Source organism: Azospirillum sp. (assembly GCF_035627195.1).
Taxonomy (GTDB): domain Bacteria; phylum Pseudomonadota; class Alphaproteobacteria; order Azospirillales; family Azospirillaceae; genus Azospirillum.
This window is the reverse complement of sequence record NZ_DASPMG010000174.1, coordinates 1-44,690: the sequence shown is the minus strand read 5'-3', so window position 1 is coordinate 44,690 and position 44,690 is coordinate 1. Positions and strand designations below refer to the sequence as shown.

At 70.4% G+C, this 44,690-nt stretch carries 45 protein-coding genes, 1 other RNA gene and 2 pseudogenes; 13 read left to right on the top strand and 35 right to left on the bottom strand.

The window, feature by feature from the left end; all coding sequences use genetic code 11:
• Positions 1-92 precede the first annotated feature (92 nt).
• Positions 93-1,159, top strand: a protein-coding gene (locus VED21_RS15970) for an IS630 family transposase (RefSeq protein WP_324883689.1) whose coding sequence is annotated in 2 segments (ribosomal slippage) — positions 93-578 and positions 581-1,159 — 1,065 coding nt in all. Because the reading frame shifts where the segments join, the coding sequence is not laid out codon by codon here.
• An 11-nt stretch (positions 1,160-1,170) separates the two neighbouring features.
• On the opposite strand, the gene VED21_RS15965 is transcribed toward VED21_RS15970, so the two are convergent.
• The 5 genes from VED21_RS15965 to VED21_RS15945 all read right to left on the bottom strand — a co-directional run bounded on the left by VED21_RS15965 (position 1,171) and on the right by VED21_RS15945 (position 5,694).
• Positions 1,171-2,478, bottom strand: a complete 1,308-nt coding sequence (locus VED21_RS15965) for a diguanylate cyclase (RefSeq protein ID WP_324883687.1) — start codon at positions 2,476-2,478, stop codon at positions 1,171-1,173.
• A 4-nt stretch (positions 2,479-2,482) separates the two neighbouring features.
• Positions 2,483-3,118, bottom strand: a complete 636-nt coding sequence (locus VED21_RS15960) for a chemotaxis protein CheC (RefSeq protein WP_324883685.1) — start codon at positions 3,116-3,118, stop codon at positions 2,483-2,485.
• Positions 3,119-3,129: 11 nt separating this feature from the next.
• Positions 3,130-3,486, bottom strand: coding sequence for a response regulator transcription factor (locus tag VED21_RS15955; protein ID WP_324883682.1), 357 nt, complete (start codon positions 3,484-3,486; stop codon positions 3,130-3,132).
• A gap of 121 nt (positions 3,487-3,607) precedes the next feature.
• A complete protein-coding gene (locus tag VED21_RS15950; protein ID WP_324883680.1) occupies positions 3,608-4,507 on the bottom strand; it encodes a calcium-binding protein in 900 nt (299 codons plus the stop codon).
• Between the two features lie 260 nt (positions 4,508-4,767).
• The gene (locus VED21_RS15945; protein WP_324883678.1) at positions 4,768-5,694 is read right to left on the bottom strand and encodes a glyoxylate/hydroxypyruvate reductase A; all 927 of its coding nucleotides are present in this window, start codon (positions 5,692-5,694) and stop codon (positions 4,768-4,770) included.
• Positions 5,695-5,791: 97 nt separating this feature from the next.
• On the opposite strand from VED21_RS15945, the gene VED21_RS15940 reads away from it, so the two are divergent.
• Positions 5,792-6,460 (top strand): pseudouridine synthase, encoded by a 669-nt coding sequence (locus VED21_RS15940; protein ID WP_324883676.1) that lies wholly within the window; start codon positions 5,792-5,794, stop codon positions 6,458-6,460.
• Positions 6,391-7,323 carry an arylamine N-acetyltransferase family protein gene (locus tag VED21_RS15935; protein ID WP_324883674.1) on the top strand — a complete coding sequence of 311 codons (933 nt, stop codon included), beginning with the start codon at positions 6,391-6,393 and terminating at the stop codon, positions 7,321-7,323. Before VED21_RS15940 ends, VED21_RS15935 begins: the two co-directional genes overlap by 70 nt.
• Before the next feature lie 102 nt (positions 7,324-7,425).
• Here VED21_RS15935 and VED21_RS15930 read toward each other — a convergent pair whose 3' ends face one another.
• Entirely contained in the window at positions 7,426-9,036 is a 1,611-nt protein-coding gene (locus VED21_RS15930; RefSeq protein ID WP_324883672.1) for an ABC transporter ATP-binding protein, read from the bottom strand.
• Positions 9,037-9,264: 228 nt separating this feature from the next.
• Between VED21_RS15930 and VED21_RS15925 the strand changes: the two genes are divergently transcribed.
• On the top strand, positions 9,265-10,341 hold the full coding sequence (locus VED21_RS15925) for a hypothetical protein (RefSeq protein ID WP_324883670.1): 1,077 nt from the start codon (positions 9,265-9,267) through the stop codon (positions 10,339-10,341).
• Between the two features lie 2 nt (positions 10,342-10,343).
• Here VED21_RS15925 and VED21_RS15920 read toward each other — a convergent pair whose 3' ends face one another.
• Both VED21_RS15920 and VED21_RS15915 read right to left on the bottom strand, forming a co-directional pair.
• A complete protein-coding gene (locus VED21_RS15920) occupies positions 10,344-11,432 on the bottom strand; it encodes an ABC transporter permease (protein ID WP_324883695.1) in 1,089 nt (362 codons plus the stop codon).
• Positions 11,433-11,445: 13 nt separating this feature from the next.
• Positions 11,446-12,564, bottom strand: coding sequence for a microcin C ABC transporter permease YejB (locus VED21_RS15915; protein ID WP_324883668.1), 1,119 nt, complete (start codon positions 12,562-12,564; stop codon positions 11,446-11,448).
• A 238-nt stretch (positions 12,565-12,802) separates the two neighbouring features.
• Here VED21_RS15915 and VED21_RS15910 point away from each other — a divergent pair, with 238 nt between their 5' ends.
• On the top strand, positions 12,803-13,060 hold the full coding sequence (locus VED21_RS15910; protein ID WP_324883666.1) for a hypothetical protein: 258 nt from the start codon (positions 12,803-12,805) through the stop codon (positions 13,058-13,060).
• 2 nt (positions 13,061-13,062) lie between these two features.
• Positions 13,063-13,263: pseudogene (locus VED21_RS38980) on the top strand (type II toxin-antitoxin system RelE/ParE family toxin); the annotation flags it as partial.
• Positions 13,264-13,364: 101 nt separating this feature from the next.
• Here the strand turns inward: VED21_RS38980 and VED21_RS15905 are convergent.
• The 4 genes from VED21_RS15905 to hisN all read right to left on the bottom strand — a co-directional run bounded on the left by VED21_RS15905 (position 13,365) and on the right by hisN (position 17,310).
• Positions 13,365-15,194 (bottom strand): extracellular solute-binding protein, encoded by a 1,830-nt coding sequence (locus VED21_RS15905; RefSeq protein WP_324883664.1) that lies wholly within the window; start codon positions 15,192-15,194, stop codon positions 13,365-13,367.
• A 148-nt stretch (positions 15,195-15,342) separates the two neighbouring features.
• A complete protein-coding gene (locus tag VED21_RS15900) occupies positions 15,343-15,954 on the bottom strand; it encodes a hypothetical protein (RefSeq protein WP_324883662.1) in 612 nt (203 codons plus the stop codon).
• Positions 15,951-16,508, bottom strand: a complete 558-nt coding sequence (locus VED21_RS15895; RefSeq protein ID WP_324883660.1) for a hypothetical protein — start codon at positions 16,506-16,508, stop codon at positions 15,951-15,953. Before VED21_RS15895 ends, VED21_RS15900 begins: the two co-directional genes overlap by 4 nt.
• A gap of 19 nt (positions 16,509-16,527) precedes the next feature.
• Positions 16,528-17,310, bottom strand: a complete 783-nt coding sequence (hisN, locus tag VED21_RS15890; RefSeq protein WP_324883658.1) for a histidinol-phosphatase — start codon at positions 17,308-17,310, stop codon at positions 16,528-16,530.
• Positions 17,311-17,455: 145 nt separating this feature from the next.
• Here hisN and nudC point away from each other — a divergent pair, with 145 nt between their 5' ends.
• On the top strand, positions 17,456-18,382 hold the full coding sequence (gene nudC / locus VED21_RS15885) for an NAD(+) diphosphatase (protein ID WP_324883655.1): 927 nt from the start codon (positions 17,456-17,458) through the stop codon (positions 18,380-18,382).
• 125 nt (positions 18,383-18,507) lie between these two features.
• Here nudC and VED21_RS15880 read toward each other — a convergent pair whose 3' ends face one another.
• The 4 genes from VED21_RS15880 to VED21_RS15865 all read right to left on the bottom strand — a co-directional run bounded on the left by VED21_RS15880 (position 18,508) and on the right by VED21_RS15865 (position 21,347).
• A complete protein-coding gene (locus VED21_RS15880) occupies positions 18,508-18,993 on the bottom strand; it encodes a DUF29 domain-containing protein (RefSeq protein WP_324883653.1) in 486 nt (161 codons plus the stop codon).
• Positions 18,994-19,119: 126 nt separating this feature from the next.
• Complete coding sequence (locus tag VED21_RS15875; RefSeq protein ID WP_324883651.1) at positions 19,120-19,431, bottom strand: hypothetical protein; 312 nt, start codon at positions 19,429-19,431, stop codon at positions 19,120-19,122.
• Between the two features lie 264 nt (positions 19,432-19,695).
• Positions 19,696-20,562, bottom strand: coding sequence for a prephenate dehydratase (locus tag VED21_RS15870; protein WP_324883649.1), 867 nt, complete (start codon positions 20,560-20,562; stop codon positions 19,696-19,698).
• A gap of 8 nt (positions 20,563-20,570) precedes the next feature.
• Positions 20,571-21,347, bottom strand: coding sequence for a 3-deoxy-manno-octulosonate cytidylyltransferase (locus VED21_RS15865; protein WP_324883693.1), 777 nt, complete (start codon positions 21,345-21,347; stop codon positions 20,571-20,573).
• 177 nt (positions 21,348-21,524) lie between these two features.
• Here VED21_RS15865 and VED21_RS15860 point away from each other — a divergent pair, with 177 nt between their 5' ends.
• From VED21_RS15860 to VED21_RS15850, 3 genes are all read left to right on the top strand, one after another.
• Positions 21,525-22,055 (top strand): cytochrome c family protein, encoded by a 531-nt coding sequence (locus VED21_RS15860; protein WP_324883647.1) that lies wholly within the window; start codon positions 21,525-21,527, stop codon positions 22,053-22,055.
• A gap of 228 nt (positions 22,056-22,283) precedes the next feature.
• Positions 22,284-22,541, top strand: coding sequence for a hypothetical protein (locus tag VED21_RS15855; protein WP_324883645.1), 258 nt, complete (start codon positions 22,284-22,286; stop codon positions 22,539-22,541).
• 157 nt (positions 22,542-22,698) lie between these two features.
• Positions 22,699-23,271 carry a hypothetical protein gene (locus VED21_RS15850; RefSeq protein WP_324883643.1) on the top strand — a complete coding sequence of 191 codons (573 nt, stop codon included), beginning with the start codon at positions 22,699-22,701 and terminating at the stop codon, positions 23,269-23,271.
• Between the two features lie 51 nt (positions 23,272-23,322).
• On the opposite strand, the gene VED21_RS15845 is transcribed toward VED21_RS15850, so the two are convergent.
• The 7 genes and pseudogenes from VED21_RS15845 to VED21_RS15815 all read right to left on the bottom strand — a co-directional run.
• Positions 23,323-23,628 (bottom strand): helix-turn-helix domain-containing protein, encoded by a 306-nt coding sequence (locus VED21_RS15845; RefSeq protein WP_324883641.1) that lies wholly within the window; start codon positions 23,626-23,628, stop codon positions 23,323-23,325.
• Positions 23,609-23,980 (bottom strand): type II toxin-antitoxin system RelE/ParE family toxin, encoded by a 372-nt coding sequence (locus tag VED21_RS15840; RefSeq protein WP_324883639.1) that lies wholly within the window; start codon positions 23,978-23,980, stop codon positions 23,609-23,611. The genes VED21_RS15845 and VED21_RS15840 overlap by 20 nt, the downstream gene beginning before the upstream one ends.
• Positions 23,981-24,028: 48 nt before the next feature.
• A complete protein-coding gene (recR, locus tag VED21_RS15835) occupies positions 24,029-24,622 on the bottom strand; it encodes a recombination mediator RecR (RefSeq protein WP_324883637.1) in 594 nt (197 codons plus the stop codon).
• 235 nt (positions 24,623-24,857) lie between these two features.
• Positions 24,858-25,181, bottom strand: a complete 324-nt coding sequence (locus VED21_RS15830; RefSeq protein WP_324883635.1) for a YbaB/EbfC family nucleoid-associated protein — start codon at positions 25,179-25,181, stop codon at positions 24,858-24,860.
• Between the two features lie 3 nt (positions 25,182-25,184).
• A complete protein-coding gene (locus VED21_RS15825) occupies positions 25,185-27,017 on the bottom strand; it encodes a DNA polymerase III subunit gamma/tau (protein ID WP_324883691.1) in 1,833 nt (610 codons plus the stop codon).
• Between the two features lie 116 nt (positions 27,018-27,133).
• Positions 27,134-27,231: signal recognition particle sRNA small type (ffs, locus tag VED21_RS15820), an RNA gene on the bottom strand.
• 124 nt (positions 27,232-27,355) lie between these two features.
• Positions 27,356-28,021 (bottom strand): annotated as a pseudogene (locus tag VED21_RS15815) (AraC family transcriptional regulator); the annotation flags it as partial.
• A gap of 146 nt (positions 28,022-28,167) precedes the next feature.
• Between VED21_RS15815 and VED21_RS15810 the strand changes: the two are divergent.
• Positions 28,168-29,358, top strand: coding sequence for an MFS transporter (locus VED21_RS15810; RefSeq protein ID WP_324883633.1), 1,191 nt, complete (start codon positions 28,168-28,170; stop codon positions 29,356-29,358).
• Positions 29,359-29,367: 9 nt separating this feature from the next.
• Here VED21_RS15810 and VED21_RS15805 read toward each other — a convergent pair whose 3' ends face one another.
• The 4 genes from VED21_RS15805 to VED21_RS15790 form a co-directional block, all read right to left on the bottom strand.
• Positions 29,368-30,339 carry an alpha/beta hydrolase gene (locus VED21_RS15805; protein ID WP_324883631.1) on the bottom strand — a complete coding sequence of 324 codons (972 nt, stop codon included), beginning with the start codon at positions 30,337-30,339 and terminating at the stop codon, positions 29,368-29,370.
• Positions 30,336-32,045: a tetratricopeptide repeat protein gene (locus tag VED21_RS15800; RefSeq protein ID WP_324883629.1), complete on the bottom strand. Its 1,710-nt coding sequence runs from the start codon at positions 32,043-32,045 to the stop codon at positions 30,336-30,338. Before VED21_RS15800 ends, VED21_RS15805 begins: the two co-directional genes overlap by 4 nt.
• A 57-nt stretch (positions 32,046-32,102) precedes the next feature.
• Positions 32,103-32,336 carry a hypothetical protein gene (locus VED21_RS15795; protein ID WP_324883627.1) on the bottom strand — a complete coding sequence of 78 codons (234 nt, stop codon included), beginning with the start codon at positions 32,334-32,336 and terminating at the stop codon, positions 32,103-32,105.
• Positions 32,337-32,535: 199 nt separating this feature from the next.
• Positions 32,536-33,729 carry a phosphoglycerate kinase gene (locus VED21_RS15790; RefSeq protein ID WP_324883625.1) on the bottom strand — a complete coding sequence of 398 codons (1,194 nt, stop codon included), beginning with the start codon at positions 33,727-33,729 and terminating at the stop codon, positions 32,536-32,538.
• Positions 33,730-33,904: 175 nt separating this feature from the next.
• Here VED21_RS15790 and VED21_RS15785 point away from each other — a divergent pair, with 175 nt between their 5' ends.
• Together VED21_RS15785 and VED21_RS15780 are read left to right on the top strand one after the other, a co-directional pair.
• Positions 33,905-34,957 carry a class I SAM-dependent methyltransferase gene (locus tag VED21_RS15785; RefSeq protein WP_324883623.1) on the top strand — a complete coding sequence of 351 codons (1,053 nt, stop codon included), beginning with the start codon at positions 33,905-33,907 and terminating at the stop codon, positions 34,955-34,957.
• Positions 34,958-35,095: 138 nt separating this feature from the next.
• The gene (locus VED21_RS15780; protein WP_324883621.1) at positions 35,096-36,688 is read left to right on the top strand and encodes a CHAD domain-containing protein; all 1,593 of its coding nucleotides are present in this window, start codon (positions 35,096-35,098) and stop codon (positions 36,686-36,688) included.
• Positions 36,689-37,005: 317 nt separating this feature from the next.
• On the opposite strand, the gene VED21_RS15775 is transcribed toward VED21_RS15780, so the two are convergent.
• The 8 genes from VED21_RS15775 to VED21_RS15740 all read right to left on the bottom strand — a co-directional run bounded on the left by VED21_RS15775 (position 37,006) and on the right by VED21_RS15740 (position 44,604).
• Positions 37,006-37,458, bottom strand: coding sequence for a DMT family transporter (locus VED21_RS15775; RefSeq protein WP_324883619.1), 453 nt, complete (start codon positions 37,456-37,458; stop codon positions 37,006-37,008).
• 98 nt (positions 37,459-37,556) lie between these two features.
• Entirely contained in the window at positions 37,557-38,285 is a 729-nt protein-coding gene (locus VED21_RS15770) for a helix-turn-helix transcriptional regulator (protein ID WP_324883617.1), read from the bottom strand.
• A 134-nt stretch (positions 38,286-38,419) separates the two neighbouring features.
• Positions 38,420-38,632, bottom strand: a complete 213-nt coding sequence (locus tag VED21_RS15765; protein ID WP_324883615.1) for a hypothetical protein — start codon at positions 38,630-38,632, stop codon at positions 38,420-38,422.
• A 508-nt stretch (positions 38,633-39,140) separates the two neighbouring features.
• Positions 39,141-40,526 (bottom strand): HAMP domain-containing sensor histidine kinase, encoded by a 1,386-nt coding sequence (locus VED21_RS15760; protein WP_324883613.1) that lies wholly within the window; start codon positions 40,524-40,526, stop codon positions 39,141-39,143.
• Between the two features lie 33 nt (positions 40,527-40,559).
• A complete protein-coding gene (locus tag VED21_RS15755) occupies positions 40,560-41,342 on the bottom strand; it encodes an AraC family transcriptional regulator (RefSeq protein ID WP_324883611.1) in 783 nt (260 codons plus the stop codon).
• Positions 41,339-42,118 carry an acetoacetate decarboxylase family protein gene (locus VED21_RS15750; RefSeq protein ID WP_324883608.1) on the bottom strand — a complete coding sequence of 260 codons (780 nt, stop codon included), beginning with the start codon at positions 42,116-42,118 and terminating at the stop codon, positions 41,339-41,341. The genes VED21_RS15755 and VED21_RS15750 overlap by 4 nt, the downstream gene beginning before the upstream one ends.
• Before the next feature lie 74 nt (positions 42,119-42,192).
• The gene (locus VED21_RS15745; RefSeq protein WP_324883606.1) at positions 42,193-43,092 is read right to left on the bottom strand and encodes a diguanylate cyclase; all 900 of its coding nucleotides are present in this window, start codon (positions 43,090-43,092) and stop codon (positions 42,193-42,195) included.
• A 96-nt stretch (positions 43,093-43,188) separates the two neighbouring features.
• Positions 43,189-44,604 (bottom strand): dihydrolipoyl dehydrogenase family protein, encoded by a 1,416-nt coding sequence (locus tag VED21_RS15740; RefSeq protein WP_324883604.1) that lies wholly within the window; start codon positions 44,602-44,604, stop codon positions 43,189-43,191.
• Positions 44,605-44,690: the final 86 nt, after the last annotated feature.

The window sequence follows — 44,690 nt, the reverse complement described above, 5'->3', positions numbered from 1 at the left end:
ATACCGGCGAGCGGAGGCGCTGACTCACTGAGGGGGATTCCCAAGGCGAGCGATCCGTGATTCGATTCCCCGTCCACGTCGGGGAGGAGCGGATGCCAGCGGCGTTGCCGATCCGGGAAGACTTAAGCGCCGGCGAGTTGCGCGCGCTGGCGCGGCGAGAGAGCAAAGGGCGTGTGGCGGCACGGATGTTCGCCATCGCCCATGCCCTCGATGGGGTGAGCCGGGCGGAAGCGGCGCGGCTGGCCGGCATGGACCGCCAAGCCCTGCGCGATGCGGTGGTGCGCTACAACGCCGAAGGCGTGGCCGGGCTTTATGACCGCCCGCTGCCCGGTTGGCCGGAGTGGCTGAGCGAGGGGGAGCAGGCGACGCTCAAGGCCATCATCCTCGCCGGCCCCGATGCGAAGCAGCATGGCTGTGTGGAGTGGACCCTGGCGATCCTGTGCGAGGTGATCGCCGAGCGCTTCGCCAAGACGCTGCATCCGGCCAGCCTGTCGCGCATCGTGCGACGGCTGAACCTGTCGAAGCAGAAGACGCGGCCCCGCCACCCGCAATCCGACGCCAAGGCCCAGACCGCCTTCCAAAAAAGGGGCTGTGCGAAGCGCTGAAGGCGGCCGCCGCGGCGCACCCTGGACGCCGCCTTCAGCTCTGGTTCCAGGATGAGGCCCGGATCGGCCAGAAGGGCCGCACCGCACATCGCTGGTGGGAGCGCGGGCAGCGTCCGGCCGGGCTGTGCGACAAGTGCTTCACCTCGGCCTACCTCTACGCCGCCGTCTGCCCGGCCAGCGGCGCTGACTTCGCGCTGGTGATGCCGACCGTCTCCACCGCCGCCATGAGCCTGTTCCTGGACGGCTTCTCCCGGAGCCTGGAACCGGACGTCCAGGCCGTGCTCGTGCTCGACCAAGCCGGTTGGCACGGATCGCGGGCGCTGGTCGTACCGGACAACGTCACGCTGGTGCCGCTGCCGCCCTACAGTCCCGAGCTGAACCCGGTCGAGCGCGTCTGGCTGTACCTGCGTGAACGCTTTCTGTCCCACCGGCTTCTCGACGACTACAACGCCGTCGTCGAAGCTTGCTGCGACGCCTGGAACGCCCTCACCGCCACACCCGACCGCCTCCGCTCCCTCACCAGCTACCCGTGGCTCCCATGTGTCAATGCTTAGGCTCGGCGGTATTAGACCGGCGCGACGCACACGCGGTTGCGGCCGCTGCGCTTGGCCTCGTACAGCGCGCCGTCCACGCGGACCAGGGCACGCTGCAGCGACTCCCCTTCCGCCAGCGCCGCGAGGCCCATGCTGACGGTCATGGTGAAGGAATGCCCCACCGCGTGCACGGCCATCTGCGCCACCGCCAGCCGCACGCGTTCCGCCACCGCCTGCGCGTCCGCCGCCACGGTTTCCGGCAGCAGGATCAGGAACTCCTCGCCGCCGATGCGGCCGATGGTGTCGGTCTCGCGCAATTGCCGCCGCAGCACGGCGATCAGCCGGCGCAGCGTCTCGTCGCCGGCCGCGTGGCCGTAGGTGTCGTTGATCGACTTGAAATGGTCGACGTCCAGGCTCAACAGCACCACCGGGTGGCGATAGCGGTGGGCGCGCATGATCTCGCGCTCGGCCAGTTCCATGAAGTGGCCGCGGTTGGCGACGCCGGTCAGCGTGTCGGTGGTGGCCAGCCGCGCCAACTCGCGCTCGACCGCCTTCTGCTTGGTCACGTCGCGGCCGGCGGCCAGGATGCCGCCGATCTCGCCGGCCGGGTTGCGGTAGATGGAGATGTTGAACAGCAGCTCCGTCAGCGGCCCATCGCCCTTGCGCATGGACAGCGGGAAGTCGCGCAGCACGCCTTGCTCCAGCGCCGTCTCCAGTCCCGTCGCCGCCTGCTCGGGCTGGGTGAAGTGCTCGACGAAGCCGGAGCCGATCAGCGCGTCGCGCTTCAGCCCGGTCACCTGCTCGGCCGCCGCGTTGACGCCGGTGATGGTGCCCTTGGTGTCGATGGTGATGAAGGGGTCGATGCTCGCCTCGATCAGGCTGCGCGCGTAGTCCGCCATCTCGCGCAGGCGGTTCTCGCGCACCACCGTTGCCGTCACGTCGGTGACCTGGACGAGGCACAGCGTGCCGCCGGCCCCGCCGCCGGCCGCCGGCTTGGGGGGGCGGATCGGGCGCACCATGGTCGACTGCTCCACCGGCGCGCCGCGCCGGCCCGACCCGCCGGGCTGCGCGGTGAACAGCGGGAAGGGCCGCGGGTGCAGGTTGTGCGACAGGATCGTCGGCAGGCCGGAGCGCAGCGCCATGCGCACCGCCTGCTCGATCCGCGTGTCGGCCAGGTGCGGGAACAATTCGGCCAGCGTGCGGCCCACCGCCCCGGTCTCGGGGATGCCCGAGCGCTCCGCCATCCAGGCGTTCCACAGCACGATGCGCTCGTCCGCGTCGATCAGGACGACGCCGCAGTTGAGGGCCCCCAACAGGCCGGCGCAGGTGTCGTACCGCATCGGCCTACTCCCGTCCCACCGCCCGCAGGCAGGCGGAGACCAGCTGGCGGAACCGCTCTACGCCCACCACGTCCATGACGAACATCAGGTAGCCGCTGACGTCGTCGCTGCGGATCAGGAAGCGGATGTGCAGGAACAGCACCACCGAATCGTCCGGCCCGCCGCCGCTCTCGCGCGTTCCGGCCGTCGCGAACAGGTCGCGGTTGACCTCGCTGGTCAGCGCGGGCAGCGACGACACCACCTCCGTGTGGAGGAAGTTGCCGATGGTCCCCAGGCAGGCGTTCAGGATGATGTTGCCGATCTCCAGCAGGGTTTCCTGCGCCAGTTCGGTGATCTCCTGCACCGGATAGGCGCCGCCCAGGACGGAGCGCACGATGTGCAGGCTCTTGGCCTCCGGGAACACCAGGGCGGCCACGCCGGCCAGCGCGCCCTCGAAGCTCTGCGTGATGCCGGTGGCGCGGTCGCTGGTCAGGCGCGCCAGCGCCGCCGCCGCCGCCTCGCGCGACATCACCTCGACCGAGGGGACGGACAGGGTGATCTCCTCGCCGATCATCTGGCTGAAGGCGGCCGCCGCCTGCCCGACGCCCATGTTCATCAGCTCGGTGACGACGTCGCGTTCGTCCTCGGTCAGTTCCAGCATGTCCGTGGCCTTCAGCCGGCGTTCAGCAGCGCCAGGATCTGCTCTTCCTTGGCCGGCTTGCGCAGGAAGGCCAGACCGCGCTGGCGGGCGCGCTCGGACAGCGCGTCCTGCACGTTGGCGGTGATGATGGTGATGGCCGCCGTGATGCCCCTGGCGCGGATCTTCTCCGCCACCGTCAGCCCGTCGTCGCCCGGCATGTTGTAGTCGAGCAGGATGTGGTCGGCCGAGATGTCGCCCAGGATGCCCAGCGCCTCCTCGCCGTTGGCCGCCTCGGCGACGTACCAGTCGGGGAAGTGCTGCTCCACGATGCGGCGCAGGGAGAGGCGGGCGAACCGGCTGTCATCGACGATGAGGATGGATTTCGGCATGGATGACCTGGAGGGGGGTGACCTGGAGAGGGATGACTTGACGGGCGGCGGTGGAATTTTCGTCCGAAGTTTTGCATTTTAGTAGAAATTTTCGGATGGGGAAATGATTTCCCCAAAGGAATTACACCGCCGTCAGCCATCCGGCGTTGACCTGGGTCATACGAACGCCGACCAGGGTCACGCTGTCGGTTCCGAAGCCGACGACGGCGTTGCCGGCGGCGTCGGTCGTCAGCGTCCATCCCGTGCCCGCCGCCACGCCCAGGCGGTCACCCTCGGTCCAGTTGAAATCCGTGACCACGTCGTGGCCGATGCCGCGCCCGACCAGGAAGACGTCGGCACCCGCCCCACCCGCCATGGTGTCGTTGCCCAGGTTGCCGATCAGCCGGTCGTTGCCGGCGTCGCCGAACAGGGCGTCGCCGCCCTGGCCGCCGTACAGCGTGTCGGCGCCCACGCCGCCGGCCAGCAGGTCCGTCCCGTCGCCGCCGAACAGGGCGTCGTCGCCGCCGCCGCCGAACAGCGCGTCCGCCCCGGCCCCGCCCGACAGCACGTCGTCGCCCGTGTTGCCGTACAGCTGGTCGTTGCCGTTGCCGCCGGCCACCGAATCGTTCCCGGCGCCGGCCTGCACCGTGACGGCCGCCGCGTTTCCGATCCCGACGACGGCGTCGTTGCCGTCCCCGGCGAACACGGTGTCCGCCCCGGCCGCCGCGACGATGGTGTCGGCTCCCGCCCCGCCGTACAGCAGGTCGGCCCCGCCGCCGCCGTCCAGCCGGTCGTTGTCCTGGTTGCCGTACAGCACGTCGGCGCCGGCACTGCCCGACAGGACGTCGTGCCCCTCGCCGCCGCAGGCCAGGGCGCCCTGGGGGCCGCCGATGACGATGACGTCGTTGCCGGCGAATCCGGAGATGGTGTCGGCGCCGCCGTCGCCGAGGATGGTGTCGCCGGCGCTGGTGCCGATGATCAGTTCCGCACCCCCCGAACCGTTGTAGGGGGTGCCGGCGATGACGAAGACGGGTGTGGCCATGGCCTCGCTCGCACGCCGGGCGGGGCAGGGAAGGGGCTCCCGCCGCCGAACGCGTCCGGATGTGTTTCTAACATCCTTCGCGTGTGAATCAAAGGACGGTCGGATCCGTGGCAAGCCGCCCATGAGGAAGGCGGCCTTCGAGACACGGATGGACACGGATGTCGCACGAATGAACACGGATGAAAAAATGATCTCTCTTCATCCGTGTCCATCCGTGGCCGGCCTTGCCGGCATCCGTGTCCCCAGTCCTCTTTCTCCACTCAATACCCGCGCGTTCGGTCCACCACGTTGGTCAGCGGCCGGCCGGCGCGGTGGCGGCGGATCGATTCGGCCACGTGGTCGGCGGTCTGCGAGGGGTGGGTGATCCCGGCCACGTGCGGCGTCACGTGGATCTTCGGATGGCTCCAGAACGGATGCCCCGGCGGCAGCGGCTCCTCGGCGAAGACGTCCAGGCTGGCGCCGGCAAGGTGACCCGAATCGAGCGCGGCCAGCAGGTCCGCTTCCACCAGATGGCCGCCGCGCGCGGCGTTGATCACCACCGCCCCGGGCGGCAGCGTGGCGAACAGCTTGCGGTCCAGGATGCCGCGCGTGGCGTCGGTCAGCGGCAGCAGGCAGACCAGCAGGTCGCTGCGCGCCGCCAGCGCCACCAGCCCGTCCTCTCCATGCACCGTCTCGACGCCGTCCAGAGGTTTCGCCGTGCGGCTCCACCCCGCCACGTCGAAGGCCAGCTGCTTCAGCGCGCGCGCCGCCGCCTCCCCCAGCACGCCCAGGCCCAGGATGCCCACGCGCACCTCGGCTGCCGGCCGGTGGACGAGCTGTTTCCACACGCCCGCGCGCTGCTGTTCGGCGAAGGCGTCCAGCTTGCGCTGCCAGCGCAGCACCTGCATCACCACCCATCCCGCCATGTCGTCGGTCAGGCCGGGGGAGACCATGCGCACCAGCGGCACGTCCGGCAGGGTGGGGTCCAGCAGCAGCGGCTCCACCCCCGCCCCCAGCGACAGCACGACCTTCAGGTTCGGCAGCCCGGCCAGCATGCCGGCCGGCGGCTTCCACACCAGGGCGTAGGTGATGTCGGCCGGGTCGCCGACGTCCGGCCAGACGCGCACCTCCAGGTCGGGCAGGCGCGGCTTCAGCTCGGCCTTCCAGGCCCCGGCGTCGTCGTGGGCGGAGCAGAACAGCAGCGTCATGGTGTCGTATCCTTGCGCACGGCCCCTTGATCGAAGAAGGGTGTTTCCTCCATGTCGTGTCCCGCCCCCTCTTGCCCAAGCTTCCCGGTTGGTGATCGTGCCGCGCCTCATCCTCCTGAACAAGCCCTACGGCGTGCTGCCGCAGTTCACCGACCGCGAGCAGGGGCGCCCCACGCTGGCCGACCACGTGCCGGTCGCGGGCGTCTACCCCGCCGGCCGACTCGACCGCGACAGCGAGGGGCTGCTGGCGCTGAGCGACGACGGCGCGCTGATCGCCCGCATCGCCGACCCCCACCACAAGCTGCCCAAGACCTACTGGGCGCAGGTGGAAGGCGTGCCCACCGAGGAGGCGCTGGACCGCCTGCGCCGCGGCGTGGAACTGAACGACGGGCCGACGCTGCCGGCCGGCGCCCGGCTGATGGCGGAGCCCGCCGGCCTGTGGCCGCGCGACCCGCCCGTGCGCTTCCGCGCCTCCATCCCCACCGCGTGGATCGAGCTGACGCTGCGCGAGGGCCGCAACCGGCAGGTCCGCCGCATGACGGCGGCGGTGGGCTTCCCCACGCTGCGCCTGATCCGCTGGGCCATCGGCGACTGGACGCTGGACGGTCTGGCGCCCGGCGCGTGGCGGGAGGTGGCGGTGCAGGCGCCGCCCGCCCGTGCTAAGGTCGCCGACGACAAGACACCCGAGGGGAAGAGATGGACCTCGCCGCCTACTTCGCGCGGATCGGCCACGCCGGGGACACGGCGCCGACGCTCGCCACGCTGACCGCGCTGCACGAGGCGCACGCCGCCGCCATCCCGTTCGAGAACGTCGACGTGCTGGTCGGCCGCCTGCCGTCGCTCGACCCGGCGGATCTGGAGGACAAGCTGGTCCGCCGCCGGCGCGGCGGCTACTGCTACGAACAGAACCTGCTTCTCCTGACGGCGCTGCGGGCGCTGGGCTTCACCGTCCGGCCGCTGCTGGCGCGCGTGCGCTTCCGCCGCCCGCCGGGGGCGGTGATGCCGCGCACGCACCTGCTGCTGCTGGTCGAAATCGCCGGCCGGCCCTTCATCGCCGACGTCGGCTTCGGCGGCCTGGGCCTGCTTGAACCGCTGCCCCTGCAGGCCGACACGGTCTTCGCCTTCCCCCTGGTGTCCTTCCGCCTGCTGCGCGAGGGCGACGCCTGGGTGCTGCAGGGCGACGACGGGACCGGCTGGGGCGACCTCCACACCTTCAACCTGGACCGGCAGGAACTGGCGGACATAGAGATGTCCAACTTCTACACCGCCACGCACTCCGGCTCCCCCTTCCGGCGCGCGCTGACGGCGCAGCGCGTGCGGCGGGAGGAGCGGACGATCCTGCGCGACAACACGCTGGTCCGCCTGCGCCCCGACGGCCGCACCGAACACCCCATCGCGACGGAGGCGGGGGCCCGCGCCGCCCTGGCCGACCACTTCGGCCTGATCCTGCCCGACGACGTGCGCCTGCCCGAGCGGCTGTTCGCGATGGGGGTGGCGGAGCATGTGCCAGATCGCAACGCTGCCCACGCGCGCCTGATGACACGGCTCGAACAAGGACAAGATCTCAGAGGAGAACGCTTTAACCGAGAGGTGCTCTACAACAAGCACCAGCCTGAAGGCCGGGATTGATACCAAGCCTTGCGCAGTCGCCAAGTCGTTTTCCAAAGCTCCACAGCCCCTCCCCCGGCGGGGCCGGGGGAGGGGCTAAACCCGACATTCCAGTTCGGCGCCTCACATCCGGACCGCGTCCGTCTTCACCGCCTCCAGGTTGAGCGCGGCGGCGAGCAGGGCGCGGGTGTAGTCCTGCTGGGGGGCGTCGAAGATCTGCCCCGTCGGGCCCTGCTCCACCACCTTGCCGTCCTTCATGACGATGACGTGGCTCGACAGCGCCCGCACCACCCGCAAATCATGGCTGATGAACAGGTAGGCCAGGTTGTGGCGCGCCTGCAGATCGCGCAGCAGGTCGACGATCTGCGCCTGCACCGACATGTCCAATGCCGAGGTCGGCTCGTCCAGCACCACGAAGCGCGGCTTCAGCGCCAGCGCGCGGGCAATCGCGATGCGCTGGCGCTGCCCGCCGGAGAACTCGTGCGGGTAGCGGTGGCGGCTCTCCGGATCCAGGCCCACCTCCTCCAGCGCCCGGGCGATCATGCCGTCGCGCTCGGAGGCTGAGCCGATGCCGTGGATCTTCAGCCCCTCGCCGATGATCTGGCCGACCGACATGCGCGGGCTGAGGGAGCCATAGGGGTCCTGGAAGACCACCTGCATCTGCCGGCGCATCGGGCGCATCCGCGCCGTCTGCCAGCCCTGGATGTCGGTGCCGTCGAAGCGGATGGCCCCCTGGCTGGCGTGCAGGCGCAGCAGCGCCAGCCCCAGCGTCGTCTTGCCCGATCCGGACTCGCCCACCACGCCCACCGTGTGCCCGGCGCGCACGGCCAGCGACACGCCGTCCACCGCGCGCACGTGGTCCACCGTGCGGCGCAGGATGCCCTTCTTGATGGGGAACCAGACCTTCAGGTCGTTCGCCGCCATCACCTCCGGCGCGTCGGCGGGCGGGGTCAGCGGGTCGCCCTTCGGCTCGGCTGCCAGCAGCTTCTGGGTGTAGGGGTGGCGGGGGCGGGCGAAGAGGTCGGCGACCGAGGCCTGCTCGACGATCTCGCCCTTGTTCATCACGCACACCCGGTCGGCCATCTTGCGCACGATGCCCAAATCGTGGGTGATCAGCAGCAGCGCCATACCGAAGCGCTGCTGCAGGTCCTTCAGCAGCTGGAGGATCTGCGCCTGGATGGTGACGTCCAGCGCCGTGGTGGGTTCGTCGGCGATCAGCAGGTCCGGCTCGTTGGCCAGCGCCATGGCGATCATCACGCGCTGGCGCTGCCCGCCCGACAGCTCGTGCGGGTAGGCGCCCAGGCGCGATTCCGGGTTGGGGATGCCCACCAGCCGCAGCAGCTCCAGCGTGCGGGCGCGCGCCTTGGCCGCGTCCAGGCCCTTGTGCAGGAACAGCGTCTCGTTGACCTGCCGCTCGATGGTGTGCAGCGGGTTCAGCGAGGTCATCGGCTCCTGGAAGATCATGGCGATGCGGTTGCCGCGCACGTCGCGCAGCACCCGCTCCTCCGCACCCATCAGCATGGTGCCGTTGAACTCGATGGAGCCGGACGGGTGGCGCGCCATCGGGTAGGGCAGCAGCTGGAGAATGGACAGCGCCGTCACCGACTTGCCCGACCCGGATTCGCCGACCAGCGCCAGCGTCTCGCCCTTGGCGATGTCGAAGGACACACCCTTCACCGCCGGGCTGGACCCGAACGACACCGACAGGTCGCGCACGGAGAGGAGTTCGGTCATGGGACACCGCCAAGTCTGCCGGAGAACGATCGCTTACATGGTTTGCCGCAGGGCCGCCGGCAATTCCAGACGGATTTCCAGACGGATTTCCCGGCAGCCTCCGCGTTCGCCCGGGGATGCGGCGCATGCGGCGAAAATTCAAGACGCATTTTATACTATTCGACAATACAAGGTTGCGTGTGTTAGGCGGAAAATCTCTTTATTGGTATATGCATGGGGGAAATACCAATGCACGCCTTTCGTTTCGCCGCGCGCCTGACGGCCGCGGTCATGGCCGTCTCGACGCCCGCCGCGGCGCTGGCGCAGACCTGCAGCTACGGCACGGGGGCCGCGCTGTCGATCGCGCTCGTCCCGCAGGCACCGGGTCCGAACCTGATGACCACGCCCTTCTACGCCCAGGTCGCGGTGGGCGGCGGGGGCGCGCACCAGGTGCTGGTCGACACGGGATCGCCGGCCATCGCCATGGCGCTGTCCAAGATCGGGTCGAACTACACGGTGCTGTCGCAGAACCAGACCTACGGCTACGTCAGCAGCGGCAACTACTTCATGGGCGACTGGGTGCTGGCGAACGTCTCCGTCACCCTGGCGGGCGGCGGCTCGGCCACCACGACGGCGCCCATCCCGGTGTTCGGCGCGACGCAGTATTGCCAGAACAAGGACAACTGCCAGCCGCTGACCCAGCACCAGATCGACACCTTCGGCATGGTGGGCATCGGCTTCAAGCCGTTCACCGTGCCGGGGCTCGCGGCCGGCGTCACCGTGCCCAACACCAACCTGTTCATGAACCTGCCGGTGGAGACGCAGGGCTACGTCATCACCGCCGACGGCATCCAGGTCGGCCTGAACCAGACCAACACCGCCAACTTCAAGACGCTGCCGGCCCCCAACGCCACCCCGCCGCAGACCTGCATCAGCTACACGGCGGCCAACGGCCAGACCGGCCCGTTCTGCGGCGCCACGCTGCTGATGGACACCGGCATCAACCACTTCTACCTGACAATGCCGCAGGGCTACTGCCCGGCCAACAGCGACAGCCAGGGCGTGGCCCCGAACGGCACCACCGTCACGCTGTCCGCCCCCTCGGCGCAGGACGCGATCCTGAACTTCACCTTCACCGTGGGCGGCACCAACAACCCGCCGATGACGCCGTCCTACGTGAACTGCGTGACGGAGACGGGCGGCACCGTGCCCCCGCCGCCCTCGGCCTTCCACGTCAACACCGGCCGCATGGTCGTGGCCGGCATGGACTACATGTACAACCCGCAGTGCGGCGTCGTGGGCTTCCGCCCGACCACGGCGCAGTAGCGTCATTCCGCGGCGTTCTTCTGCGCGGCGGCCACCGCCGGTGCCTCGTTCGCGGCGCCGGCGGTGTTCAGCTGCGCGATGGTCTTGCGCGGGTCGAAGGCGTCGCGCACTGCCTCGCCGATGAAGATCAGCAGGCTCAGCATCAGCGCCAGCACGAAGAACGCCGTCAGGCCCAGCCAGGGGGCCTGCAGGTTGGCCTTGCCCTGCGCCAGCAGCTCGCCCAGCGAGGGCGAGCCCGGCGGCAGGCCGAAGCCCAGGAAGTCCAGCGCCGTCAGCGTGGTGATGGAGCCGTTCAGGATGAACGGCAGGAAGGTCAGCGTCGCCACCATGGCGTTGGGCAGCACATGGCGCACCATGATGTGCGCGTCCGTGGCGCCCAGCGCGCGGGCGGCCCGCACATAATCGAAGTTGCGCGCCCGCAGGAACTCCGCCCGCACCACGTGGACCAGCGCCGTCCACGAGAACAGCAGCAGGAGGCCCAGCAGCCACCAGAAGTTCGGCGTCACCACGCTGGACAGGATGATCAGCAGGAACAGCGTGGGCAGGCCCTGCCAGATCTCGATGAAGCGCTGGAACAGCAGGTCGGTCAACCCGCCGAAGTATCCCTGCACCGCCCCCGCGATGACGCCGACGACGGAGGAGAACAGCGTCAGCGTCAGCCCGAACAGCACCGAGATGCGGAAGCCGTAGATCAGGCGCGCCACCACGTCGCGCCCCTGGTCGTCGGTGCCCAGCCAGTTCTCCGCCGACGGCGGGGCGGGGGCGGGGACCGGCAGGTTGTAGTTGATGGTGCGGTAGGAATAGCGGATGGGCGGCCACAGCGCCCACCCCTTCTCGTCGATGAGGCCCTGGACGTAGGGGTCGCGGAAGTCGGTGTTCGTCTCGAACTCGCCGCCGAACGTCGTCTCCGGATAGTCGCGCAGCACCGGCGCGTACCAGTTGCCGTCGTACTTCACCAGCAGCGGCCGTTCGTTGGCGATGAACTCGGCGAACAGGGTGACCAGGAAGATGGCCAGGAAGATCCAGAACGACCAGTAGCCGCGCCGGTTGGCGCGGAAGTTGGCGAGGCGGCGGCGGGTCAGCGGCGTCATGGGCGTCATGGGCTCAGGTCCTCCGCGCCTCGAAGTCGATGCGCGGATCGACCAGCATGTAGGTGACGTCGCCCACCAAATTCATGATCAGGCCCAGGAGCGTGAAGAAGTACAGCGTGGCGAACATGACGGGATAGTCGCGGTTGATCGCCGCCTCGAATCCCAAGAGGCCCAGCCCGTCCAGCGAGAAGATCACCTCGATCAGCATGGCCCCGGTGAACAGGATGCCGATGAAGGCGCCGGGGAAGCCGGCGATGACGATCAGCATGGCGTTGCGGAACACGTGCCCGTACAGCACCCGCCGCTCGCTCAGGCCCTTGGCGCGGGCGGTGACCACGTACTGCTTGTTGATCTCCTCCAGGAAGGAGTTCTTGGTCAGCATGGTCAGCCCCGCGAAGCCACCGATCACCAGCGCCGTCACCGGCAGCGTGATGTGCCAGAAGTAATCCAGAACCTGCCGGTACCACGGCAGCTCCGACCAGTTGTCGGACGTGAGGCCGCGTAGCGGGAACCAGTCCAGGTACCGCCCGCCGGCGAACACCACGATCAGCAGCACGGCGAACAGGAAGCCGGGGATGGCGTAGCCGACGATGACGACGCCCGACGTCCACACGTCGAACGGCTGCCCGTCGCGCACCGCCTTGGCGATGCCCAGCGGGATCGACACCAGATAGACCAGCAGCGTCGTCCACAGCCCCAGAGAAATCGACACCGGCAGCTTCTCGATCACCAGGTCGACCACCCGCCGGTCGCGGAAGTACGACTTGCCGAAGTCGAACACGACGTAGTTGGAGATCATGTGGACGAAGCGTTCGTGCAGCGGCTTGTCGAAGCCGAACTCGCGCTCCAGCTGCTTGATGAACTCCGGGTCCAGGCCGCGTGCCCCGCGGTACCGGCTGCCTTCGTTGCCGCCGCCCGACGCCTGCCCCTGCTGCTGGGCGGCGGCCCCCGCGTCGCCGGTGCCCGTGCCGCCGATGCGTGCGGTGGCGTCCACCGCCGTGCCCTGCACGCGGGCGATCATCTGCTCCACGGGGCCGCCGGGGGCGATCTGCACGATCAGGAAGTTGATGACCATGATCCCGAACAGCGTCGGCACGATCAGCAGCAGGCGGCGGACGATGTAGGCCAGCATGCGCGGGGTGTCCTCACTCCTCCGGGGGCGCCATCATGCGCGGATAACGATGCTCGGGCCAGCCGCCGTGCCACCCCTTCGCGGCGTACCCCGAAGGAACGGCGGGCGCAGGCGATCTTTCGAATCTGCACTTAGCCCGCGCGCGTGGCGATATCAAGGCACGGCGTGCCGAACGCCCCGGCTGCCGTGGCGTTGAAGATGGTGTAGACTTCCCGCATCGACAGGGAGAGCGCCGCCCATGCCCACGAAAGTGACCGCCATCGTCCGCGCCGAGGACCTGCCGAAGGCCGTCGCCGCGCAGTTCCCGGAGCGTCCGATCCCCGGCACCCGCTACCGCCTCATCGCCGAACCCGTCGAGGAGACGGACGAGGAGAAGCTGGCCGCCCTGCGGGCGGATATTCAGGAAGGGTTGGACCAGCTTGCCGCGGGATTCGGCATCGACGGCGATGAGGTTTTCGCCATGCTTGAGGCCAAATACCCGCCTCCGAAGAACTGAGCATGGCAAGGGTGCGTTTTGCTCCTGCGGCGCTGTCCGACCTTCATGAGATCGGTGAGCGTATTGCCAGGGACAACCCGGAGGCGGCAGGACGTTTCGTGCAGAAACTCAAGGGCACCTGCCGGCTTCTTGCCGGCAACGGCTCTATGGGGAGGTCTCGTGATGATCTCCTGCCCCGCTTGAGGAGCTTTCCAGTCGGCGCTTATCTGATTTTTTTATGTTGTCATCGGCGGCGGCGTCGAAATTGCCCGCATCGTGCACGGCGCCCGCGATCTGAAGACCGTCTTCCCCGAATAGCCTTCCCTCACCGCCCCAGCTTCGCCGCCTTCGCCGGGTCCACCCACCAGTTGATGGGAAAGCCGTTGTTGCGGAAGCCCATGTCGTATTTCGCGTTCTTTTCCGGCCAGCCGAACTTGTCCCACGCCGCCACCCAGGTCTCCGGGTTGTACCAGTGCGGCACCATGTAGTGGCCCCACAGCAGCACGCGGTCCAGCGCGCGGGTGGCGGCCTGCAGCGTTTCCAGGTCCTTGGCGGCGATGATCGTCTCGATCAGCGCATCCGCCACCGGTTCCCGGATGCCGGCGTAGTTGGCGGAGCCCGGAACGTCGGCGGCGGCCGAGCCGAAATAGCTGCGCAGTTCCGTCCCCGGCGGGCTGAAGAAGTTGAAGTTGGCCACCACCACGTCGAAATCGAAGTCGTCGGTCAGCTTCTCGTACTGCGCGGTGTCGACGATGCGCAGGTTGGCGTCGATGCCGGCGCGGCGCAGCGTCTCGACATAGGGCTGGACGACGCGGGTCAGCGTGCCGCTGCCGTCCAGGAACTCCACGCTCATCGGCTCGCCGGTCTTCGCGTTGAGCAGCCGGCCGTCCTTCAACTCCCACCCGGCGGCCTTGAACAGGCGCAGCGCCTCGCGCTGGTTGGCGCGGTTGTTGCCGGTGCCGTCCGTCTTCGGCAACTCGAACGCCTTCGTGAACACGGCGTCCGGCAGCTTGCCCCGGTAAGGGTCCAGCAGTTTCAGCTCCTCCGGCCCCGGCGGGCCCTTGGCGCCGAAGTCGGAGTTGGGGAAGTTGGACGTGGTGCGCCGATACTGGCCGTACAGCAGGCTCTTCTGGATCCATTCGAAGTCGAAGAGCTGGCCGAAGGCCTCGCGCACCCGCGGATCGGCGAACTTCGCCCGGCGCGTGTTGAAGCGGAAGCCCTGGGCGCCCAGCGGCAGCTCGCTGGCGATCACGCGCTTCACCACGCGCCCGTCCGTCACGGCCGGGAAGTCGTAGCCGATGGTCCAGCGCTGCGCCCGGTTCTCCATGCGCATGTCGTAGGCGCCGCCCTTGAACGCCTCGAACATCACGTCGTCGTCGCGGTAGAAGTCGACCTTCACCGTGTCGAAGTTGTAGAAGCCCCTGGCGACGGGCAGGTCGCGCCCCCAATAGTCCGCCACCCGCTCGTAGGTGATGGAGCGGCCGGGGTCCACCGCCTTGATCCGGTAGGGGCCGGATCCCAGCGGCGCCTCCAGCGTCGTCTTGGAGATGTCGCGCCCCCCGGCGGTCCACCAATGCCTGGGCTGCGGCCCCATGGACAGGCCGAAGTCGATGATCGGCTTGATCTCGCCGGTGGTCTTCAGCGTGATCTTCACCCGCCGTTCGTCCAGCGCCGCGACCGTCGCCACCTTGTCCAGGAACGACTTGATGAAGGGGGCGCCATGCGCCTGGATGGCGTCCCAGGCGAAGACCACGTCCCCGGCCGTCACCGGCTTCCCGTCGTGCCAGCGCGCGCCGTCGCGCAGGTGGAAGACGGCCCAGCTCCGGTCGTCCGGCACCTCCACGCTCTCGGCCAGCGCGCCGTAGGCGGCGTCCAGCTCCCACCCCGACGACGCCATCAGGCTGTCGGAGATGAGGCCCAGCGTGCGTGGCCTAACACCGCGCAGGATCAGCGGGTTCAGGCTGTCGAACGTGCCCGGCGCCGCCATGGTCAGCTGCCCGCCCTTGGGGGCGTCCGGGTTGGCGTGCGGCAGATGCGCAACCTCCGGCCCGAACATCGGCGCGCCGAACTGGCGCAGCGCGTGCGCCCGCGTGGTCTCGGCCTGCGCGGGCACGGCCAGGAAAGCGGCGGCGAGCAGGACGGCGGCGTGCAGCAAGCGGCAAACTATTGCCCCCTCCCTAACCCTCCCCCTCTTCGAGGTGGAGGGAACTGCCGCCGCCGGCCAACAAACCCTCCACCTCGAAGAGGGGGAGGGAGCCCGGAGCGAAGCGGAGGGCGGGAGGGGACACGTCATTTATCGCTCCTTACGCCTTGCCGCCCTCGTCCCCCTCCGCGACATCGTCTTCTTCGTCCTCCTCGAACTCCGGCGCCAGGATCAGTTCGAACAGCGATTCGTACCGGCGGTCGGTGCGCAGCAGCTTCTTGAACTCCTTGCCGTGCTTGAAGTCCTCCTGCAGCCACTGCTCGGCGGCCAGCGCGTGCTCGTCGTGGGCCGACAGCAGGTAGAGCGCTGCCTGCTCCACGCAGGTGATGCGCTCCTCGCCCAGGCGCTCCAGGATGGCGCCGATGAACATCGGCAGCACGTCGGCCGAGGCCGACACCTCGTCCTCCCCGTCGTCGTTCTCGGACACCTCGGCGTCCGGCATCTGCTCCAGCGTCTCCAGCGCGCGCTCGGCTTCCTCGGCGCTGATGGTGCCGTCCTCGATGCCGCGCATGACGCGGTCCAGTTCCAGGCGCTGCTCCTCGGTCAGCGCGGTGGCGACGTCCAGCACCGACAGAACGTCCATCAGCGTCTTCTTGCGCACCTTCCAGTTGGCGTCGTTCTTCACCCGCTCGACCATTTCGTCCAGCGTCGGCTTCAGATCGTCGGGCGCCGACTCGTACAGCGACGTCTCGGGCTTCGGGATGGCGGTCATCCGGGTTCTCCTTCCAGGCTCCGGGCCAGGCTCCGGACGGCATTGCCGCCGGGCACGCGGGCCGTCTTCAACAGGGTGGCGAAGCGCTTGTCGGCCTTCACGATCCTGCGCACCGCCTTGGCGTTGCGCGGGTCGGCCATCATCCAGGCCTCGGCCGCCGCCTGGTGCTCGGGATGGATGGACAGCACGTAGACGGCGGCCTGCTCGGCGCTCGCCACGCGGTCCTCGTCCATCCGCTCCAGGATGGCGCCGACGTAGAAGGGCAGCATCTCGGAGAAGCGGCGGGACGCCTCCCCCTCATCGGCACCTTCGTCGGCGTCATCGTCCGGCGGCAGGTCGCGGCCCAGGCCGTCGGCCATCCGGCGTTTCTCCTCCGGGCTCATGGACAGGTAGGCGCCGAGGCTCAGCATGGTGTCGCACAGCGTCTTCTTGCGCACCATCCAGTTGGCGCCCTGCGCCACCATGCCGGTCAGCGAGGCGACGAAGGCCTTGAGGTTGTCCGGCGCCTCGTCGAGGACGGAGCGCACCGGCCGGGTGATCGGGATGGACGTCATGATACCTGGATAGATGGGGTCAGCCGGCCAGCGCGGCGAGCGCTTCGGCGTGGGTGCGGGCGTCGCCCGCGGCGATGACGTGCCCGTCGGACGTGGCGTCGAGCGGCCGGCCCTGCCAGTCGGTCATGATGCCGCCGGCCCCCGTGACCACCGGCACCAGCGCCGCGAAGTCGTACAGCTTCAACCCGGCCTCGACGACCAGGTCGTAGTAGCCGCTGGCCAGCAGGCCGTAGGTGTAGCAGTCGCCGCCGTACACGGTGACCTTGGCCGCCGCCGCCACGCGGCGGAAGGCGTGCACGTCGCCGCCGGGGAACAGGTCGGGCGATGTGGTGCCCAGCATCGCCGCCGCCAATCCGCCCGCACAGGCGCGCACCGTGGCCGGCTGGCCGTTGTGCGTGGTCGGCCGGCCGGCGGCGCCGATCCAGCGGTCGCCGATGACCGGCTGGTCGATGACGCCCAGGATCGGCCGCCCGCGGTGCAGCAGTGCGATCAGCGTGCCGAAGATCGGCCGGCCGGTGATGAAGGACTTGGTGCCGTCGATCGGATCGATCACCCAGACGTACTCGGCGTCCGTGTTCTTGGTCCCGTGCTCCTCGCCGACGATGCCGTCGTCCGGGCGCTCCGCCTCGATGATGGTGCGGATGGCGCGCTCCGCCTCGCGGTCGGCGATGGTGACGGGGGAGGCGTCAGCCTTGTCGTCCACCGCCACCGGCGTGCGGAAATAGCGGCGCACGACGGCCCCGCCGGAGTCGGCCAGACGCTCGGCAAGCGCCACCAGGGGGGCGGGACAGGTTTCGGTCATGGAAGGGGCTCCGCCGGCAGACGAACGAGGCGGCATCCTAGAAGGCGCGCGGCACCGCTGCAAACGGGAAAGCGCGGCTGCCATGCGCCGCGTTTATGAAGGGCGGCGCTTGGCCGCGGGGGGTTGCCGCGCCTACACTTCCTGCATGATCGAAAGGCCAAACGTTTATGCGGCGGCGCCGCTCGACCGTGCCGCCCACCGCCGCAAGGACGCCGGCTGGCTCAGCGCCGCCCGCGCCGCCCCGGACGCCCTGGTCCTGCCGCTCTGGCAGGCGCGCTCGCTGGTCAACGGGCCGGAGGAGGCACCCCGCGCCGTCATGCTGCCCGCCGCGTGCGACTGGGGCGCTGAGGTGGAGCCGGTGCTGCTCGGCCTGATGGGCGAGGTGCCGCTGTTCGCCGTCGACCTCACCGCCCTGGCGGCGGAGGCCGAGGCGATGGCCGCCCACCCGCTTCTGGCCGGGCAGGGCCGCTTCCTCGACCTGCGCAGCATGGGCCTTCTGCTGCCGCGCGGCGAGGCGGCGCTGTGCGCCTACGCACGCGGCCTTTTGTGGTGGAACGCCCGGCACCGCTTCTGCGGTGTCTGCGGCGCCCCGGCGCTGAGCGCCGAGGCCGGGCACGTGCGCGTGTGCAGCAACCCCGCCTGCGGCGCGCAGCATTTCCCGCGCACCGACCCGGCGGTGATCATGCTGGTGCACGACGGCGGCGACCATTGCCTGCTGGGACGTCAGGCGGCGTGGCCGCCGGGCATGTACTCCACGCTGGCCGGCTTCGTCGAACCCGGCGAGTGCCTGGAGGAGGCCGTCGCCCGCGAGGTGTTCGAAGAGGTGGGGCTGCGCGTCACCGACATCCGCTACCACTCCTCCCAGCCCTGGCCGTTCCCCTCCTCGCTGATGCTGGGCTTCACGGCGCGCGCGCTGGACACCGAGATCGCGCTGACCGACGAGATCCAGCACGCCGTCTGGGTGACGCGCGAGCGCATGCGCGACTGCGCCCCCGACGACGAAAGCTTCCGCCCCCCGCGCGGCGATTCCATCGCGCGCCGCCTGATCGACGACTGGATCGCGGCGGGGTAGGGACCCGTAGGTTGGGTTGAGCCGCAGGCGAAAACCCAACGCCCTTCGCGCCGCGGACACGTTGGGTTTTGCGGCTGGCGCCTCAACCCAACCTACGGTGCTGGATCACGGCGGGGTAGGGGGCGTCAGCGCTCCGGCCAGAAATCCCGGTCGAGCACCTGTCCGGCGGTCCAGGGAAGGCGGTCCGGAAGCGCGTCGCGCGGCAGGCCCGTCTCCGCCATCGCCCGCTCGACGGCCGCCTGGAAGCACTGCCCGCCCTCCAGAAGCTCCGCCGGATAGCCGGCGAGGCTCGGGCTGTCGTCGATGCGCTTGGCGATCTTCTGCCGCGCCTCGACGATGGAGGCGCGCCAACTGGCGCTGCGCCGGTCGGGCTGGAAGGCGTGCTTGAGCAGGTGGTGCAGCAGCACGATCAGGCGGTTGTAGATCGCGCGCTTCTCGCTGCGGCTCATGCTTTCCAACTCTTCCGCGATGTTGGCGAGGTCGATGCGGTCGAGTTGTCCGTCACGGATCAGCGCCACCTGCACATTGAGCCACGCGACCAGATCGCGCTCGTACAGGCCGTCGGCCCCGGAAACGGCCGGCGTGGCGCTGCTCGTCCGGGGCTGAGCCATTCCCTTGAGAATGCGCCGTGATGCCGTGATCTTCGTCATGCCTCGAATATAGCGTTCCAACAGCCCCCCGACCAACGGAAAGCCCGGCTCAGGGCGGGCCGGGCTTGGGGAAGGTCGGTCGGGCGGTCACTGCCGCCAGATCGGGTGCGTGGGGCGCACCGGCGAGTTGCGCCGGTCGCACGGGTTCGGGTGCCGCTCGCAGGTCGTCCGGTAGAGGTCCGCCAGTTCGAGGGAGCGGTCCCCCTTCTGGCGCTGGTTGGCCTTGCACAGGTTGTCCCAGACCATCTGCCGGATGGCGGCGTCGCCCCACGGCTGCATCAGCAGCGCCGCACCCTTTTCGAGCGCGGTCATGTACGGGAGCCGCTCGTGCTCCGCGATCTCCGCCACCTCGTCCTTCTCAAGGTCAGCAAGACCGATGCAGTCCTCGTAAGTCAGCATGGCAACCTCCATCCAGTGGTGCCATGGACGCCGTCGGGGTCGAGCCCGACGCACGCCGGGGCTGAAGGCCCGGTTTTCCGGGCTCTTCGATAGTCACATTTGTATCACATGCCAGGAATTAAGGACAGTCCAAGACAAGGTTAAGACGACGTATAAGCGCCTCTGCGACCGGATGCCGCATTTCTTCCGGTTGATTCTTTCCCTTGTCTGCCGCGATGCACAAGAAACGCCGACGCGGTGCAGCATGGGCTAGATATCTGGCCGTCAGTCCTCACCGTGCAGCTGGCTGCCCTGGTAACGGAAAAGGCTGGCCGGGTAGACGCCCAGGATCTTCACGTCGCGGGCGAAGAAGTCCAGCTCCTCCAGCGCCAGGCGCAGCGGGCGCTCGTCCGGGTGGCCCTCCACGTCGGCGTAGAACTGCACGGCGGTGAAGCGGCCGCCGATCATGTAACTTTCCAGCTTCGTCATGTTGACGCCGTTGGTGGCGAAGCCGCCCATCGCCTTGTACAACGCCGCCGGCACGCTGCGCACGCGGAAGACGAAGGTGGTGATGGTCTTGGTCGATCCGGCCGGCGGGATCTTCGGCTCGCGCGACATGATGAGGAAGCGCGTGGTGTTGTGCTCGGCGTCCTCGATGTTGTTCTTGAGGATGTCCAGCCCGTAGATCTCCGCCGCCAGTTCCGACGCGATGGCGGCGTGGCGCGGGTCGCCCAGCTTGGCGATCTCGGCCGCCGCGCCGGCGGTGTCGGCGTGCTGGATCACCTCCAGGCCCAGTTCGCGCGTCAGCTTGCGGCACTGGGACAGCGCCTGGATGTGGCTGCGCACCGTCTTGATGGTTTGCAGCGTCGCCCCCTTCGGCGCCAGCAGCTGGTGGTTCACCCGCTGGAAATGCTCGCCGATGATGTGCAGCCCGCCCTCGGGCAGGAGCTGGTGGTTGTCGGCGACGCGCCCGGCGACGGAGTTCTCCACCGGGATCATGGCGAGCTTCGCGCGCCCCTCGCGCACGGCGGCGAAGGCGTCCTCGAACGTCGCGCAGGGCAGCGTCTTCATCTCCGGGAAGACGGAGCGGCAGGACAGGTCGGAATAGGCGCCGGGCAGGCCCTGGAAGGCGATGAGGTCGTGCGGCTGCATGGAAAGGCTCAAGCGGAGGGGCGGCGCGCCAGGATCGCCCGGGCGCGCTCCAGGTCGGCCGGAGTATCGACGCCGAGCGGAACCGCGTCAACGACGGCGGCGTCGATGCGCATGCCGTTGGCGAGTGCCCGCAGCTGCTCCAGCCGCTCGCGCTGCTCCAGCGCGGCCGGCGGCAGCGTCACGAACCGCTCCAGCGCGGCGCGGCGGTAGGCGTACAGGCCGATGTGGTGGAACAGCGGCCCCTCGCCCCAGGGTGCCGTGGCGCGCGTGAAGTACAGCGCCCGCCCGCACCGCGCGCCGTCGGCCAGTTCCAGCACCGCCTTCACCACGTTGGGGTCGGTCCGCTCCTCCTCCCGCGTGATGGCGACGGCCAGGGTGGCGATGTCCACGGCCGGGTCGGCCAGCGGGGCGAAGGCGGCGCGCACCACCTCCGGCTCCACGGTCGGCAGGTCGCCCTGCACGTTGACGATCGCGTCGTGCCGGCCCTGCGGGTCGACCAGCGACACCGCCTCGAAGATGCGGTCGGAGCCCGACGGGTGGTCGGGGCGGGTCAGCACGGCCCGGCCGCCCGCGTCCTCGATGGCCTTGGCGACCTCCGCTTCGGCGGCGGCGACGACGACCGGGCCGATATCGGCCTCGACGGCGCGGCGCCAGACGTGCACGATCATAGGTGCACCGTCGATGTCCGCCAGCGGCTTGCCCGGCAACCGGGTGGAGGCCATGCGGGCGGGGATCACGACGACGGGGTTGGAAGCTGGCCGTTGAACGGGGGGCGGGTTGGTCATCATGGCAACCGGTCGTGCGGGGAAGGGGCGGTCCGGCGGGTGAAGCACGGATCGAGACTTTCCGTCAACCCCGCGAAGACCAATTTACGGGTTGGGACGGCCCCGCCGGCGGCGGCCGTTCCGCAACGAAGAGCTTGGAAACAAGACGAAGAACGAGAGGGATGAGGCGTAATGTCGATGGAATTCAATAAGATATTCGGGGCCGTGCTGCTGGGCATGCTGATCGCCATGCTGGCCGGCTTCGCCGCCGAGGTGCTGGTGCACCCCAAGCCGCTGGAAAAGCCCGCCTACGTCGTCGCCGTGCCGGAAGGGCAGGGCACCGCCCAGCCGGCGGCGGCCTCCACCGGCGGCCCGGCGCCGATCGGCCCGCTGCTCGCCAAGGCCGACGCGGCGGCCGGCCAGACCGCCTCCAAGGCCTGCGCCGCCTGCCACAGCTTCAACAAGGGCGAGGCGGGCAAGGTCGGCCCCAACCTGTACGGCGTCGTGGGTGCCGCCAAGGGCCACGTGGCCGGCTTCGCCTATTCCGACGCCATCAAGGGCAAGGGCGACTGGACGTACGAGGACCTGAACAAGTTCCTCCACGATCCCAAGGGCTACGCCCCCGGCACCAAGATGACCTTCGCCGGCATCAAGAAGGACCAGGAGCGGGCCAACGTCATCGCCTACCTGCGCTCCCTCTCCGACAACCCGCCGCCGCTTCCCCAGTAAGCGCCCGTTCCGCCCGGAACCCCGCACCTTCCCCGCCACCGGCGGGGAGGGGCGGGGTTTTGCGCGCTTATGGGACAGCGCCGCTGCACCGTCCGTCCAGCCATATGCATGCAAGGCGAACGATATCGGCTCGAATACAAGTACTACGGACTTGTGAGTATTGCCGCCACGTCACTTCTCTGATAACAATATTGAAACGGAACGCTCACGGACGCGAGAGGTGTCGGCATGATGGCGGCAATGAACTCCGCAACGGAACGGCATCGCGAAGCAATCACCGGACTGGAACGGCGGGTCGAACGGGACGAGCGTAACGGTGAGGATGCGACAATTGCGCGCATTATTCTGATGCAGCATTATGCCGCATACGCCGCATCGATGGTCCAGGGAACCGGCGGCAACCTCACCGAACTGCACACCCTGACCGACCGCAACAACGCCATTCCGCTCGCCTGGGCCGACGGCCGCTGCCCCGTGGTGGATTGAGCGTCCGCCAACGGGCGGGCTTCTCCGCCGGATTAGCCGGATGGGGCAGGCAAGGGCCTCGTCCGGCATACGTCCGTCGTAATCGAAAGCCCCCGGCCCGCGTGGGTGCATGCTTCCCTGGCAGCCGTCCCGGCTGCGCATTCCAGGGGGGCATCACATGACCATGTACAGGGTGGCCCTGTTATTGTCCGCCGCCGCGCTGACGGCGGCGATGACCGACGGCGAGATGATCACCAACGCCATGTCGGCGGCACCGCGCGCGGTGTCCGAAACGGCGACGATCATCGCCATGAACGAGAAGGGGGAGGCGCGGACCCTGCGTGAAGGAACGGGCACCTTCACCTGCATGCCCGACAACCCGATGACGCCCGGCAACGACCCCATGTGCCTGGACAGGAACGGCATGGAGTGGGCGAAGGCGTGGATGGGGCGCAAGGAGCCGGAAAAGGGCCGGATCGGCCTGGGCTACATGCTGGCCGGCGGCTCGGACGCCAGCAACGACGACCCCTACGCCACCGCGCCGGCCACCGGCCACGTCTGGGTGGACACCGGCCCGCACGTGATGATCCTGGGCGGCGTCGACGGCATGCCGGGCCACCCGCGCACGGCCGAGAACCCGAAGGTGCCCTACGTGATGTGGGGCGGCACGCCCTACGCCCACATCATGATGCCGGTGGGCGACTCCACCCCGCAGACGGCCGAGGTGCCGACGACCCCGGCCAAGCCGTAGTCCGGCGGTTCCGCGGTGCGGCCCTCAGGCGACCGCACCGCGTCCGTGCGTCTACTCGGCTGAGCCCCACAGGGCCTTTCGCACCGCTTCCGGATCGCGTTCGATGACCTTCAGGTAGGCGCGCGCCGGTCCTTCCGGCTGGCGCCCTTCCTGCTCCCACTTCCGCAACGTGTGGACCGAAAAGCCGAATCGCGCCGCGAATTCGGCTTGGCTGAGGCCCAGGTTCTTGCGGATGCCGCGCACGTCGATGCGTTCCGGAACATGCACCCGGTAGGTGGACGGATCGGCGATACCGTTCAGGATATCGGCCATATCCTGGATCCCGGCCATGATGTCGTCAAACGCGCTCTTGGCCATCTGCCTGCCTTCCATAGGATACGGTGGCTTGCTTCACCGCAGCGGCCAACGCATGCCGCTCTTTCATCGTCAAATCCGCCTGCTCGTTCTTGGCGAAAGCAGTCAGGAGAAAGACCGGCAACCGCTCCGAATGATGATAGTAGATCACTCGGGCGCCGCCGCGCTTGCCTCTTCCGGCGACAGGGATGCGCAGCTTGCGGATGCCGCCGCCTTCCGGGATCAGGTCGCCGGCCAGCGGGTTGGCTGCGATCATGTCCACAATGACCCGACGCTCGTGTTCCGACAGGAAACGCTCTGTTTTCCGCAAATAGGCGGGCGTTTCGATGACGCTGTGCAGGCGGCCGGAATGCATGCCCGATGGTAACCCAGTGGGCGACATCCGGCAACTCGTCTCAAATCATCAAAACGGCCGCCGGGCCTTCAGCGCCGCCGTCAGGGTCCCGTCGTCCAGGTAGTCCAACTCGCCGCCCACCGGCACGCCGTGCGCCAGGCGCGACACGGTGACGTCGGCCGCCGCAAGGCGGTCGGTGACCACGTGCGCGGTGGTCTGGCCGTCCACGGTGGCGTTCAGCGCCAGGATCACCTCCTTCACCGCGCCGTCGCGGGCGCGCTCGACCAGGGAGGCGATGTTGAGGTCGTCCGGCCCCACGCCCTGCAGGGCCGACAGCGTGCCGCCCAGCACGTGGTAGGTGCCGCGGTAGGAGCGCGTGCGCTCCAGCGCCCATAGGTCGCCGGCATCCTCCACCACGCAGATGGTGGAGCGGTCGCGCGTCGGGTCGGCGCAGACGGTGCAGGGGGTGCGCGTGTCGATGTTTCCGCACACCTCGCAGGTGCGGATCGCCTCGGCCGCCAGCGCCATGGCCTCCGACAGCGGCACCAGCAGGCTCTCGCGCCGCTTCATCAGGTGCAGCGCCGCCCGCCGCGCCGACCGCGGCCCCAGCCCCGGCAGTTTGCCCAGAAGCTGGATCAGCCGTTCGATTTCAGGTCCGATCATGAATTCCAGCCGCTTTCCCTATCACGGGAAATTCTTGGAGACACGGATGAACACGAAGAGAAGAACATTCATTTCCTTCATCTGTGTCCATCTGTGTTCATCTGTGTCAAAAATCTCTTTCCCGCAGGGCGCGTTCAGCGGCGGAGTGTTGTTTTGACACAGATGGACACAGATAAACACAGATGAAGAAGATGTCTGTGTGTATCCGTGCCCTGTCCGTGTCCCAATCCCCGCCTCAGAACGGCAGCTTGATGCCCGGCGGCAGCTTCAGGCCGCCCATCAGCTTGGCGGTCTCGTCGGCGACGTGCTGCTCGACCTTGGTCTTGGCGTCGTTGAAGGCGGCGACGATGAGGTCTTCCAGCATCTCGGTGTCCTCGGGGTCGACGATCGACTTGTCGAGCTTCACCTTCCTCAGCTCGCCCTTGCCGTTCACCGTGACGTTCACCATGCCGGCGCCGGACTGGCCGCTCACCTCGATTTCGGCCAGCTTCGTCTGCATTTCGGCCATCTTGGCCTGCATCTGCTGGGCCTGCTTCATCATGTTGCCGAGGTTCTTCATGGCTTATTCGTCTCCAATTTCATCCAACGGGTACAACAGGGCGTCGCGGATATTGATGTCGTCACTGTCGTGTTCATCCGCAACCTCGGCCGCGGCCTGCGCCTCGGCCGCCGCCTTGGTAAGGTCGCGCACCTCGACGATCCTGGCCCCTTCGAAGGCCGCCAGCACGGCGCGCACCACCGGGTGGGCCTGGGCCTCCTCCAGCGCGCGGCGTTCTTCCGCGTCGTCCTGCTCGGCCAGGGTCGGCTCGCCGGGGCGGGTGCTCACCATCACCACCCAGCGCTGGCCGGTCCATTCGGTCAGCAACTGGCCGACGCGGTTGGCGAGGTTGGCGGGCGCCTGCGGCTCGGGGCGCAGCTCCAGCCGGCCGGGCTCCAGCCTCACCAGATGCGCGGCCCCGTACAGCTGGCCGTACAGCGCGCCCTCGCGCTGGTCGGCGAACATCTGCACCAGCGCGCGGTAGTCGCGCGGCATCGGCAGGGTCTCGGCCCCCTCGGCCACCGCCTCGGCCGGGCGCGGCGCGCCCGCGGCCTGGGCCGACCCGTTCGACACGGCGCGCACCCCGCCGCCGGCAATCGCCACCGGCCCGCCGCCGGGCCCGCGCGGCGCGGGCGCTCCCGCACCGCCCCCGTTCTGCCCGGCGTTCTGCAGCTGGCGGATCAGGTCGCCCGGCGTCGGCAGGTCGGCGGCGTAGGCCAGCCGCACGATGATCATCTCCAGCGCCTGCTGCGGCACCGGGGCCGCCTGCACCTCGCCCAACCCCTTCAGCAGCAGCTGCCACGCGCGCGTCAGCGCCGGCATGGACAGCCGGCCCGACATCTCCGCCCCGCGCGTGCGCTCGGCTTCCGGCAGCGAGGGGTCGGCGGACGACGCCGGCACCACCTTCAGCCGCGTCAGATTGTGTACGAGGTCCAGCAGGTCCTGCAGGATCACCACCGGGTCGGCACCCACGCGGTGCAGGTCGGCCAGCGTGTCCAGCGCCTCCGCCGGCTTGGCGGCGATGGCGGCGTCGAACAGGTCGATGATGCGCGCACGATCGGCAAGGCCCAGCATGTCGCGCACCTGCACGACGCTGACGTGCCCGCCGCCCAGCGCGATCGCCTGGTCCAGCAGCGACAGCCCGTCGCGCACCGACCCGTCGGCGGCGCGCGCGATCAGCGCCGCGGCGTCCGGCTCGATGGTTGCACCTTCCTTTTCGGTGATGCGCGTGAAGTGCTCCTTCAGCACGGCGCTGTCCACCCGGCGCAGGTCGAAGCGCTGGCAGCGCGACAGCACCGTCACCGGCACCTTGCGGATCTCGGTGGTGGCGAAGACGAACTTCACGTGGGCCGGCGGTTCCTCCAGCGTCTTCAAAAGCGCGTTGAACGCGCTCTTGGACAGCATGTGGACCTCGTCGATGATGTACAGCTTGTACCGCGCGGCGACCGGCGAATAGCGCACGCCGTCGATGATCTCGCGGATGTCGTCGACGCCGGTGTGCGACGCGGCGTCCATCTCCATCACGTCGACGTGCCGGTCCTCCGCGATGGCGCGGCAGTTGTCGCACACGCCGCAGGGCGTGATGGTCGGCCCGCCCGTGCCGTCCGGCCCGGTGCAGTTCAGCGCGCGGGCGATGATGCGGGCGGTGGTCGTCTTGCCCACGCCGCGCACGCCGGTCAGCATGAAGGCCTGCGCGATGCGCCCGGAATTGACGGCGTTGGTCAGCGTGCGCACCAGCGCGTCCTGCCCGATCAGTTCGTCGAACGTCCTGGGGCGGTACTTGCGCGCCAGCACCCGGTAGGCGAGGCCGTTGCCGGCGGCTCCGGTGTCGCTTGCGGCGGTGGGCGTATCGGTCACGGTGTCGTTCACTGCGGGCGCATCCGGGCGAAGAGACGGCTTGTCACGTCGGCGGCCCGCAGCATAGCGGCACCGCGGCCCGGCGGTCAGTCAAAAACGACGCTGTGGGGAAGAGGGTGGGAGGCTGACTGAACGACCCGAGCCGGAACTCGTTACGGCTGCTTCCTTCCGGACCTGACCGGGTTGGCGAGGGACCCGTCCGCCGCCAACCTCCCAGGCGCAATATCGGCACTCCCGGCCCGGGATGCAAGGCGAATCCGCCGGGGCGGGATCATCCCCTCCATATACTGGCGCGGCGTCTCGCCCAGCGCGCGGCGGAACATGGCGGTGAAGGCGCTGGGGCTGTCGTATCCCGCGCCCCGCGCGGCGGCCGCCACCCCATCGCCGCGCGCCAGCCGCGCCAGCGCCTCGGCAAGGCGCGCCTGCTGCCGCCACGCGCCGAACGTCAGGCCGGTCTCCCGCCGGAACAGGCGCGCCAGCGTGCGCGCGCTGGCCCCGCTGCGCTCCGCCCAGGTCTCCAGCGAATCCGGCCGGGCCGGGTCGTCGACCAGCGCCCGGCACAGCGCCGCCAGCCGCCGGTCGCGCGGCATCGGCAGGCCCAGCGGCACTTCCGGCGCGCGGGCCAGCTCGTCGAGGATCAGCGCGGTGATCAGGGCCGCGCGGCCGTCCGGCGCCGGGTCCCCGCCGGGACCATGATCGGAATCGTCCAGCGCGGCCAGGATCAGCTCGCGCAGCAGGCCGGACACCTGGAGCACGCGGCAGCGTCCGCCGTCGGCGAACACCGGCACGTCGGGGTCGATGTACAGCGTGCGCATGGACAGGTCGCCGGCGATCAGGAAGCTGTGCTCGACCCCCGGCGGGATCCACACCGCGCGCAGCGACGGCACGATCCAGGCGCCCTCGTCCGTGGCCAGCCGCATGGTCCCGGTGATGGCGTGCAGCAGCTGGGCGCGGCGGTGCCGGTGCGGCTCCACCCGCGTGCCGTGCGGGTATTCCTTGGCCATGGCGACGACGCGGCCGGGCAGGTCGTCGGGATCGGTGATGCACATGCAGGTGTGTCCGTTTCGCGACGATCTATGGCCGGACGCAGTCTACCGGACACACGTATCCTCGGTCCAGGTCCAACCCAGAAAGAGAAAGGAGCGCCGCCATGACCGCCGCCTCGCGCCGGGTCATCGCCTTCGTCAACGCCGGCCACGTGATCGACCACCTGCACATGCTCATCCTGCCCACCGCGGTGCTCGGCATGGGCGACGCCTTCGGCCTGTCGTATGGGGAGCTTCTGGCGCTGTCGCTCGGCGGCTTCATCGCCTTCGGCGCGGGCTCCATCCCCGCCGGCTGGCTGGGCGACCGGTGGAGCCGGCGCAACATGATGGCGGTGTTCTTCCTGGGCATCGGCGCCGCCACGGCGCTCACCGGGCTGGCGGACACGCCCTGGCAGCTGGCCGCCGGGATCACCCTGGTCGGCGTGTTCGGGTCGATCTACCACCCGGTCGGCACGGCCATGCTGACCGCGCACGCCGGCCGGCTGGGACGGGAGATCGGCATCAACGGCGTGTGGGGCAACCTGGGCATCGCCGCGGCGGCGCTGGTCGCCGGCGGCCTTACCCAGTGGTTCGGCTGGCGGATGGCCTTCGTGGTGCCGGGCGTGGTGGCCGTCGCCGTCGGGCTGCTGTTCCTGGCGCTGGTGCCGGACGCGCCGGCCCCCGCGCGGGCGGCGGCCCGGACCACGGCCAACCTGCCGCGCGGCGTGGTGGTGCGCGCCTTCTCCGTGCTGGCGGTCACCACGGTGGCGGGCGGCGTGGTGTTCAACGCGGCCACCGTGTCGCTGCCCAAGCTGTTCGACGAGCGTCTGCTGGCGGTGGCCGGCACGCCGCTGGGCGTGGGGGCGCTGGTGTCGGCGATCTACGCGCTGGGGGCGACGTCGCAGCTCATCATCGGCCACCTGCTGGACCGCTACACGCTGCGCCGCGTATTCCTGCCGCTGGCGGCCTTGCAGGCGCCGGGCCTGCTGCTGGCCGCGACGGTGGAGGGATGGGCGCTGGTGGCCCCCGCGCTGCTCATGATGTTCGCCATCTTCGGGCAGGTGACCATCAACGACACCATGGTCGCCAAGTACACGACCGAGTCCTGGCGTGCCCGTGCCTACGCGGTGCGCTACTTCGTGTCCTTCGCGGCCAGCGCGCTGGCCGTGCCGCTGGTCGGCGGCCTGCACGCGGCGGGCGGATTCGCGGTGGTGTACCAGGTGCTGGCCGCCTTCGGCCTCGCCATCGTCCTGGCCGCCGTCGCCTTCCCGCACCGCCCGGACGAGCTGGAACCGGCCCCGGCCCCGGCGGAGTGAGGGCGTGCTTCAGTTGCTGATGCGCGCCCGTTGGTCGGGCATGGCCTTCAGCGTGGCCAGGATGGCGTCGGTGCCCTCGCCCCGCGCGCACAGGCCGGTGGCGGTCTCGCCGAAGTCCACGAGGCTGTGGAACTTCGGCGCGGGCGCGCGTTCCAGCGGCACCAGCCACGCCGCGTGCCCGCGCGCCGCCAGCCCGTCGAAATAGAGGCGCTGGGTGCGGAAGAACACGTTGGTCTCGCGCGGGTCGCCGATCACGAACACGCGCCGCCCCGGGTCCTTCGGGATGCGGTCGAGCGAGTCGTAGGGGTCGAACCACGTCTCCGGCCGGGCCAGCGCCGGGTGCCGGTGCGCCTCCAGGTACGCGCGGTAGGCCGCCCCGCCGGACGCGATCACGGCGCACCGCACGTCGCGGCGGCGGGCCAGGAACTCGGCCGTCAGCGTGCCCCCGGCGCTGTGCCCGCCCAGCGCCCACGACGCGATGCCGTAGCGCGCCTTCAGCGCGTCGAGGTGGGCGTTCATCAGCGCCGCCTCGCGCGGGGAGTGGCGCATCGTCCAGAACGTCCCCGAGCTGCCGTAGGCACCCGGACGCGCCAGGAAGACGAAGGGCACCTGGAAGCGGTCGGACAGCGCCTGCTCCTGCGCGATCATGGCGGCGACGCCCAGCCCTTCCTGGTGGCCGATCTGCGTCGGCCTGGAGCCCATGATGTCGCCGTGCATCCACGCCGCCACGATGGGGTTGACGCCGGGACGCAGCCCGGCGGCGTAGTAGCGCAGGCACTCCCCCTTGCTGTCCCCCTCGTTGTCCAGGGTGACCCAGGTGGCCGTCTCCTGCGCCTCCAGCTCGGCGCAGCGCTCCCGCGGGATGGTGATCCCCGCGGCGACGGCGGCGTTGGTGAACATCTCGCCGCTCGGCCGCGACTGCGCCGCCGCGGCCGCCGGCAACAGCAGAAGCGACGCGAGCAGGCAGGCGAGGCGCCTCATGCCACGGTCTTCCGTCCGCCCGCCCACGCCCGCAGCTCGTCCGCCAGCCGGTCCACCACCGGCGCCCAGGCGCCGGGCTGCGGCTGGCGGAAGATGCGCATGGTGGGATACCACGGGCTGTCCTCCCGCTCCGCCAGCCAGCGCCAGCAGGCGTCGTAGCGCGACAGCATCCACACCGGCTTGCCCAGCCCCCCGGCCAGATGGATGACCGAGGTGTCGACGCCGATCACCAGATCCAGGTTGGCGATCAGCGCCGCCGTGTCGGCGAAATCGCCGACCTCGTCCATCCAATCGACCAGATCCATGCCGGCCGGCGGGGTCTTGGCCTGCGGCGCGGTCTCCTCGCCCTTCTGCAGGCTGACGAAGCGCACGCCCGGCACGCCGGCCAGCGGGGCGAACTGCTCCAGCCGCATGGAGCGGCGGCGGTCGATGGCGTGGGCGTTGATGGCGTTGCGGCGCGGGTTGCCGGCCCACACCAGCCCCACCCGCAGGGCGCCGTCTTCCGCCAGCCTCGCGCGCCAGCGCTCCACCGCCGCCGGGTCGGCGTGCAGATAGGGCATGCCGGCCGGGATCGTCTCCAGCCGCGTGCCGAAGGCCAGCGGCAGGCTCAGCAGCGGGCAGTGCGCGTCGTACTCCGGCCGCGGCTCGCCCTGGGCGATCACGCGCTCCAGGCCCGGCGTGCGGTCCAGCAGGCGCCTCAGCGGCCCCGGCACCTCCAGCACCACGCGGGCACCCCGCGCCGCCACCATGGGCGCGTAGCGGACGAAGTGCAGCGTGTCGCCGAAGCCCTGCTCGGCGTGCAGCAGCACGGTCTTGCCCGCCACCTCCTCGCCGCGCCACACCGGGCCGGGCGGCAGGAACGCGTCGCCGGTTTTCCAGCGCCACTCGTACGTCGCCCAACCGCGCGCGAAGTCCCCCCCGTGCAGCATCGTCAGCGACAGGCCCAGGTGCGCGGCGGCGTGGTCCGGCGTCAGCGCGATGGCCGCCCGGTAGGACGTGGCGGCGTCGGCGTGGCGGCCCTGCTCCAGGTACGCGTTGCCCAGGTTGTGGCGCGCCGGGGCCAGCGCCGGGTCCAGCGTCAGGGCGCGGCGCACGGCGACGAACCCCTCGGCGAAGCGGTCGTACTCGCGCAGGGCGTTGCCCATGTTCGAATAGACGCGCGGGTAAGTGGGATCCAGCGCGATGGCGTTGCGGTAGGCGGCGACGGCGCGCTCCGGCTCCCACAGGTCGACCAGGACGTTGCCGATGTTGATGTAGGCGGCGGCGTAGCCGGGGTTGAGGCGAATCGCCGCGCGGTAGGCGTCCGCCGCCTCCCGCCACTGCCGGCGTTCGGCCAGCGCGATGCCCAGGTTGTAGTGCGCCTGCGGGAATCCGGGCGCCAGCCGCACCGCCGCCCGCGTCTCCGCCAGCGCCTCGTCGAAGCGCCCGGCCTGCTTCAGCGCCACGGCGAGGTTGTAGCGCGCCTGCCCCTCGTCGCGCACCGCCAGCGACCGGCGGATCAGCCGTATGCCGCCCGCCGGGTCGCCCATCTGGGTGGCGAGCACGCCGGCCATGTGCAGGGTGTCGGGATCGGCGGGGTCGAGCGTCAGGGAGCGGCGGTACAGCGCCTCCGCCTGTCCCACCCAGCCGGCGGTGTGGAGTTCCAGCGCGCGCCGCAGGTCGTTTCGGGCGTCGGGAGCGTCGGCGGGGGCGGCGTCGGCGGTCATGGCGGGTCCGGAAAGGGCGAGTTCCGCGCGGACACTACACCTTTCCGTGCGCCCCCGTCACCACGCCGCAACGATCAGGCGCCACGCGCCATAGCCCAGCCCGGCGACCAGCGCCCAGGACCCGGCGATCAGCACGCCCCACAGCAGCACCAGCCCGGGTCCGCGCAGCCGCTCCTCCCGCGGTTCCGGCCGCGGGCCTGCGTGCAGGGGATCGGCTTCGGCCGCGTCCGACGGCGCCTCGCGGCCGGGGGCCAGGGGGCGCTGCAGGGTGGTGGGGTCGGATGGGCGCATCGGGGGTGCCGCGTGTTGTCCGGGCGTGCATCACTCTACCCCACCTTTGCGCGGGTGGGATGGGACCAAAAGGGGCAACCCCGCTTAACAGCGCCGGCGCGCACCGGTTCCCCCGCCTCAACGCCCACGCGAAAAAGGCAGGCGCGAAAACGGGCGGGAACCACCGTCCCCGCCCGCTCCTTCACCGTACGTCCAAACCTTACTTCTTCAGCGCCGCCACACCCGGCAGGTCCTTGCCTTCCAGCCACTCCAGGAAGGCGCCGCCGGCCGCCGAGACGTAGGAGAACTTCTCCTCCACGCCGGCCGCGGCCAGGGCCGCCACCGTGTCGCCGCCGCCGGCCACCGACAGCAGGCGGCCTTCCTGCGTGCGCTCGGCCACCAGACCGGCCACGGCGTTGGTGCCGGCGTTGAAGGGCACCAGCTCGAACGCGCCCAGCGGGCCGTTCCACACCACGGTCTTGGCGCCCTGCAGCTTCAGGCCCAGGAACTCCACCGTGGCCGGGCCGACGTCCAGCGCCATCTCCTCCGCGCCGATGGCGTCGGCGGCCACCGCGCGGTGCGCGGCGTTGGCCTTGAACTCCTTGGCGACGATGAAGTCCTTCGGCAGCAGGATCTCGCAGCCGGCGGCCTTCGCCGTCTCCATGATGGCGCGCGCCTGATCGGCCATGTCCTTCTCGCACAGGCTGGCGCCCACGTCGGTGCCCTGCGCGAACAGGAAGGTGTTGGCCATGCCGCCGCCCAGCGCCAGCATGTCGACCTTCTTCACCAGGTTGCCCAGCAGGTCCAGCTTGGTGGAGATCTTGGCACCGCCGACGACGGCGCACACCGGCCGCTCCGGCTTCTCCAGCGCCTTGGTCAGCGCCTCCAGCTCCGCCTGCATCAGGCGGCCGGCGGCGGCCGGCAGGTGCTTGGCGACACCCTCGGTCGAGGCGTGCGCGCGGTGCGCGGCCGAGAAGGCGTCGTTCACGTAGAAATCGCCCAGCTCCGCCATCTGCTTGGCGAAGGCCGGGTCGTTCTTCTCCTCCTCGGCGTGGAAGCGGGTGTTCTCCAGCAGCACCATTTGCCCCGCCTGGATGCCGGCAATGGCGGCCTTGGCCTTGTCGCCGACGCAATCCTCGGCGAAGGCGACCTCCTGGCCCACGGCCTTCGACAGCTCCGGCAGGACCTGACGCAGCGAGTTCTTGGTGTCCGGCCCGCCCTTGGGGCGCCCGAAGTGGGAGAGGATCACCACCTTGGCGCCCTTGGCGGCCAGTTCCTTCAGCGTCGGCGCCAGACGGTCGATGCGCGTGGTGTCGCTCACCTTGCCGTCCTGCACGGGCACGTTCAGGTCGGCGCGAACCAGCACGGTCTTGCCGCTCACGCTCAGGTCGTCGATGGTGTTGAAGTCGCTCATGGCCACTGACCCCAGAAGGTTCGAATCCGGCGCGCAACGAAGCACAGCCCGCCCCGCTTTGCAACGCCCGCCGGCAGGGGTAACGCCCCCTCCAAACGGGTAGGCGCGCATCGCCGCGGGCGGTGCCCCGTCCCATCTTCTTCCCATGACCGACGCATCGCATCGACTCCGTTCCGTGGAACGCTTCGCCTACGCCGCGTCACAGGCGGCGCGGGTGGCCTGGTTCTTCGGGCAATACGCGGTGGCCGCCCGCCTGTCCGGGCCGGCGGTGCCCCGCGCCAAACGGCCGCAGGGCCTCTCCTTCCCCGACACCCGCGGCATCCTGGCCGAGCTTCGCGCGCTGATGGAGCGCGACCTCGCCAACATCGCCGCCGGCACCTACCGCATGCCGCACGACCTCGTGCCCGATCCGGCGCGGGTGCTGGCCGACGCCGCCGCCTTCTTCCGCGACCTGCCGCAGGTGTCGCGCCGCCGCCGCGCCGGCATCGGCTTCGAGGTGCGCGAGAACCCGCCGCCGGGTGCCGAAAACCTGCCCCCCTACTACCGCCAGAACTTCCACTTCCAGACCGACGGCTACCTGTCGGCGCGCAGTGCCCGCCTCTACGACCATCAGGTGGAGGTGCTGTTCGGCGGCGGCGCCGACGCCATGCGCCGGCAGGCCCTGGTGCCCATCTTCGAGCACCTGAGGCACCGCACGCTGGCCGACTGCCGCCTCACCGACGTGGCGGCCGGCACCGGCCGCTTCCTCACCTTCGTCAAGGACAACTGGCCGCGCCTGGACGCCACCGCCATCGACCTGTCGCACGCCTACCTCACGGAAGCACGGCGCCGCCTCGCCCCCTGGGCGCGCACCACCCGCGCCGTGCAGGCGGCGGCCGAGGCGCTGCCGCTGCCCGACGCCAGCCAGGACGTGGTCACCTGCATCTACCTGTTCCACGAACTGCCGCGTGGCGTGCGCGCCCGCGCGGCGGCGGAGATCGCGCGGGTGCTGAAACCCGACGGCATCGCCGTGTTCATCGACAGCCTGCAGCGCGGCGACAATCCCACCATGGACGGGTTGCTGGAGCTGTTCCCGCTGGCCTTCCACGAACCCTACTACGCCGACTACGCGGCCCAGGACCTGGGCGCGCTGTTCGCCGGGGCCGGCCTGTCCGTGCGCTCCTCCACGCTGGCGTTCCTGTCGAAGGTGATGGTGCTGGCGAAAAATTCTCCGAGCGCGCCGTCATAAAACCGCAACAAAACTGTAAACCAACCCTGTCTAGGCAGTGCTGCGGTCGTCGGTGTACAAGGAGTGCGCAAGGTTCGACACCGAACGACCGCTTGTGCTGCCGGATAGGGTGGGGGATTGGAATGGCCCGCGTGCGCCATGGCTGAGGACACCAACCGCGAGACGGAGCTGAAGCTCGCCGTCCGCCCGGAAGATCTGGATCGGCTGCGCGGCGCCCCCGTCCTGAAGGAGCGCGGCAAGGGCAAGGCGGTCACCAAGCAGCTGGAAAGCACCTATTTCGACACGCCCGACCTGCGTCTGGTGCGCCGCCGGGTGACGCTGCGCGTGCGCCGCCAAGGTGCCCAGTACATCCAGACCGTCAAGGGCGCGGTGGCCGACGACGGCGGCCTGTCGCGCGACGAATGGGAATGGCCGGTGCCCGGCCCGGCGCCCGACCTGTCGCTGATCACCGAACCGGCGGCCCTCCAGCAGCTTGGCACGCTCGCCGCGTCGGACCTGGAGCCGGTGTTCGCCAGCCACATCCGCCGCACCGTGCGCATCCTGAACGGCGCCTCCTCCACCATCGAGCTGGCCATCGACGAGGGCGAGATCCGCACCATGGCCGGCGCCGTGCAGCCGGTGGCCGAGCTGGAACTGGAACTGAAGGGCGAGGGCGACCCGGCCGACCTCTTCGCCGTGGCACTCGAACTCGCCAAGGTGGCGCCCCTGCGTGTCGAGGTGCGCACCAAGGCGGCGCGCGGCTACGCGCTGGCGTCCGGCGCCGCCGACGGCCCGGTGCGGGCGGAAAAGCTGGCCCTCGACCCCACCGTGACGGTGGAAGGCGCGCTGTGCCGCATCGTGCGCAGCTGCCTCAATCACCTCGCGGCCAACGAGGCGTGCTCGCTGAAGGGCGCCGATCCCGAAGGCATCCACCAGATGCGCGTGGCGCTGCGCCGCCTGCGCTCGGCGCTCGCCCTGTTCCGCCCCTTCGTGCCCGCCGAGCAGTACGACTGGCTGGTCGGCGAGGTGAAGTGGCTGGGCGGCCACCTGGGTCCGGCGCGCGACTGGGACGTCTTTCTCACCGAACTCTACGCCCCCGTGCGCGACGCCTTCGCCCAGGCCGGCGAGCACAGCGCCGCCCAGCTCACCGAACTGCACGCCCTGGAGGCGGCGGCCGAGGCACGCCGGGTGCGCGCCTACCAGGGTGCGCGCGAGGCCATCCTGTCGGCCCGCTACGGCGCCTTCCAGCTGGAGCTGACGGCGTGGCTGGAGGCGCGGCGCTGGCGCAGCCAGCCGGTGAGCGAGCAGTCCGCCCGCCTGTTCGAACCGGTGGACACCCTGGCCGGCGACCTTCTGGCCCGCCGCCACCGCAAGGCGCGCCGGGCCGGCAAGGGCTTCGCCACGCTGTCGGTGGACGACCGCCACCAGCTGCGCATCGCCTTGAAGAAGCTGCGCTACGCCGCGGAGTTCTTCCGCCCGCTCTATTCCGACAAGGCGGCCCGCCGCTACATCCAGCAGCTGGCCGGTTTCCAGGACGCGCTGGGCCACCTGAACGACGTGGCGACGGCGACGCGCCTGCTGCGCGACCTGCACGACGACGGCAGCCCGGCGGCACCGGGCGAGCGCCGCGCCGCCGGCATCGTCATCGGCTGGCTGGCGCGCGGCATGGTGGACGCGGAGCCGGCGCTGGTCGCGCAATGGGAGAGCTTCGAGGACGCGAAGCCCTTCTGGACGCGCGGTGCGCGGGGATAACCATTTTTTCTCCCTTCCCCTGCTCCGCAGGGGGAGGGAAGGGGCCCACGAAGTGGGAAGGGTGGGGGCCGGTTGTCCGCAAGGATCAGCGACGCAACGGCTGGCGACGAAGGCGCTGATCAAAAGATAAGAGATTGAGAGATTCAGAGATATAGAGAGTCATGTTGACGCCATGGTGTTGTGCGGAGCCTTGGAAGAGATAAGATCGCAAAATCTCTCAATCTCTGAGCCTCTGATTTCTTGACCTGGATCTGTATCGCCAGCCGACACGCCGCTGATCCTCGCGAGCATCCCGACGCCATCATGGCTTCCAGGCGCTATAGGCGGATCAGGACGACGCCCAGGATCAGGGAGGCGGCGCCGGCCAGCCGGGTCGGGCTCACCGGCTGATGGGGAAGCCCGAGCAGGCCGAAGTGGTCGAAGGCGAGGGAGCCGAGCATCTGGCCGACGACGATCAAGGCGAGCACGGTCGCGGCACCGAGGCGCGGGACCATGAAGATGGCGGTCGCGATGAACATCGCCCCGAACAGCCCGCCGGTCCATGACAGCCACGACGTGGACCCGGTCAGCAGGTCGGGCAGCCGTGGCCCCGGGGCGGTCAGCGCCACGGCCAGCATCGCCACCATGCCGACGAAATAGCTGACGAAGCCTGCCCACCAGGGCGACCCCAACTCGGCCCGCAGGGTTGCGTTCAGGACCTGCTGCAGGGCGACGCTCACCCCGGCGCCGATCACCAGAAGGTATGAAAACGCGGACAACGCAACCGTCATGCCCCACTCCCCGGCAACGCGCGGGGACCGTCTCGGCGTCCCGCTCTCGGGTGGACGGATAGCAGGCGAGGGCCGCCGCGGTCTGGAACGGATGTGACCTACCCCGCCCGGTATCGACCGGGGGTCACGCCGAACGCGCGCCGGAAGCAGCGGCCCAGGTGGCTTTGGTCGGCGAAGCCGGTTTCCGCCGCGACCGCCGCGATGGGCTCGCCCGCCCGCAGCAGCCGTCGCGCGTCGTTCAGTCTCTGCAGAAGCCAGAACGCGTGCGGCGGCATCCCGTGGCGCCGCTTGAACTGGCGGGAAAAGCCCTCGCGGCTCATACCGGCGCGTCGCGCCACCTGGCCCACGGCCTCCCACGGTTCGCTTTCCGCGTGCCCGCCCGCCGGACCCGCAAGGCTTCCGGCGGAACACCTATGATCGTCGACAAGGACCGTGAGGTCATGCCAGCCGATATGCCCCGTCCTCCGCCAGTGACGGGCCAGACTGGCGATCAGGTCGCGCGCCGCGTGCAGTCCCGCTGGCGTGTACAGGTTGATGCAGACGACCTCCGACGCTTCGGACAGCGATCCGTGGGGCGTTCCTGCGGGGATGTGCAGGCCATGGCCGGGAGCGACCTCGAACACCTCGTCGCCGATGACGAACCGGCGCGTTCCCGACAGGACGAAGGTCAGCTGGTCTTCGTCATGGAAATGGGCCGGCAACGCCACGTCGAGCCCGCGCACCGCGCCCAGTTCGACGATGCTGCTGCCCGGCGGGCGCCAATAATCCCAGGTTTCGTGAAAGCCCGGAGCGGAATTGGGCCTCATCGGAAACAGAGGCGATGCCATCGGTGCGCTGCTCCGTATCGTCCGGCGTGCACAAGACGCGCCCCGGTCACCCTCCCGCACCGCGCGTGAAGCCCTCCACAGCCGCTCGCAAGCCTCGCGACCGCGTTCCGCCTGATGCCGTCAGAGCCGGCCCATCAATGCGGGGGCTCGGCGTGGCCGCCGCCGGCCGCCTCGTGGCGGTCGTAGTGGCTGTTGATCATGTAGAAGATGTACGCCACGCAGCCGATGAACACCAGGAACCCGCCCCAGTAGAACGCTTGGTCCTGCGCCCGCGACGCCGCCAGCAGCCCGATGAACGCCAGGAATCCGACGACCCCGCCGGTGATCCACTTGCCCGCGCCTTCCACGATCCGCTCTCCCCTCGCCAGCGCGCCGTCGTTGCGGCGCCTCGGGCAGGAAGAGTGATGCAAGACCACGAATGAATCAATCGGCGACGCGCCGGCAGGGCAATCGCTCGAAAGCCCCTCCCCCTTGGCGGGGGAGGGGTTGGGGAGAGGGGGATTACGGCCGGATGGCCGGAAATGAGACCTTCTGCGACCTGCCGGTCGCCAGCCCCCTCTCCCCAACCCCTCTCCCGCAAGGGGAGAGGGGCTACGGCCCTCCGATTGACAAAATTCCTACTGACGATCATGATGAATGCGACAATGCCCCCATCCCCCGCTTTCTCCGTGCCCGTCCCGAACCCCGGCCGAAAATGGCGCCGGTGAGACAATGCAACACCTGCCGGAATCCGTTGCATCCTGTTGCATCCGGTTGCATTTGCCCGGCCCTCACGGGGCCGCCGGCGGAATGTGACGCCCCCGTGAAAGGCGTATCGCCGCGTATCATTGGGTAACATTTCCTGCCGGAGGGGGGCTACGCCGGCAGGTCCAGGGCGAAGGTGGTGCCCGCCCCGGTGCTCTCGACCAGCCGCAGGTCGCCACCGTGCGCCCGCGCGATCTCCCGCGCGATGGCGAGGCCAAGGCCGACGCCGCCCGCCCGCGCCGATCCGGCGAAGGGCTCGAACAGGTGCTCGCGCGCCCGGGGCGGCAGGCCGGGGCCGGTGTCGGCCACGGTCAGGGTCACCCGGCCGCTGGCCGGCGCCGCCGCCACGGTCACCTGGTCGGCGCCCGCCTGCACGGCGTTGCGGCCCAGGTTGACCAGCGCGCGGGCCAACTGGTCGCGGTCGGCGGCGACGGTCAGCCCGGCCGGCACGGCGTTGACCCAGGCGGCCTCCGCCCGCACGCCGTCGGCGCGCAGGCCGGCCTGCACCTCCGGGGCGACCTCGTCGACCAGGGCGGCCAGCTCCACCGGCTGGCGGCGCAGCGGCAGCACGCCGTCGCGGGTGTAGGACAGCGTCTGCCCGCACAGGTCCACCGCGCGGTCCAGCGCCGCCATCAGCCGCGGCGTGACCCGCCGGGCCTCCGGGTCGGCGCTCTCGCCCAGCCGTTCGGACAGCAGCGACGCGGTGGCCAGGATGCCGCGCAGGTCGTGGTTGATCTTGGCCACCGCCGTGCCCAGCGCCGCCAGCCGCTCGCGCTGGCGCAGCGCGGTGCGCACGGTGTCCTGCATGTCGGCCAGTTCGTGCAGGGCCACGCCGATCTCGTCGCCGCGGCCGTTCGCCGGGGGCGGCGGCGCCGTCTCCGGCGCGCGGGCGAAGGCGACGACGCTTGCGGTCAGGCGCCGCATGGGCCGCACGAACAGTGCGTTCAGCGCCAGGAAGACCAGCCCGGCGGTGATCAGCGAGATGACCACCGACAGCGCCAGGATGCGCACCGCGAAGTCGCGCATGGCCTCGGCCATCGGCGCCTCGTCCATCACCACCTCGACCCGCAGGCGGGCGTCCTTGGGCGACGGGCCGACAACGCGGATCGCCCGCCGCTCGGTCCGGGCCAGGGCCGAGAAGGCGTCGGCGATCAGCATGACGAAGCCGCTGTCGCGCAGGTCGTACGTCGCGTCCACCTCTGGGGGCATGGAGCGGGCCAGCATGTAGACGCGCGAATCGGGCTGCACGAGGTCCACCGCGTGCGCGCCCACGTGGGCCAGCAGCTTGGCGGTCAGGGCCTCCGTCACCATGCGGTCGGGGGCGGCCTCCACCGCCAGCGCCGCGAGGTGCCCGGCGGCCAGCCGCTCCTCCAGGTGGGTCAGGCGGAAGCGCGCCACGGACGGGGTGAAGATCAGCACCTCCGCCAGCATGACGAACAGCACCGTCAGCACCAGAAGCTTGGCGGACAGGCTGCGGGCAAGGGGCGGCATCGGCATGGCCGGAATGGTAGGCCAGAGCGCGCCGCTTGCCTACGACGCAGCGCGGACCTGCGCCGGGGTGACGCCGTAGACGCGCTTGAACCAGCGCGTCAGGTGCGCCTGGTCGGCGAACTCCGCCTCCGCCGCCACGTCGGACGGGGCGTGGCCGGAGGCCAGCAGGTGCTTGGCCTGCTCCAGCCGCATCAGCCGGGCGTACTCGCCGGGTGCCAGGCCCACCGTGCGGCGGAACAGGCGGGCGAGGTGCGGGCGGGTCAGGCCCAGCTCCTGCGCCAGCGCCTCCACGTCCGGCCGGGCGCCGGCCCGCTGGAGCGCGGCGCACAGCTTGGCGATGCGCGGCTCGCGCCGCTCCGGCCGCTCCAGCGGCGCGCTGCCGCCGTCGGCGTGGAAGGCGCGGAGCGCCGCCGCCACCACGTCGTCGAAGGCCGGCGTGCCCGGCGCCATGTCGTCGTCGGTCAGCCGTCCGGCCAGCGCCGGGTCCAGCAGCACCGGGCGGGGGGTGCGCGGCCCATGCTCGGGCTGCAGGCGCAGCACCTCCTCCACCAAGGCGGTGGGCAGGTACAGCATGCGCATGTCCAGCCCGGCGCGGCCGACGCTGGCGGAATGGACGGCGTAGGCCGGGATCAGCACGAGGTCGCCCGGCACCGCCGTCCAGCGTCCGCCGGAGCAGGTGAAGTTGCAGAGCCCGGCACGGATGGCGCCCAGCGCCCAGCGGTCGTGCCAGTGCGGGGCGAAGCGCATGGGCGGGTGCGTGCCGCTGCGCACCTCGACGCCCCGGTGGGTCTCGGCGGTCTCCAGCCTTGCCTTTGCCGTCACGGCACCTCCCCGTCGGCGACGCGCGAGATGGTCAGCGCGAAGCATCCGGCCGACGCGTCCACCACCCGGTTCGGCGCCAGCGCCGCCAACTCCTCGCGCGGGGAGTCGAAGAAGTCAAGCGAGGCGTCGGCGGCGAAGCTCGGCCCGAACTCCTTGGCGTCGGCCGCCATGCGGACCAGCCGGGGCTGCGCCGCCTGCGGGCCGCCGATCAGGCTGGGCAGGCCGGTCAGCCCGTAGGTCGGCCGGGCCAGCAGGCCCAGCCGCCGCCCCTCGCCGCCGGTCAGCGTCAGCGCCGCCTGCGCCAGCCGCCGGTCCTTCACCGCCAGCGAGGCGCCCAGCCGCGTGCCCGCCTGCGCCGGCGCCGCCGCCGGGTGATTGAGGGGATAGGAGCGGGTGAGCCACACGCTGCCCAGCTTCTTGGGCAGGCCCTGCAGCCAGCCGCGCACCATGGAGATGTCCTGGTCCACATAGATGAAGGGGCAGAAGTTGACCGGATCGCCGCGCCGCTCCGCCTCGATCAGGACGAAGAACTCGCGGTATTGGGCGTAGACGGGGTCGAGCAGCTCGCTGCCATCGGTGGTCGCCTGCCAGTCGCAGAAGTGCGCGGCCGCACAGCCGGTGGCGCGCCCGAAGCCTTCCGGCAGGAACAGGTTCGCCACGGCCGGGTCCAGCTCGTAGGCGATGGAGAACAGCCAGCCGGCGTAATGCCAGGGCGGTGCCGGGGCGAGGGAGGAGCGGCCGTCGGGCGTGAAGGGCGGGGTGAAGCCTTTGAGCATGGCGGGGTTCCCAGTTGCGTCGCCCGCCAGGATGGCCCGCCGGCCGGGCCGCCGTCTTGAACGCCTTTGACCCCTCAGCCGGCCGCCGCCGGCTCCTCCGGCAGCACGCGGTTGCGGCCCCCCCGTTTGGCGCGGTACAGCGCCTCGTCGGCGCGGGCCAGCATCGGGTCGATGTGGTCCTCGCCCTTGTGCAGGGTGCTGACGCCGATGCTGACGGTAAAGGTGAAGCTCGGCCCGTCCGGCGCCTTCACCGCGGTCACGGCCAGCGAGCGGCGCAGCCGTTCGGCCAGCAGAACGGCACCGGGCAGCGCCGTCTCCGGCAGCAGCACGGCGAACTCCTCGCCGCCCAGCCGGCCCAGCACGTCGCACTGGCGGATCAGGTGGCGGGTGGTGCGGACGTTCATGCGGATCGCCTCGTCGCCGGCCGCGTGGCCGTGCGTGTCGTTGATCCGCTTGAAGAAATCGATGTCCAGCATCATCGCCGACAGTTCGCGGCCATAGCGGCGCGCGCGCATCACCTCCTCCGCCGCGCGGGCCATGAAGCGGCCGCGGTTGAGGGCGCCGGTCAGCGAATCGGTCGTCGCCAGCCGCTCCAGCTCGCGCTGCATGTCCACCACGCGGGACGCGGCGAGCAGCCGGGCGCGCAGCCACGCCCAGTCCAGCGGCTTGCGCAGGAACTCGTCGGCGCCGTTCTCGACCACCTCGAAGAACTGGTTGGTGATGCTGCCGGGGATCATCAGCATCAGGTACAGGTGCTTGGCGCCCTGCGCAGCGCGCAGGTGCCAGCAGACCTCGACGCCGTCCATGTCGGCGACCTTGAAGTCGACCAGGACGACGTCGAACGCCTCCTCCTGCACGCGGGCCAGCGCCTCGGCGCCGCCGGGAGCCCAGGCCGCGTCGTAGCCCATCGTGGCAAGCTGCTGGCACAGCGCCGTGCGGGCCATGCGGGAATCGTCGACCACCAGGATGCGCAATCCGGCCTCCCTGCGCGGCTTCTGCCTGCGCCGCGACAGTGAAGCGCGCCCCCCTTTAAGGAAGGGTTACACATGCACCCCGCGACCGAGCGGAAATTAGCCGAACCAGGAAAGGAAGCGTACCAACAACCGCGTGCGCGGCCCGAACAGGACGGGCGTGAAGAAGGCGCCGGCCGCCCGCTTGCCGGCCTCCGCCAGGGTGGGGTAGGGCAGCAGCAGCCCGGCCACGTCGTGCACCCGCATCCCCTTGGACAGCGCCAGACACCACAGAGCGATCTGCTCGCCCGCGTGCGCGCCAACGATGGAGGCGCCGAGGATCCGGCCGCCGGGCAACGCCACCACCTTGGCCAGTCCCTCCGCGGCACCTTCCGCGCGGGCGCGGTCGTTCTCGGCGAAGGGCGCGCGCAGCACCCGCACGTCGCCGTGCCGCTCGCGCGCCTGCGCCTCGGTCAGGCCGACGTGGGCCAGTTCGGGGTCGCTGTAGGTGACCCACGGCACGGCCGTACGGTCCGCCCGCGCAGGCCAGCGGAACAGCGCGTTGCGCACGACGATGCCGGCCTGGAAACCGGCCATGTGCGTGAAGGCCGGCCCGCCGGTGACGTCGCCCACCGCGTAGACGCGCCGGTTGGTGGTGCGCAGCCGGGCGTCCACGGTGACGCCGCCCTTCGTCGTCTCGATGCCGGCAGCCTCCATCCCCAGACCTTCCACGTTGGCCCGCCGCCCGGCGGCGACCAGCAGGTCGGACCCTTCGATCCGCCGGCCGTCCTCCAGCACCCCGGCGACTCCGTCGCCGGCCCGCCCGACGCTGGCGACGCCGGTGCCCTCGATCAGGTCCACCCCCTCGGCGGTCAGGCGGTGGCGGACGACCTCCACCAGCTCCGGGTCGTCCTTCGGCAGCAGGCTCTGCTTCTCGACGACGGTGACGCGGGCGCCCAGGCGGCGGTGCGCCTGCGCCATCTCCACGCCGATCGGCCCACCACCCAGCACGATCAGGTGCCCCGGTGCCGTGGTGCGCTCGAACACCGTCTCGTTGGTCAGGTACGGCACCGAGTCGAGCCCCGGAATGGGCGGCGCCAGCGGGCGCGAGCCGGTCGCCAGCACGAAGCGCCGCGCGCGGATCCGCACCCCGCCCGCCTCCACCGTGCCGGCATCGACGAAGCGGGCGGGGGCGCGGATCACCCGCACGCCCAGCCCCTCGAACCGCTCCTGGCTGTCGTGGGGGGCGATGGCGGCGATCGTGCGGTGGACATGCGCGTGCACGGCGGCGAAGTCGATGGCCGGTTCGGGACCGGTTACGCCGAACCGCCCGGCGGTGCGCATTCCCTGCGCCGCCCTGGCGGCGGCCAGCAGCGCCTTGGACGGCACGCAGCCGGTGTTCAGGCAATCGCCGCCCATCCGGTGTTTCTCGATCAGCACCACGGAGACGCCAAAGGCCGCGGCGCCGGCCGCCACAGTCAGTCCGGCGGCACCCGCGCCGACCACGCAAATGTCGGGAGTTAGAACGTCGCTCATGGAAAAATCAGCCTAGCGCCCCCTCCCCGCCTTGCCGAGCGCGGCGCCATCGGCGGACGAGGACAGGGACGAGTGCCAGCGCTCCC

Excerpts from the sequence above, each read along its gene's own strand:
- VED21_RS15950 (WP_324883680.1), bottom strand. The coding sequence starts at position 4,507 with ATGGCCACACCCGTCTTCGTCATCGCCGGCACCCCCTACAACGGTTCG.
- VED21_RS15790 (WP_324883625.1), bottom strand. The coding sequence starts at position 33,729 with ATGAGCGACTTCAACACCATCGACGACCTGAGCGTGAGCGGCAAGACC.
- VED21_RS15860 (WP_324883647.1), top strand. The coding sequence starts at position 21,525 with ATGGAATTCAATAAGATATTCGGGGCCGTGCTGCTGGGCATGCTGATC.
- VED21_RS15880 (WP_324883653.1), bottom strand. The coding sequence starts at position 18,993 with ATGGCTCAGCCCCGGACGAGCAGCGCCACGCCGGCCGTTTCCGGGGCC.
- nudC (WP_324883655.1), top strand. The coding sequence starts at position 17,456 with ATGATCGAAAGGCCAAACGTTTATGCGGCGGCGCCGCTCGACCGTGCC.
- VED21_RS15935 (WP_324883674.1), top strand. The coding sequence starts at position 6,391 with ATGGACCTCGCCGCCTACTTCGCGCGGATCGGCCACGCCGGGGACACG.
- VED21_RS15915 (WP_324883668.1), bottom strand. The coding sequence starts at position 12,564 with ATGCTGGCCTACATCGTCCGCCGCCTGCTGCTGATCGTGCCGACGCTG.
- VED21_RS15900 (WP_324883662.1), bottom strand. The coding sequence starts at position 15,954 with ATGACCGCCATCCCGAAGCCCGAGACGTCGCTGTACGAGTCGGCGCCC.
- VED21_RS15925 (WP_324883670.1), top strand. The coding sequence starts at position 9,265 with ATGCACGCCTTTCGTTTCGCCGCGCGCCTGACGGCCGCGGTCATGGCC.
- VED21_RS15850 (WP_324883643.1), top strand. The coding sequence starts at position 22,699 with ATGACCATGTACAGGGTGGCCCTGTTATTGTCCGCCGCCGCGCTGACG.
- VED21_RS15855 (WP_324883645.1), top strand. The coding sequence starts at position 22,284 with ATGATGGCGGCAATGAACTCCGCAACGGAACGGCATCGCGAAGCAATC.
- VED21_RS15945 (WP_324883678.1), bottom strand. The coding sequence starts at position 5,694 with ATGACGCTGCTGTTCTGCTCCGCCCACGACGACGCCGGGGCCTGGAAG.
- VED21_RS15780 (WP_324883621.1), top strand. The coding sequence starts at position 35,096 with ATGGCTGAGGACACCAACCGCGAGACGGAGCTGAAGCTCGCCGTCCGC.
- VED21_RS15840 (WP_324883639.1), bottom strand. The coding sequence starts at position 23,980 with ATGCATTCCGGCCGCCTGCACAGCGTCATCGAAACGCCCGCCTATTTG.
- VED21_RS15795 (WP_324883627.1), bottom strand. The coding sequence starts at position 32,336 with ATGCGCCCATCCGACCCCACCACCCTGCAGCGCCCCCTGGCCCCCGGC.
- VED21_RS15895 (WP_324883660.1), bottom strand. The coding sequence starts at position 16,508 with ATGACGTCCATCCCGATCACCCGGCCGGTGCGCTCCGTCCTCGACGAG.
- recR (WP_324883637.1), bottom strand. The coding sequence starts at position 24,622 with ATGATCGGACCTGAAATCGAACGGCTGATCCAGCTTCTGGGCAAACTG.
- VED21_RS15810 (WP_324883633.1), top strand. The coding sequence starts at position 28,168 with ATGACCGCCGCCTCGCGCCGGGTCATCGCCTTCGTCAACGCCGGCCAC.
- VED21_RS15955 (WP_324883682.1), bottom strand. The coding sequence starts at position 3,486 with ATGCCGAAATCCATCCTCATCGTCGATGACAGCCGGTTCGCCCGCCTC.
- VED21_RS15875 (WP_324883651.1), bottom strand. The coding sequence starts at position 19,431 with ATGCTGACTTACGAGGACTGCATCGGTCTTGCTGACCTTGAGAAGGAC.
- VED21_RS15740 (WP_324883604.1), bottom strand. The coding sequence starts at position 44,604 with ATGAGCGACGTTCTAACTCCCGACATTTGCGTGGTCGGCGCGGGTGCC.
- VED21_RS15865 (WP_324883693.1), bottom strand. The coding sequence starts at position 21,347 with ATGACCAACCCGCCCCCCGTTCAACGGCCAGCTTCCAACCCCGTCGTC.
- VED21_RS15805 (WP_324883631.1), bottom strand. The coding sequence starts at position 30,339 with ATGAGGCGCCTCGCCTGCCTGCTCGCGTCGCTTCTGCTGTTGCCGGCG.
- VED21_RS15800 (WP_324883629.1), bottom strand. The coding sequence starts at position 32,045 with ATGACCGCCGACGCCGCCCCCGCCGACGCTCCCGACGCCCGAAACGAC.
- VED21_RS15965 (WP_324883687.1), bottom strand. The coding sequence starts at position 2,478 with ATGCGGTACGACACCTGCGCCGGCCTGTTGGGGGCCCTCAACTGCGGC.
- VED21_RS15960 (WP_324883685.1), bottom strand. The coding sequence starts at position 3,118 with ATGCTGGAACTGACCGAGGACGAACGCGACGTCGTCACCGAGCTGATG.
- VED21_RS15750 (WP_324883608.1), bottom strand. The coding sequence starts at position 42,118 with ATGCTCAAAGGCTTCACCCCGCCCTTCACGCCCGACGGCCGCTCCTCC.
- VED21_RS15930 (WP_324883672.1), bottom strand. The coding sequence starts at position 9,036 with ATGACCGAACTCCTCTCCGTGCGCGACCTGTCGGTGTCGTTCGGGTCC.
- hisN (WP_324883658.1), bottom strand. The coding sequence starts at position 17,310 with ATGACCGAAACCTGTCCCGCCCCCCTGGTGGCGCTTGCCGAGCGTCTG.
- VED21_RS15910 (WP_324883666.1), top strand. The coding sequence starts at position 12,803 with ATGCCCACGAAAGTGACCGCCATCGTCCGCGCCGAGGACCTGCCGAAG.
- VED21_RS15830 (WP_324883635.1), bottom strand. The coding sequence starts at position 25,181 with ATGAAGAACCTCGGCAACATGATGAAGCAGGCCCAGCAGATGCAGGCC.
- VED21_RS15775 (WP_324883619.1), bottom strand. The coding sequence starts at position 37,458 with ATGACGGTTGCGTTGTCCGCGTTTTCATACCTTCTGGTGATCGGCGCC.
- VED21_RS15760 (WP_324883613.1), bottom strand. The coding sequence starts at position 40,526 with ATGCCGATGCCGCCCCTTGCCCGCAGCCTGTCCGCCAAGCTTCTGGTG.
- VED21_RS15770 (WP_324883617.1), bottom strand. The coding sequence starts at position 38,285 with ATGGCATCGCCTCTGTTTCCGATGAGGCCCAATTCCGCTCCGGGCTTT.
- VED21_RS15920 (WP_324883695.1), bottom strand. The coding sequence starts at position 11,432 with ATGACGCCGCTGACCCGCCGCCGCCTCGCCAACTTCCGCGCCAACCGG.
- VED21_RS15845 (WP_324883641.1), bottom strand. The coding sequence starts at position 23,628 with ATGGCCAAGAGCGCGTTTGACGACATCATGGCCGGGATCCAGGATATG.
- VED21_RS15870 (WP_324883649.1), bottom strand. The coding sequence starts at position 20,562 with ATGCAGCCGCACGACCTCATCGCCTTCCAGGGCCTGCCCGGCGCCTAT.